The sequence below is a fragment of the Rhodovulum sp. BSW8 genome (genome assembly GCF_003314725.1).
Classification (GTDB): Bacteria; Pseudomonadota; Alphaproteobacteria; order Rhodobacterales; family Rhodobacteraceae; genus Rhodovulum; species Rhodovulum visakhapatnamense.
Map to the genome: position 1 here is coordinate 56,747 of NZ_QNVX01000036.1, position 54,254 is coordinate 111,000.

Annotated in this window: 59 protein-coding genes (2 of these 59 running past the window's edge); 26 read left to right on the forward strand and 33 right to left on the reverse strand. The window is 68.8% G+C overall.

Translation table 11 applies throughout. The features are described from left to right. The 6 genes from fghA to zapE form a co-directional block, all read left to right on the forward strand. On the forward strand, window positions 1-232 hold the final stretch of the coding sequence (fghA, locus tag DSD19_RS14415; RefSeq protein WP_075784274.1) for an S-formylglutathione hydrolase. Its footprint begins 599 nt before the window's first position; only the last 232 of its 831 coding nucleotides appear in the window; its start codon lies beyond the left edge, outside the window; the stop codon is at window positions 230-232. A gap of 16 nt (window positions 233-248) precedes the next feature. After that, entirely contained in the window at window positions 249-698 is a 450-nt protein-coding gene (locus DSD19_RS14420) for a YaiI/YqxD family protein (protein ID WP_075784275.1), read from the forward strand. Window positions 699-797: 99 nt separating this feature from the next. Continuing rightward, entirely contained in the window at window positions 798-1,424 is a 627-nt protein-coding gene (locus DSD19_RS14425) for an HAD family hydrolase (protein ID WP_113670089.1), read from the forward strand. Next, window positions 1,417-2,331 carry an ornithine cyclodeaminase family protein gene (locus DSD19_RS14430; protein WP_113670090.1) on the forward strand — a complete coding sequence of 305 codons (915 nt, stop codon included), beginning with the start codon at window positions 1,417-1,419 and terminating at the stop codon, window positions 2,329-2,331. The genes DSD19_RS14425 and DSD19_RS14430 overlap by 8 nt, the downstream gene beginning before the upstream one ends. Continuing rightward, on the forward strand, window positions 2,328-3,245 hold the full coding sequence (locus DSD19_RS14435) for an alpha/beta fold hydrolase (RefSeq protein WP_113670226.1): 918 nt from the start codon (window positions 2,328-2,330) through the stop codon (window positions 3,243-3,245). Before DSD19_RS14430 ends, DSD19_RS14435 begins: the two co-directional genes overlap by 4 nt. A gap of 50 nt (window positions 3,246-3,295) precedes the next feature. Next, complete coding sequence (gene zapE / locus DSD19_RS14440; protein ID WP_075784278.1) at window positions 3,296-4,375, forward strand: cell division protein ZapE; 1,080 nt, start codon at window positions 3,296-3,298, stop codon at window positions 4,373-4,375. Window positions 4,376-4,415: 40 nt separating this feature from the next. Here zapE and DSD19_RS14445 read toward each other — a convergent pair whose 3' ends face one another. The 4 genes from DSD19_RS14445 to DSD19_RS14460 form a co-directional block, all read right to left on the reverse strand. Further along, complete coding sequence (locus DSD19_RS14445) at window positions 4,416-5,690, reverse strand: folylpolyglutamate synthase/dihydrofolate synthase family protein (RefSeq protein ID WP_113670091.1); 1,275 nt, start codon at window positions 5,688-5,690, stop codon at window positions 4,416-4,418. Continuing rightward, window positions 5,687-6,691 carry an acetyl-CoA carboxylase, carboxyltransferase subunit beta gene (gene accD, locus DSD19_RS14450; protein ID WP_113670092.1) on the reverse strand — a complete coding sequence of 335 codons (1,005 nt, stop codon included), beginning with the start codon at window positions 6,689-6,691 and terminating at the stop codon, window positions 5,687-5,689. The genes DSD19_RS14445 and accD overlap by 4 nt, the downstream gene beginning before the upstream one ends. A gap of 81 nt (window positions 6,692-6,772) precedes the next feature. After that, the gene (locus tag DSD19_RS14455; protein ID WP_113670093.1) at window positions 6,773-7,648 is read right to left on the reverse strand and encodes a CPBP family intramembrane glutamic endopeptidase; all 876 of its coding nucleotides are present in this window, start codon (window positions 7,646-7,648) and stop codon (window positions 6,773-6,775) included. 92 nt (window positions 7,649-7,740) lie between these two features. Further along, window positions 7,741-8,625, reverse strand: a complete 885-nt coding sequence (locus DSD19_RS14460) for a CPBP family intramembrane glutamic endopeptidase (RefSeq protein WP_113670094.1) — start codon at window positions 8,623-8,625, stop codon at window positions 7,741-7,743. Window positions 8,626-8,704: 79 nt separating this feature from the next. Here DSD19_RS14460 and DSD19_RS14465 point away from each other — a divergent pair, with 79 nt between their 5' ends. The 5 genes from DSD19_RS14465 to DSD19_RS14485 all read left to right on the forward strand — a co-directional run bounded on the left by DSD19_RS14465 (window position 8,705) and on the right by DSD19_RS14485 (window position 14,188). Further along, window positions 8,705-9,409 carry a hypothetical protein gene (locus tag DSD19_RS14465; protein ID WP_133260445.1) on the forward strand — a complete coding sequence of 235 codons (705 nt, stop codon included), beginning with the start codon at window positions 8,705-8,707 and terminating at the stop codon, window positions 9,407-9,409. Between the two features lie 105 nt (window positions 9,410-9,514). Then, a complete protein-coding gene (locus tag DSD19_RS14470; RefSeq protein ID WP_133260446.1) occupies window positions 9,515-10,285 on the forward strand; it encodes a DUF6478 family protein in 771 nt (256 codons plus the stop codon). Then, window positions 10,282-10,701 (forward strand): hypothetical protein, encoded by a 420-nt coding sequence (locus DSD19_RS14475; RefSeq protein ID WP_113670096.1) that lies wholly within the window; start codon window positions 10,282-10,284, stop codon window positions 10,699-10,701. Before DSD19_RS14470 ends, DSD19_RS14475 begins: the two co-directional genes overlap by 4 nt. Window positions 10,702-11,131: 430 nt before the next feature. Next, window positions 11,132-13,147, forward strand: a complete 2,016-nt coding sequence (locus DSD19_RS14480) for an NADPH-dependent 2,4-dienoyl-CoA reductase (protein ID WP_075784284.1) — start codon at window positions 11,132-11,134, stop codon at window positions 13,145-13,147. 138 nt (window positions 13,148-13,285) lie between these two features. Beyond that, window positions 13,286-14,188, forward strand: a complete 903-nt coding sequence (locus DSD19_RS14485) for a LysR family transcriptional regulator (RefSeq protein ID WP_075784285.1) — start codon at window positions 13,286-13,288, stop codon at window positions 14,186-14,188. A gap of 26 nt (window positions 14,189-14,214) precedes the next feature. Here the strand turns inward: DSD19_RS14485 and DSD19_RS14490 are convergent, their stop codons facing one another. The 4 genes from DSD19_RS14490 to DSD19_RS14505 are packed head-to-tail and all read right to left on the reverse strand — an operon-like array spanning window position 14,215 to window position 17,212. Continuing rightward, on the reverse strand, window positions 14,215-15,183 hold the full coding sequence (locus DSD19_RS14490) for an OmpA family protein (RefSeq protein WP_113670097.1): 969 nt from the start codon (window positions 15,181-15,183) through the stop codon (window positions 14,215-14,217). Next, window positions 15,180-15,755, reverse strand: a complete 576-nt coding sequence (locus DSD19_RS14495) for a peroxidase-related enzyme (protein ID WP_256359787.1) — start codon at window positions 15,753-15,755, stop codon at window positions 15,180-15,182. Before DSD19_RS14495 ends, DSD19_RS14490 begins: the two co-directional genes overlap by 4 nt. Before the next feature lie 3 nt (window positions 15,756-15,758). Then, the gene (locus DSD19_RS14500) at window positions 15,759-16,484 is read right to left on the reverse strand and encodes an N-acetyltransferase (protein WP_113670098.1); all 726 of its coding nucleotides are present in this window, start codon (window positions 16,482-16,484) and stop codon (window positions 15,759-15,761) included. Continuing rightward, window positions 16,481-17,212: a molybdopterin-binding protein gene (locus tag DSD19_RS14505; RefSeq protein WP_113670099.1), complete on the reverse strand. Its 732-nt coding sequence runs from the start codon at window positions 17,210-17,212 to the stop codon at window positions 16,481-16,483. Before DSD19_RS14505 ends, DSD19_RS14500 begins: the two co-directional genes overlap by 4 nt. A 120-nt stretch (window positions 17,213-17,332) precedes the next feature. On the opposite strand from DSD19_RS14505, the gene sfsA reads away from it, so the two are divergent. From sfsA to DSD19_RS14520, 3 genes are all read left to right on the forward strand, one after another. After that, the gene (gene sfsA, locus DSD19_RS14510; protein WP_113670100.1) at window positions 17,333-18,040 is read left to right on the forward strand and encodes a DNA/RNA nuclease SfsA; all 708 of its coding nucleotides are present in this window, start codon (window positions 17,333-17,335) and stop codon (window positions 18,038-18,040) included. Window positions 18,041-18,107: 67 nt separating this feature from the next. Beyond that, window positions 18,108-18,986: a type I methionyl aminopeptidase gene (map, locus tag DSD19_RS14515; RefSeq protein ID WP_207802472.1), complete on the forward strand. Its 879-nt coding sequence runs from the start codon at window positions 18,108-18,110 to the stop codon at window positions 18,984-18,986. 82 nt (window positions 18,987-19,068) lie between these two features. Next, the gene (locus DSD19_RS14520; RefSeq protein ID WP_113670102.1) at window positions 19,069-20,601 is read left to right on the forward strand and encodes a S9 family peptidase; all 1,533 of its coding nucleotides are present in this window, start codon (window positions 19,069-19,071) and stop codon (window positions 20,599-20,601) included. 129 nt (window positions 20,602-20,730) lie between these two features. On the opposite strand, the gene DSD19_RS14525 is transcribed toward DSD19_RS14520, so the two are convergent. Genes DSD19_RS14525 through DSD19_RS14535 form a run of 3 tightly spaced genes read right to left on the reverse strand, consistent with a single transcriptional unit; the run spans window position 20,731 to window position 23,479 of the window. Beyond that, complete coding sequence (locus DSD19_RS14525; RefSeq protein WP_075784292.1) at window positions 20,731-21,675, reverse strand: DUF6635 family protein; 945 nt, start codon at window positions 21,673-21,675, stop codon at window positions 20,731-20,733. 41 nt (window positions 21,676-21,716) lie between these two features. After that, window positions 21,717-22,277 carry a 16S rRNA (guanine(966)-N(2))-methyltransferase RsmD gene (rsmD, locus tag DSD19_RS14530; RefSeq protein ID WP_113670103.1) on the reverse strand — a complete coding sequence of 187 codons (561 nt, stop codon included), beginning with the start codon at window positions 22,275-22,277 and terminating at the stop codon, window positions 21,717-21,719. Further along, a complete protein-coding gene (locus DSD19_RS14535) occupies window positions 22,274-23,479 on the reverse strand; it encodes an NAD(P)/FAD-dependent oxidoreductase (protein ID WP_113670104.1) in 1,206 nt (401 codons plus the stop codon). Before DSD19_RS14535 ends, rsmD begins: the two co-directional genes overlap by 4 nt. Before the next feature lie 80 nt (window positions 23,480-23,559). Here DSD19_RS14535 and DSD19_RS14540 point away from each other — a divergent pair, with 80 nt between their 5' ends. Then, window positions 23,560-24,048, forward strand: coding sequence for a peroxiredoxin (locus DSD19_RS14540; RefSeq protein ID WP_075784295.1), 489 nt, complete (start codon window positions 23,560-23,562; stop codon window positions 24,046-24,048). A 37-nt stretch (window positions 24,049-24,085) separates the two neighbouring features. On the opposite strand, the gene DSD19_RS14545 is transcribed toward DSD19_RS14540, so the two are convergent. The 4 genes from DSD19_RS14545 to DSD19_RS14560 are packed head-to-tail and all read right to left on the reverse strand — an operon-like array spanning window position 24,086 to window position 26,864. Then, window positions 24,086-24,379, reverse strand: coding sequence for a 4a-hydroxytetrahydrobiopterin dehydratase (locus DSD19_RS14545; protein ID WP_113670105.1), 294 nt, complete (start codon window positions 24,377-24,379; stop codon window positions 24,086-24,088). Continuing rightward, on the reverse strand, window positions 24,376-25,587 hold the full coding sequence (locus tag DSD19_RS14550; RefSeq protein WP_113670106.1) for a GNAT family N-acetyltransferase: 1,212 nt from the start codon (window positions 25,585-25,587) through the stop codon (window positions 24,376-24,378). The genes DSD19_RS14545 and DSD19_RS14550 overlap by 4 nt, the downstream gene beginning before the upstream one ends. A gap of 48 nt (window positions 25,588-25,635) precedes the next feature. Continuing rightward, entirely contained in the window at window positions 25,636-26,403 is a 768-nt protein-coding gene (locus DSD19_RS14555; protein WP_113670107.1) for a glycerophosphodiester phosphodiesterase family protein, read from the reverse strand. Then, complete coding sequence (locus DSD19_RS14560; RefSeq protein WP_113670108.1) at window positions 26,400-26,864, reverse strand: RidA family protein; 465 nt, start codon at window positions 26,862-26,864, stop codon at window positions 26,400-26,402. The genes DSD19_RS14555 and DSD19_RS14560 overlap by 4 nt, the downstream gene beginning before the upstream one ends. 177 nt (window positions 26,865-27,041) lie before the next feature. On the opposite strand from DSD19_RS14560, the gene DSD19_RS14565 reads away from it, so the two are divergent. After that, on the forward strand, window positions 27,042-27,809 hold the full coding sequence (locus tag DSD19_RS14565) for a VacJ family lipoprotein (RefSeq protein ID WP_371412613.1): 768 nt from the start codon (window positions 27,042-27,044) through the stop codon (window positions 27,807-27,809). Then, entirely contained in the window at window positions 27,799-28,428 is a 630-nt protein-coding gene (locus DSD19_RS14570) for a phospholipid-binding protein MlaC (RefSeq protein ID WP_113670110.1), read from the forward strand. The genes DSD19_RS14565 and DSD19_RS14570 overlap by 11 nt, the downstream gene beginning before the upstream one ends. 574 nt (window positions 28,429-29,002) lie before the next feature. Here DSD19_RS14570 and DSD19_RS14575 read toward each other — a convergent pair. Further along, on the reverse strand, window positions 29,003-31,237 hold the full coding sequence (locus tag DSD19_RS14575) for a transglycosylase domain-containing protein (protein ID WP_075787444.1): 2,235 nt from the start codon (window positions 31,235-31,237) through the stop codon (window positions 29,003-29,005). A 261-nt stretch (window positions 31,238-31,498) separates the two neighbouring features. Between DSD19_RS14575 and DSD19_RS14580 the strand changes: the two genes are divergently transcribed. Beyond that, window positions 31,499-31,837, forward strand: a complete 339-nt coding sequence (locus DSD19_RS14580; RefSeq protein ID WP_075784302.1) for a P-II family nitrogen regulator — start codon at window positions 31,499-31,501, stop codon at window positions 31,835-31,837. A gap of 33 nt (window positions 31,838-31,870) precedes the next feature. Continuing rightward, window positions 31,871-33,220: an ammonium transporter gene (locus DSD19_RS14585; protein WP_113670111.1), complete on the forward strand. Its 1,350-nt coding sequence runs from the start codon at window positions 31,871-31,873 to the stop codon at window positions 33,218-33,220. Window positions 33,221-33,308: 88 nt separating this feature from the next. Here DSD19_RS14585 and DSD19_RS14590 read toward each other — a convergent pair whose 3' ends face one another. From DSD19_RS14590 to smpB, 3 genes are all read right to left on the reverse strand, one after another. Then, window positions 33,309-34,493, reverse strand: a complete 1,185-nt coding sequence (locus DSD19_RS14590) for an amino acid aminotransferase (RefSeq protein WP_113670112.1) — start codon at window positions 34,491-34,493, stop codon at window positions 33,309-33,311. Next, a complete protein-coding gene (sseA, locus tag DSD19_RS14595; RefSeq protein WP_075784305.1) occupies window positions 34,487-35,359 on the reverse strand; it encodes a 3-mercaptopyruvate sulfurtransferase in 873 nt (290 codons plus the stop codon). The genes DSD19_RS14590 and sseA overlap by 7 nt, the downstream gene beginning before the upstream one ends. 69 nt (window positions 35,360-35,428) lie before the next feature. Continuing rightward, complete coding sequence (gene smpB, locus DSD19_RS14600; protein WP_075787445.1) at window positions 35,429-35,905, reverse strand: SsrA-binding protein SmpB; 477 nt, start codon at window positions 35,903-35,905, stop codon at window positions 35,429-35,431. Between the two features lie 575 nt (window positions 35,906-36,480). Between smpB and DSD19_RS14605 the strand changes: the two genes are divergently transcribed. Further along, complete coding sequence (locus DSD19_RS14605) at window positions 36,481-36,960, forward strand: DUF4399 domain-containing protein (RefSeq protein WP_113670113.1); 480 nt, start codon at window positions 36,481-36,483, stop codon at window positions 36,958-36,960. Window positions 36,961-36,963: 3 nt separating this feature from the next. Here DSD19_RS14605 and DSD19_RS14610 read toward each other — a convergent pair whose 3' ends face one another. Both DSD19_RS14610 and dapA read right to left on the reverse strand, forming a co-directional pair. Continuing rightward, window positions 36,964-37,419, reverse strand: coding sequence for a TrmO family methyltransferase (locus DSD19_RS14610; RefSeq protein WP_243628009.1), 456 nt, complete (start codon window positions 37,417-37,419; stop codon window positions 36,964-36,966). A gap of 29 nt (window positions 37,420-37,448) precedes the next feature. Then, window positions 37,449-38,324, reverse strand: a complete 876-nt coding sequence (dapA, locus tag DSD19_RS14615; RefSeq protein ID WP_075784306.1) for a 4-hydroxy-tetrahydrodipicolinate synthase — start codon at window positions 38,322-38,324, stop codon at window positions 37,449-37,451. Between the two features lie 178 nt (window positions 38,325-38,502). On the opposite strand from dapA, the gene DSD19_RS14620 reads away from it, so the two are divergent. Next, complete coding sequence (locus tag DSD19_RS14620) at window positions 38,503-40,428, forward strand: lytic transglycosylase domain-containing protein (RefSeq protein ID WP_113670114.1); 1,926 nt, start codon at window positions 38,503-38,505, stop codon at window positions 40,426-40,428. 27 nt (window positions 40,429-40,455) lie between these two features. On the opposite strand, the gene DSD19_RS14625 is transcribed toward DSD19_RS14620, so the two are convergent. The 3 genes from DSD19_RS14625 to mnmD form a co-directional block, all read right to left on the reverse strand. Next, entirely contained in the window at window positions 40,456-42,255 is a 1,800-nt protein-coding gene (locus DSD19_RS14625) for an NAD(P)/FAD-dependent oxidoreductase (protein ID WP_113670115.1), read from the reverse strand. Between the two features lie 260 nt (window positions 42,256-42,515). Then, complete coding sequence (locus tag DSD19_RS14630; RefSeq protein ID WP_113670116.1) at window positions 42,516-43,388, reverse strand: DMT family transporter; 873 nt, start codon at window positions 43,386-43,388, stop codon at window positions 42,516-42,518. A gap of 10 nt (window positions 43,389-43,398) precedes the next feature. Beyond that, window positions 43,399-44,073, reverse strand: a complete 675-nt coding sequence (gene mnmD, locus DSD19_RS14635; RefSeq protein ID WP_113670229.1) for a tRNA (5-methylaminomethyl-2-thiouridine)(34)-methyltransferase MnmD — start codon at window positions 44,071-44,073, stop codon at window positions 43,399-43,401. A 50-nt stretch (window positions 44,074-44,123) separates the two neighbouring features. Between mnmD and DSD19_RS14640 the strand changes: the two genes are divergently transcribed. Then, on the forward strand, window positions 44,124-45,170 hold the full coding sequence (locus DSD19_RS14640; protein ID WP_113670117.1) for an FAD-binding oxidoreductase: 1,047 nt from the start codon (window positions 44,124-44,126) through the stop codon (window positions 45,168-45,170). A 2-nt stretch (window positions 45,171-45,172) separates the two neighbouring features. Here DSD19_RS14640 and DSD19_RS14645 read toward each other — a convergent pair whose 3' ends face one another. Beyond that, window positions 45,173-45,412 carry a GlsB/YeaQ/YmgE family stress response membrane protein gene (locus DSD19_RS14645; RefSeq protein ID WP_075784310.1) on the reverse strand — a complete coding sequence of 80 codons (240 nt, stop codon included), beginning with the start codon at window positions 45,410-45,412 and terminating at the stop codon, window positions 45,173-45,175. A 318-nt stretch (window positions 45,413-45,730) separates the two neighbouring features. Between DSD19_RS14645 and catB the strand changes: the two genes are divergently transcribed. Next, window positions 45,731-46,363 (forward strand): type B chloramphenicol O-acetyltransferase, encoded by a 633-nt coding sequence (catB, locus tag DSD19_RS14650; protein ID WP_113670118.1) that lies wholly within the window; start codon window positions 45,731-45,733, stop codon window positions 46,361-46,363. 123 nt (window positions 46,364-46,486) lie between these two features. Here the strand turns inward: catB and fmt are convergent, their stop codons facing one another. From fmt to def (DSD19_RS14670), 4 genes are read right to left on the reverse strand one after another with little or no spacing between them, the layout of a single operon-like run. Continuing rightward, entirely contained in the window at window positions 46,487-47,386 is a 900-nt protein-coding gene (fmt, locus tag DSD19_RS14655) for a methionyl-tRNA formyltransferase (protein ID WP_113670119.1), read from the reverse strand. Continuing rightward, entirely contained in the window at window positions 47,386-47,889 is a 504-nt protein-coding gene (gene def, locus DSD19_RS14660) for a peptide deformylase (protein ID WP_113670120.1), read from the reverse strand. Before def (DSD19_RS14660) ends, fmt begins: the two co-directional genes overlap by 1 nt. Then, window positions 47,886-48,380 (reverse strand): peptide deformylase, encoded by a 495-nt coding sequence (gene def / locus DSD19_RS14665; RefSeq protein ID WP_075784314.1) that lies wholly within the window; start codon window positions 48,378-48,380, stop codon window positions 47,886-47,888. The genes def (DSD19_RS14660) and def (DSD19_RS14665) overlap by 4 nt, the downstream gene beginning before the upstream one ends. After that, entirely contained in the window at window positions 48,377-48,898 is a 522-nt protein-coding gene (gene def, locus DSD19_RS14670) for a peptide deformylase (protein ID WP_075784315.1), read from the reverse strand. Before def (DSD19_RS14670) ends, def (DSD19_RS14665) begins: the two co-directional genes overlap by 4 nt. A gap of 135 nt (window positions 48,899-49,033) precedes the next feature. On the opposite strand from def (DSD19_RS14670), the gene DSD19_RS14675 reads away from it, so the two are divergent. The 3 genes from DSD19_RS14675 to DSD19_RS14685 all read left to right on the forward strand — a co-directional run bounded on the left by DSD19_RS14675 (window position 49,034) and on the right by DSD19_RS14685 (window position 52,571). Beyond that, window positions 49,034-50,209, forward strand: coding sequence for a MalY/PatB family protein (locus tag DSD19_RS14675; protein WP_113670121.1), 1,176 nt, complete (start codon window positions 49,034-49,036; stop codon window positions 50,207-50,209). Between the two features lie 99 nt (window positions 50,210-50,308). Next, entirely contained in the window at window positions 50,309-51,298 is a 990-nt protein-coding gene (locus DSD19_RS14680; RefSeq protein WP_113670122.1) for a glutathione S-transferase family protein, read from the forward strand. Between the two features lie 79 nt (window positions 51,299-51,377). Beyond that, window positions 51,378-52,571, forward strand: coding sequence for a lytic murein transglycosylase (locus tag DSD19_RS14685; RefSeq protein ID WP_113670230.1), 1,194 nt, complete (start codon window positions 51,378-51,380; stop codon window positions 52,569-52,571). Window positions 52,572-52,617: 46 nt separating this feature from the next. On the opposite strand, the gene DSD19_RS14690 is transcribed toward DSD19_RS14685, so the two are convergent. From DSD19_RS14690 to DSD19_RS14705, 4 genes are all read right to left on the reverse strand, one after another. Beyond that, window positions 52,618-53,088 carry a YbjN domain-containing protein gene (locus DSD19_RS14690; protein WP_113670123.1) on the reverse strand — a complete coding sequence of 157 codons (471 nt, stop codon included), beginning with the start codon at window positions 53,086-53,088 and terminating at the stop codon, window positions 52,618-52,620. 92 nt (window positions 53,089-53,180) lie between these two features. Further along, complete coding sequence (locus DSD19_RS14695; protein WP_113670124.1) at window positions 53,181-53,360, reverse strand: hypothetical protein; 180 nt, start codon at window positions 53,358-53,360, stop codon at window positions 53,181-53,183. Further along, window positions 53,357-53,641 carry a hypothetical protein gene (locus DSD19_RS14700; protein ID WP_133260447.1) on the reverse strand — a complete coding sequence of 95 codons (285 nt, stop codon included), beginning with the start codon at window positions 53,639-53,641 and terminating at the stop codon, window positions 53,357-53,359. The genes DSD19_RS14695 and DSD19_RS14700 overlap by 4 nt, the downstream gene beginning before the upstream one ends. Window positions 53,642-53,732: 91 nt before the next feature. Beyond that, window positions 53,733-54,254, reverse strand: partial view of an AAA family ATPase gene (locus tag DSD19_RS14705; RefSeq protein ID WP_113670126.1) — the 3' portion only. 2,937 nt of this gene lie beyond the right edge of the window; the window shows 522 of its 3,459 coding nt (coding positions 2,938-3,459); its start codon lies off the right edge, out of view; the stop codon is at window positions 53,733-53,735.

Sequence of the window (54,254 nt, forward strand, 5' to 3'; positions counted from 1 at the left end):
TGCCTGCCTCGCCCTGCGGGCCAACGGCTTTGCCGGGCCGATGCTGATCGACCAGGGCACCGGCGACCAGTTTCTCGATGCGCTGATGCCCGAGGCGCTGGCGGCCGCCATGACCGAGACCCGGCATCCGGGCATCTTCCGGATGCAGAAGGGCTATGATCACAGCTATTTCTTCATCTCGACCTTCATGGAGGACCATGTCGCCTTCCATGCCGAGGCGCTGTACCGGTGACGCGCGGGGGGCGGGCATGACCGTCTATGTCGACGCCGATGCCTGCCCGGTGAAGGCCGAGGCGCTGCGGGTGGCCGAACGCCACCGGGCCGAACTGGTCTATGTCGCCAATGGCGGGATCCGGCCCGTCGATCACCCGCTGGTGCGCATGGTCTATGTGCCCGAAGGCCCGGACGAGGCCGACAAGTGGATCGCGGACCATGCCGGGCCGGGCGATGTGGTCGTGACCGCCGATATCCCGCTGGCCGCGAAGGCGGTTGCCGCCGGGGCCCGGGTGCTGAGCCATACCGGCGAGGCCTTCACGCCCGCCAATATCGGCCAGAAGCTGGCGACCCGCGACCTGATGGCCGATCTGCGCGCCGCCGACCCGTTCCGTCAGGGCGGCGGCAAGAGCTTCGGCAAGGCCGACCGGTCGCGTTTTCTCGACGCGCTGGACCGGGAGCTTGGCGCCTGCGCGCGCGGGTGACGTTGCGGTCGGGCGCCCGATGGCGAGCGGCCCGGGGCCTTCAACAATCCGCGTCCGGGGACTAGCCTGCGCGCGAGGTTCCAACCCGCAGGAGATCCGATGCCCATAGACGCCGTCGTTTTCGACATCGGCCGTGTGCTGATCGACTGGCAACCCGAAGCCTTCTACGACCGCTGCCTGGGCGAGGACCGCCGCCGCCGGCTGTTTGCCGAGGTCGACCTGCACGGCATGAACGAGGGCGTCGATGGCGGCGACCCTCTGTCGGACGCGGTCGAGGCGCTGGCGGCGCGTCATCCCGACTGGGCCGCCGAGATCCGGATGTGGCGCGACAACTGGCTCGACATGGCAAGCCCGGCCTTTCCGGACACGGTCGCCGTGCTGAAGGCGGTCAAGGCCACGGGCGTGCCGGTCTTCGCGCTGACCAATTTCGGCGAGGCGACCTATGAGATTGCCCGCGCGGCCTATCCGTTCTTCGATCTTTTCGACCGGGCCTATGTCTCGGCCCGGCTGCGGGCGATGAAGCCCCATCCCCGGATCTACGAGATCCTCGAAACCGACAGCGGCATCGCGCCCGAGCGGCTGATCTTTACCGATGACAAGCCCGAGAACATCGCCGCCGCCGCCGCCCGGGGCTGGCAGACCCATCTGTTCGAGGGCGCCGGGGGCTGGGCCGCACGGCTGGTTGCCGAGGGGGTGCTGGCGCCGGGGGCGGTCGCCCATGGTTGAGATCATCGGGTTCGAGGAGGGCGAGCGCCTGCTGTCCTGGCCGGGGCTTTGCGAGGCCTTTGCGCGCGGCCATGCCCTGCCGCGCGCCGAGATCGCCGACAGCTTTCTTTATCGCGGCGAGGATACGCTTCTGAACCGCGCAGCCTGGATCGACGGGCTGGGGCTGGCGGTGAAATCGGCGACCGTGTTTCCGGGCAACGGAGCGAGGGGCAAACCGGCGGTCAATGGCGGGGTCTGTCTTTACGCCGACACCGACGGCACGCTTGAGGCCATCGTCGATTTCCATCTGGTGACCAAGTGGAAGACGGCGGGCGACAGCCTGTTCGCAGCGACCCGGCTGGCACGGCCCGACAGCCGCAAGATTCTGGTCGTGGGCGCGGGCAATGTCGCCCGGTCGCTGGTCGAGGCCTATCGAAGCGCCTTCCCCGAAGCGACCTTCACGATCTGGAGCCGCACCGAGGCCAGCGCTCGGCGCCTGGCCGAGCCGCTGGGCGCCGCCGTTGCGACCGATCTGGAGGCGGCGGTGCAAGAGGCCGATATCGTGACCTCGGCCACCATGGCGACCGAGCCCCTGATCCGGGGCGAATGGCTGCGGCCGGGCCAGCATGTCGATCTGATCGGCGCCTACCGGCCGGACATGCGCGAGGCGGACGACCGGGCGCTGCAGCGGGCGCGGGTCTTTGTCGACAGCCGCGAGACGGTGCTGACCCATATCGGCGAGCTGAAGACACCCATCGCCACCGGCGCGATCGCACCGGGCGATGTGGTGGCCGACTATTACGATCTGGGCGGCGGGCGGTTCCGGCGCGAGAGCGATGACGAGATCACGCTGTTCAAGAATGGCGGCGGCGCGCATCTGGACCTGATGACCAGCCGCTACATCCTCGACGCGTGGCGGGCGGCATGATCTGGGTGGGGCTTGCGGCAGGTCTTCTGGTGGTGGCGGCCTGGCCGCTGTCCGAGGCCCTGCGCCGCCCGATGGACGCGCGCGCCCGTGCGGGCGCGCCGGGGCAGATCGTCGACCTGCCCGGGGGGCGGACCCATCTGATCTGGCAAGGTCCGGCCGGGGCGCCGGTGGCGGTGGTGCTGCACGGGCTGACCACCGGCAGCTACATCCTCGACGGGGTTGCGGCGGGGCTTGTCCGGCGAGGCTACCGGGTGCTGCGCTACGATCTTTACGGGCGCGGCTATTCCGACCGGCCGCGCGGGGTGCAGGACCGGGCCTTCTTCCTCCGCCAGCTCGAGGCGGTGCTGGACAGTCAGCGTCTGGACGGCGATCTGACGCTCGTCGGCTATTCGATGGGCGGCGCAATCCTGACGGCCTTCGCGGCGGACCATCCGGCCCGCGTGCGGCGGCTGGTTCTGCTGGCACCGGCCGGGCTGGGGCAAACGCCGCCGGGCCTCGCGGATCTGGTCGCGCGGCTGCCCGGGCCGGGGGACTGGGTCATGGCGGTGATTGGCGGGGGCATCTTGCGGCGGATGGCGCAGAGCGTCGGCCGGGCGCGCGGCCTGCCCGCCGGGCTGATCGCGGCGCAGATTGCCGAGACCCGGTTTCGCGGCTTTCTGCCGGCGGTGCTGTCAAGCCTGCGGCACATGCTGGCCCGGGATCTGGCGACCGAGCATCGCGCCCTGGCAGAGGCGGGTGTGCCGGTGCTGGCGATCTGGGCCGGGCGCGACGAGGCGATTTCCGCGCAGGCGCGCGACCGGTTGGCTGCGCTGAACCCCGGGGCGGGGCAGCTGCTTCTGCCCGAGGCCTGCCATGCCCTGCCGGTGACCCATGTCCCCGAGATCGTGGCGGCGATCCCGCCGGCCGGGGCGTAAGGCCGCGCGTTCTGCTTTTCTTCCGCGCTACGTCACTCTAGATCCGGGCCATGAGCGAGACACTGAAAGACCTTTATGACGCGCGCGCGGCCGAGGGCCATCTGCGCCCCGATCCGGCCCAGATCGCCGCGCTGGCGCCTCTGGACCGGATCCGGCACGCGCTCGAGAATCCGCCGCCCGCGCCGCGGGGCGGGTTCTTCCGCAAGGCCCCGCCGCCCGAACCGGTGCGGGGGCTCTATCTTTGGGGCGGGGTCGGGCGCGGCAAGTCGATGCTGATGGACCTTTTCTTCGGGGCTGTCGCCATCGAGGGCAAGCGCCGGGTCCATTTCCACGCCTTCATGCAGGAGGTGCATCGGGGGCTGCACGCGGCCCGGGCGACGGGCGCGGACGATGCGCTGAGGCCGGTCGCGGCCGGAATTGCCGACGGTCTGAAACTGCTTTGCTTCGACGAGATGCAGATCGTCGACATCACCGATGCGATGATCGTGGGGCGGCTCTTCGAGTTGCTGTTCGCGGCCGGGGTGACGGTGGTGACGACTTCGAACCGGGTGCCCGGGGATCTTTACAAGGACGGCCTTCAGCGCGAACGCTTCGTGCCCTTCATCCGGATGCTGGAGGACCGTCTGGAGGTCATGGAGCTCGGGTCGGCGACCGATTACCGGCAGAACCGGCTGACCGGGGAAGAGGTCTATTTCACGCCCTCGGACCGGGCGGCGCGAGCCCGGATGGCGGCGATCTGGGAGCATTTCACCCAGGGCGAGGGCAGGCCGCTGGTGCTGCGGGTGCAGGGACGGCAGGTGGAACTGCCGATGTTCCACAACGGGGTGGCGCGGGCGACGTTCTGGGATCTCTGCGCCAAGCCTCTGGGGCCTGCCGATTATCTGGCGATGGCCCAGGCGGTGCGGGTGCTGATCCTCGAGGACATCCCGCGGCTGTCATCGGAGAACTACAACGAGGCGCGGCGCTTCGTGACGCTGATCGATGCCCTGTACGAGGGGAAGGTGAGGCTCATCGCCTCGGCGGCGGCGGAGCCCGAGATGCTGTATCTCGAAGGCGAGGGGGCCTTCGAGTTCGAGCGGACGGCGAGCCGTCTGCGCGAGATGCAAGGCGCGGACTGGGCGCGCGGCTGAGGGCGGGGCGCGAATTTTCTGCGAAAATTCGGGATCGGGATCAGCCGTTCTCGCGCAGCACCCGGCCAGCGAGATAGAGCGAGCCGCAGATCAGGATGCGCGCGTCGGGCGCGGCGGCGGCGATCCGGGCCACCGCGTCGGCCACGTCCCCGGCGGTTTCGGCACGAATCCCCGCGGCCTCGGCCGCCGCCCGGGTCGCCCCGGCGGGCAGGGTCGCGGTTTCGCCCGGGATCGAGACGGCCGTCAGGCTCCCGGCGACGGCCGCCAGCGGTTTCAGGAAGCCCGCCACATCCTTGGTGTTCAGCATCCCGCAGACGAGATGCAGGGGCCTTGGCGAGAGCCGTGTCACGGCCTCGGCCAGCGCGATTCCGGCGGCCGGGTTGTGGCCGCCGTCGAGCCAAAGCTCGGCCCTGCCCGCGGCTTCGACCAGCGGCCCGTGGCGCAGACGTTGCAGCCGGGCGGGCCATTCGGCGCGGGTCACCGCCGCCTCGCAGGCGGTCTCGTTCTGGCCGAGCGTCCGCAGCGCCGCCAGCGCGGCCCCGGCATTCATCACCTGATGCGCCCCGATCAGCCGCGGCATCGGCAGGTCCAGCAACCCGCGTTCGTCCTGGAAGATCAGCCGCCCGCGTTCCTCCCAGACATGCCAGTGCTGGCCATGGGCGATCAGCGGTGCGCCAAGCTGTGCTGCACGGGCCTCGATCACTTCCATCGCCGCCTCGTCCTGGGGGCCGACCACGCAGGGCACGCCACGCTTGAGGATCCCGGCCTTCTCGGCCGCGATTTCGGGCAGGGTTTCGCCAAGGTACTGCTGATGGTCGATGGAGACCGGTGCGATCACCGTCAGGCGCGGCGCCGCGATCACGTTGGTCGCGTCGAGCCGCCCGCCGAGGCCCACCTCAAGCAGGCAGTAGTCGGCCGCCTCGCGGGCGAAGGCCAGGAGGGCGGCGCAGGTGGTGATCTCGAAATAGGTGATCGGGGCGCCGCCATTGGCGCGCTCGCACTCGTCGAGCACGGCGGCAAGGGCGGCTTCGGCGATCGGCCCGTCCGCCATCCGGACCCGTTCGTGAAACCGCGCCAGATGCGGCGATGTATAAGCCTGCACCCGGGCGCCCGCGGCCTCGAGCCCGGCGCGGATCATCGCGACCGTCGAGCCCTTGCCGTTGGTCCCGGCCACGTGAATGACCGGGGCAAGCCGCGTCTCGGGGTGATCGAGCGCCGCCAGAAGCCGCCAGACCCGGTCCAGCACCAGGTCGATCACCTTGGGATGCAGCGCCATCATCCGCTCGAGGAGGATGTCGCTGGGGGTCGTGCTCACGCCTTTGCGCCTCCGGCCGGAGGTTCGGCATCGGGCTGGGCGGGCAGGGCATGCGGCGGGTCGGACGGGGTCTCGGAGCCGTCGTCGTCGTCGCCCCGTGCGGGCCCGTGCGAGAAGCTTGCAGGCGGCGGCAGGTCGGCGATCACCGCGGGCGGCAGTCCCATTAGCATGCGGATGATGGTGATCAGTTCCTCGCGCAGCTTGCCGCGCGGCGTCACCCGGTCGAGCATGCCATGGTCCAGCAGGTACTCGGCGCGCTGGAAGCCCTCGGGCAGCTTCTCGCGGATCGTCTGTTCGATCACCCTTGGCCCGGCAAAGCAGATCAGCGCCCCGGGCTCGGCGATCTGCACGTCGCCCAGCATCGCGTAGGACGCGGTCACCCCGCCGGTCGTGGGATGGGTCAGCACCACGATATAGGGCAGGCCTGCCTCTTTCAGCATCTGCACCGCGACGGTGGTGCGCGGCATCTGCATCAGGCTGAGAATGCCTTCCTGCATCCGCGCGCCGCCCGCGGCCGAGAACAGGATGAAGGGCCGCCCCAGCGCCACGGCGCGCTCGGCGCCCGCGACGATGGCGTTGCCGACATACATGCCCATCGAGCCGCCCATGAAGCTGAAATCCTGCGCCGCCGCGACGACCGGGGTGCGACCGATCTCGCCCTCGGCGACCAGCATCGCCTCTTTCTCGCCCGTGGTCCTCTGGGCGGTGCGCATGCGGTCGGGATAGCGCTTCTGGTCGCGGAACTGCAGGGGGTCGGGCAGCGGCACCGGCACCTCGACTTCGGTGAAAATGCCGCCGTCGAACAGCGTGATGAAACGGTCCCGCGGCAGGATCGCCATGTGATGGCCGCAGGAGGTGCAGACATTCAGGTTGTCCGACAGTTCCCGGTGGAACAGCATCGTCCCGCAGGCATCGCATTTCGACCACAGGTTCTCGGGCATCTCGCGACGCGAGAACAGCGAGTTGATCTTGGGCCGGACGTAGTTGTTGATCCAGTTCATCGGGGGCCTCTCGCACGAATGGGCCGTGAGATAAGCCGCGAACGCCGGAATTGCAATCGCGCCGCGCCCCGGCGCCCCCGGTCAGATCAGCGCGCGCAACAGCCGCCAGAGCAGAAGGATCGCGATCAGGTCGATGGCCATGGCCAGCGGCGCGTTCGCGGTGTCGGTCACGTCGAACGGGGTGACGAACAGGGCCAGCCCGGTGATGGTGCCCTTGAGCGAGGTGAACAGCAGCGAGCTGACATTGTTGACGAAGTGCCAGCCCATCGCAGTGCCGAGACTGCCCGAGCGTTCGGTCAGGTCGGCTGCGGCCAGCGCGAAGGCGAGGATGCCGACCAGCACCATCACGTTGTTCATCCCGGCCGCCGGGTTGTAATGGAGCGCGGCGAAGATCAGCGCGGGCAGCCCCATCCAGACCGCGCGCCAGGCAAAGCGCGCTGCCAGCTGCTGTTGCAGGTAGCCGCGAAACAGCAGCTCTTCGGACCCGGTCTGGATCAGGATCAGCACCAGCGCCAGCGGCAGCACCCGCGCCCAGGTGCCCGGGTCCAGATTGGCCTCGAGCGGCATCGTCGCCCAAGACAGCGCAAAGAGCGCCGCATAGGCCGGGACCAGTACCTTGAGCGCGCCGAAGAACCCCCGCGCCCAGTCGCGAAGCGGCCCGAACAGCGATCCGGGTTCGCGGTAGTGCAGCGCGGGCGTCGCGATCAGCACGCCAAGCCCCAGGCCGAGAAAGCTCGCCAGCACGAACAGGGTCTGGGTCGGGGTCGCCGGCGCCGAGAGCCCCATGATCCAGCCGAAATAGTTCAGCGGTCCGAGCACCGGATAGGCCGCGACCAGCATGGTCGAGAACACGCCGACATAGATCAGCAGGATCACCAGCGCGCCGACGATCAGGCGCCAGAGCTCGGGATAGAGCCGGGCCGGCTCGATATAGGCCTCGAACAGGGGGGAACGCATCGCTCTCTTCTTGTATCTTGTTGCGTCGGATGGCGCGACGCGGTCCTTCGCGTCTGAGGCGCAAGCTAGTGCGCGGGGCCGCGGGCTTCAACTCAGACCCGCAGCGCCACCCTTGCCGCCAGCCAGGAGACGCCCAGAACGGCGAAATCGACCGCCACCAGCGGCAAGAGCGCGGGGTCGTCGGCGCCGAAGCCGTAGGTGTAAAGTGCAAGCCCCGAGACCGGGCCGGGCAGGGCGACGATCAGGATCGCCATCGCGTTGTTGACGAAATGAAGCGCGACCGCCGCGCCCAGCGTGCCGGTACGCGCGGTCAGGTCAGAGGCCGCGACCGAAAAGGCTGCGGCCCAAAGCGCGGCGGGCAAGGCATTGGCGCCCGCCGCCTCGGGGCTGTAATGGGCCGCCGCGAACATCAGCGCGGGCAGGCCGATCCAGAGCAGGGGGCTTTTGAACCGCGCCGCCAGCTGCTGCTGCAGATAGCCGCGAAACAGCAGCTCTTCGGCGAAGGTCTGGATCAGCAGCGCAGGCAGGGCCAGCGGCAGCAGCATCAACCAGGCGCCCATGGGGCGGTGCGCGACCGGCTCGGCCCCCGAGGGCAGCGCGACCCAGATCAGCAGGTACAGCAGCGCCAGCGCGCGAAGCGCCCGGGCGAACTGGCGGATCGCCGGACCGGGCGCGCCGGTCAGGTCGCCAAGGCTCCGGCCCTGCAGCAGTTGCGCCGCGACGCCCACGCCGCAGATCAGGCACAGAAACGACGCCAGCAGCCAGAGCGTGTCGGTCGCGGTCTGAGAGGTGACGAAGACGCCCCGGAACGCTGCCTCGGCGATGCCGGGGCCGCGCAGCGCCGCGACCGCGCCAAAGACGCAATAGACAAGGCCGATCTGGACCGCCGCGACAACGGCCAGCCCGGCGCCGGTCCGCCAAAGCTCCGGCCTGGCGCGGGCGGTCGAGACAAGCGTTTCATGCGGGTCGTAGCGCATCGGGCGGCCCTTTCGGCCGCGACCCTAGACCGGGCGGTCGCCGGGCTTCAATGGCTTGTCTCATCGCCGCCCCGTCTCTATGCCGGGGTCCGAGCCAACGACCGAGGACCCGATGCGCCGCCAAAGCCCCGCCCTGCCCCGCCCGCCGCGCCGTGCCATTGCGCTGACGGCCGCGGTGCTTCTGGTGCTGGGCGGCTGCGTGCCCGGAGGGGACGGGGTGCAGCGGGTCACCGTGGCCGGGGACCGCGTGGCGGTCGTCGCGCCTTACGGGTTCTGCGTCGACGAAGGCGCCAGCCAGGACGGTGAGGACGGGGCCTTCGTTCTGCTGGCCAGCTGCGCGGCCCTGGTGCGGGCCCCCGGCGCCTCGGTGCCCGCCGAGGACGCGATCCTGACCGTGTCGGTCGCGGCCAGTCCGGGGCCGGGCGGCAGCCCCGAGGACCGCGCCCTGGTGCTAAGCCGCTATTTCCAGTCCGATCTGGGCCGTGCGGCGCTCGCGCGCAGCGGCGAACCGGACGATGTCGAGGTGCTGGACACCGAGACCGAAGAGGGGCTTTTCCTGGTCAAGTCCATCGACCGCGGCCCGGGGCTGGCCGAAGGGTTGCGGCCCGACGCCTGGCGCGCGATCTTCGAGGCCAACGGGCGGATCGTCACCGCAGCGGCAACCGGCTTTGTCGCGCATCCGCTGAGCGATCCGGCGGCGCGGAGCCTGCTGCGCGATCTCGCCCGGCGCAGTCTGGCCGCAACCGAAGCCCTTCCCGATCCGGCGTTGGTCGCCAGTCCGTAGGCCGCGCCGCGGCCCGGCCCATTTCTTCCCCAGCGTTAACCTTCCGGCATCCTGCGCGCGCCTAGATTGGCGGCGACCCGAACCCCAACGTGACCGATGCCGACCTTGCCCAAACGCGACTCGCTGACCGACCGTCTTCTGTTCCGCCCCGCCCTGGCCGCCTGGAGCCGGGCCGGCGACGCCGCCGACCACCTTGACGCGCCCGATCTTGCCGCCCTGCGCGGCCGTGCCTGGCGCTTGCGCCACCGCCTCGACCGGGTGATCCACACCGCCGATGCGCGGCTGGCGGCGCTTCATGCCCGGGCCGGGGCGCCGCGCCTGCCGCTGGGGTCCGACTGGGGGTTTCGTCCGGCGCCCTTCTCGGGTCCGATCGACCCGCGCGGGCTGACCGGGATCGGCAGCGGCACCCGTCTGGGGCCGCGGCTGACGCTGTTTCACGACGCCGCCCGGGCCGAGATCGCCCTGCGCCAGATCGCCAATACCGGCCCAAAGGACAGCGCGCCCTACGGTCTTTCGCTGGAGGTTTTCGGCTTCGACGGCGGGTTCCTGTCGATGGTGTTCGATCTGCCGTCGCGCGCCGTCGAAGGGCTGCGGCGGCGCCATCTGATCCGGCTCGAGGCCGCGCTCGAGGTCGAGGCGCCGGTCGACATCTTCGCCCGGCTCAACATCCGCCATGGGCCGAACCTGACCCAGGTCGTGCGCGCGCTGCCGCCGGGCGACCCCCGGATCGCGCTCGATTTCGACCTTGCCGCCAGCGATCTCAATGACCGCCGCGCCGAAAGGATGTGGATGGACCTGATCCTCGACGGCCCCGGAATGAACCGCATCCTGCTGTCCGATCTCGTCCTCAGCCGCCGCCCGAGGGCCGAGGCGTGAGGCCCGCCGATCTGCCCCGGCTCAGCGGGGAACGGCTGCAGGCGGGCCTGTGGGAGGCGGTGCTGGACCTGCCCGCCGGGGCGCCGCCGCCCGGGATCGAGGCCCTGTATGGCGACCGGACGTTGCCGGGCGTTACCGCCTGTCCCGACCCCGACCGCCCGGGGCGGCATCGGCTGTCGGTGCCGATCCCCGCCGATCTCTTGTCCGACGGCGTGCAGAACGTGCTGATTCGCGACCGCAGCACCGGCACCACGCTGGCGCATGTCTCGATCCTTGCGGGGGCGGTCTTGGAACGGGACGTGCGCGCCGAGCTTGATCAGATGCGGGCCGAGCTTGATCTTCTCAAGCGCGCCTTCCGCGACCATTGCCGCGAGATCCCTGTGTTTCAGCGCCTTTCCCAGCGCTCCGGGTCCTGAGCCGGGCCGGTGCCTGTCAGGCCTTCGGGACCGGTCGGCGAAGGTGGGACGGGTTGGGTTGCAGTCCGGCGCTTCCGCTCACCCAAGCGGCCGCCCCGGCTGTTTGAAACGGGCCTGCCGGGGCGTCCCGAAACAGGCGAGGGACCGGTTGCACCGACCGGCATCCTCGGTCGGAGGGGGGCACCGGGTGCCAATGGTGCGCCCCACAGGCCATCCGGGGCTATCTGCCAGACCTTCGTGCCGGGGGGCGCCGGTCGCTCTTCACCAAAAGGCCCGGCGGATACACTCCCTGCGGCAGGACGGGCTGGCAGAGGCGCCGTCCCGGCCTATGCTGGTCCGGCACGCGCCCGGTGGGAGAGAACCTGACGTCGGGTCCCCGATGACAGCGGCGTGGCGACGCGACAGTCTGCCCCGGGGGAGGACCGACCACATGACCGATTATCCGCATCTTCTTGCGCCGCTCGATCTTGGCTTTGCGCGCCTGCCGAACCGGGTGCTGATGGGGTCGATGCATACCGGGCTGGAAGAGCGCGGCGACTGGGACCGGGTGGCCGAATTCTACGGGCTGCGGGCGCGCGGCGGCGTCGGGCTGATCGTGACGGGCGGCATGGCGCCGAACCCCGAAGGGGGCGTGTTTCCGGGGGCGGCCGGGCTGTATTCGGCCGGGGACATCGCCAATCACCGCCGGGTGACGGACCGCGTCCATGCCGAGGGCGGGCGGATCGCGATGCAGATCCTGCATGCGGGCCGCTATGCCTACAGCCCCGATTGCGTCGCGCCCAGCGCGCTCAAGTCGCCGATCTCGCCCTTTCCGCCGAAGGCGCTGGACGAGGCCGGGATCGAGAAGCAGATCGCCGATATCGCCACCGCCGCCGCCCGCGCCCGCGAGGCAGGCTATGACGGGGTCGAGGTGATGGGGTCCGAAGGCTATTTCCTGAACCAGTTCCTGGTGCGCCACACCAATCGCCGCGAGGATGGCTGGGGCGGCAGCTATGAAAACCGGATGCGGCTGCCTCTGGAGGTCGTGGCCCGGGTGCGGGCGACGGTCGGGGCCGATTTCATCCTGATCTACCGGCTGTCGATGATCGATCTGGTGCCCGACGGGTCCAGTTTCGACGAGGTGATCGAGCTGGCGCAGCGGGTCGAGGCGGCGGGCGCCACGATCCTCAATACCGGCATCGGCTGGCACGAGGCGCGGGTGCCGACCATCGCGACCTCGGTGCCGCGGGCGGGCTTTGCCTGGGTCACGCAAAAGCTGATGGGCAAGGTCGGCATCCCGGTCGTGACCTCGAACCGGATCAATACGCCCGAAATCGCCGAGGGGCTGCTGGCCGGGGGCGCCGCCGACATGGTCTCGATGGCGCGGCCGTTTCTTGCCGACCCCGATTTCGTCGCCAAGGCGCGGTCGGGCCGGGCGCGCGAGATCGCGCCCTGCATCGCCTGCAACCAGGCCTGTCTGGACCATACCTTCAGCGGCAAGGTCTCGACCTGTCTCGTCAACCCGCGCGCCTGTTTCGAAACGGAACTGCGCTATGAGACGGCCGCCACCCCGCGCCGGATCGCGGTCGTGGGGGCGGGGCCCGCGGGCCTGTCGGCGGCGCTGGTCGCGGCCGGGCGCGGCCATGCGGTGACGCTGTTCGACCGCGCGGCCAGCCTTGGCGGGCAGCTCAACATGGCGCGGCGCATTCCCGGCAAGGAAGAATTCGACGGGCTGGTCGACTGGTTCGCCACCATGGTCGCGCGGGAGGGCATCGCGCTGAAGCTGGGGGCGGAGGCCAGGGTCGAGGATCTTCTGTCCTATGATGCAGTCGTGCTGGCCACCGGCGTCCTGCCGCGCGATCCGGGCATCGCAGGCCAGGACCTGCCGCATGTGATCTCTTATGTCGATCTGCTGGCGGGCGGGGCCGAGGCCGGGCCGCGGGTCGCGGTGGTGGGGGCGGGCGGCATCGGCTTCGATGTCGCCGAATATCTGGTCACGGGCGACAGCCCGACCCGCGATCCGGCGCTCTGGCGCGCCGAATGGGGGGTGGCCGATCCCGCCCGGCATCGCGGCGGGCTGGCGCCCGAAGGTCCCCGGCCCGAGCCGCCGCGCCGCGCGGTCACGCTTCTGCAGCGCAAGGCTGAAAAGCCGGGCAAGCGGCTGGGTAAGACCACGGGCTGGATCCACCGCGCCGCGTTGCAGATGAAGGGCGTGACCATGCTGTCGGGCGTCACCTACGACCGCATCACGCCTGAGGGGATCGAGATCAGCTTGGGACCGGATCGGCGCCTGATCGCTGCCGATACCGTGGTGCTTTGCGCCGGGCAGGAGCCCGAGCGGAGCCTGGCGGCGGATCTGGAGGCGGCCGGTATCGCGCATCACGTCATCGGCGGGGCGGATGTGGCGGCCGAGCTTGACGCCAAGCGCGCCATCGACCAGGGCGCGCGGCTCGCGGCCACGCTCTGACCCCGGGCGCCTGTTTCCGATAGGACGACGATCCGTCCCGTTACCAAAGTATTGTCTGGGGCCTTCCCAATTCCTGCCCGATTCCGGCGGCATCTTGCGAAACGGTGGTGAGATGGGCATGCGAGCAAGGAAGAACCTATGGACAGACTGACCGAGATGGAGGCGTTTGCCACTGTCGTGGATCAAGGCGGCTTCACCGATGCCGCCAGGAAGATGGGCATTTCGAAATCGGCCGTGTCCAAGCACGTCTCGTCGCTTGAGGCGCGGCTGGGCGCGCGGCTTCTGAACCGCACGACGCGGCGCGTCAGCCCGACCGAGATCGGCCTGGCCTATTACGACCGCGCGCGGCGGGTGCTGAACGATGCGGGCGAGGCCGATGCGCTGGTCTCGGCGATGCAATCGGCGCCATCGGGGCTCTTGCGGATCTCGGTCGCGACCGATTTCGGGGTCAATCACCTGTCGCCGCTTCTGGGCGAGTTCCTGCAGCAATATCCCGACATCACCATCAACATGGTGCTGAACAACCGTTTCGTCGAGCTGATCTCGGAAGGCTTCGACATGGCGATCCGGGTGGGCGAACTGGAAGACAGCACGTTGCGCGCCCGCAAGCTGGCCGACACCACCAAGCGGATGATCGGCTCGCCCGCCTATTTCCAGAAATTCGGGCGCCCGCAGAAGATCGACGACCTGAACGAACACAAGCTTCTGCACTATTCCAACCAGGCCAGCGGCAATGTCTGGAAGATCACCGCGCCCTCGGGCGAAAAGCGGCAGGTGCGCACCGCGGGCTGGCTGACGGTGAATGACGGCCAGTCGCTGCTGAATGCCGCGATCGCCGGGCTTGGCATCGCCTATCTGCCGAGCTTCCTGTTCAAGGAGGCCAAGGAAAAGGGGCTGGTCGAAGAGGCGATCCCGGGCCTGCCGATGGAACGGCTGGGCATCTATGCGGTCTATCCGCCGGGGCGGTTCACCCAGCCCAAGGTGCGGGCCTTCATCGACTTCCTCATCACCCATTTCGACGGCGACGACATCATGATCTGAGCGCGGCCGCCCCGCCGTGCCAATGGCTATTCCGCCGTGTCGAGTACCGCCTCGACGCGGCGGTTTTCCGTGCGGCCGCTGTCGGTCGCGTTGCTGGCGAGCGGCGCAAGAAAGCCCACGCCCTCGGCCGCCACCCGGTCGGCCGGAACGCCCAGCGTCGCCACCAGATAGCTGCGCACTGCCTCGGCGCGCTTCTTCGACAGCGCGATATTCCCGGCCAGCCCGCCTTCGGTGTCGGTATGGCCCACCAGCACGATCCGGGCCCCGGGACGGGCGCGCAGATAGTCGGCAAGCGTGTCCAGCGCGGGGAAGGGGCCGCCGTCGAGCTTCGAGGCGCCGGTGGCGAAATCGACCCCGGCCAGCACCGCGCGCCCGTCGCGGTCGAGCCGGTCGGCCAGCGTGTCTTCGGCCGTTTCGGTCGCAGGCTTTGCGGGGGCGTCGATCAGCGGCAGGGTCGCCGGGTCGGGCGACTTGGTGGATTGGACGGGGGCCGGGGCCTCGGGGCGGCCGACGCGGGTCACCTGCACGAAGGCGCGCTCTTCCGAGCGGCTGACCACCAGGCTGACATAATCGGTGCCGTCGGGCCGCACCTTCTCGGCCAGCAGATAGCGGAAATCGCCCAGATCGACATGCATCGCCGGTTCGGGCAGGGTGTCGGTGGCAAAGCGGAAGTCGAAGCCGCCGCAGCCTTTGGCCGCGCATTGGAAGGCGATCCGGTAGCCGCCCGCGATCAACTGGGCCTTCAGCCCGTCGATCACCTGCAAGGTGCCTTGCCCGTCCAGCGGGGCCTGCCAGACCAGCCGCCGGATCGCGCCCTCGGCGCGCAGCGTGGGCACGGTCTGGCCGTCATAGGGGGCGGTCGGCAGCCGCAGGCTCGAGTCGGCCTCGGTTTCGTCGGCGGCCACGGCGGCCGCCTCGGGCGGTTCGGGCAGCTCGGCCAGGCCAAGCGCGGGCCACAGCGCCAGCACCAGCGTCAGGATGGGGCGCGGGGTCATCGATGCGCCCCGTGATAGGCGGGGTTCGGTTCCATCCCCGAGGCCGAGGCGACGCGGTTGGTCATGTTGAAAAACCCGGCCACGGCGGCGATGTCCCAGATGTCGCGGTCGGAAAAACCCGCCTCGCGCAGCGCCTGCCGGTCGGGCTCTTCGATCCGGTGGCTGGCCTCGGTCAGCTTGGCCGCGAAATCCAGCATGGCGCGCTGGCGCGGGCTCAGCGCCGCGACGCGGTAGTTCATCACCAGCGCCTCGCCCAGTGCCGGATCGCCCGACAACTCGCGCACGGCGGCGCCATGGGCCACCTGACAATACCAGCAGCGGTTGATCGACGAGACCACGACCGCGATCATCTCGCGGTCAAGCTTGGACAGCCCGCTTTGGCCCAGCATCAGGTCGTTATACATCGCCGTGAAGGCGTTCAGCTTGCCGATGTCGAAGGCATAGGCGGCCAGCACGTTCGGCACGAGGCCAAGCCGGTCCGCGCAAAGATCGAAATACCGCTGGGTTTCAGCCGGCAGCGGGTCCACCATCGGCAGGTCGAGTGCCGTGGTGCGGGGCGCGTCATGGGTCACTGCTCAGGCCTTTTGCGGCGCGATCATTCGGTAATGATAGTGTCCCACATCCCTCATGTTCAGGGAAGCATAGAGCGCGCGGGCCGCGTGATTATGGTCTGTAACCAGAACGTTAAGCGATGTTGCTCCCTGATCTTGGGCCCATTGGGCGGCGGCCCGCATCATGTTGACGGCGGTTCCCTGCCGACGATAGTCGGGCGAGACCGCGACCGCATGCACGAAAGCCATGTCGCGGCAGAGAGCCGCAAAGGCCACGCCCGCGGCGCGGTCCTTGCGCCGCCCCAGAACGGCGGTCTTTGGTCCCTGGACGCGGGCCATCACCGCACGCCGGGCCGGGCCGATGCCGTTTTCCGCCCAGAGTTCGTCCATGATCGCGAGCGGCTCCCAGAGCGTGAAGGCCGACACAGGCGGCGGCGGTTCGGCGGCAAGATCGGCGACCGCGCCCGACAGGATCGTCACCGGATCGACCACGACATAGCCGCGCGCCGCGAGGTCCGCGTCAAGCGCCGTCTCGTCGGGCCGCACCATGAACAGCGGGTCCTGGCCCAGCGCCCGCATCCCGGCCTCGGCCTCGGGGATGGCCGCGGGGTCGAAGGCGCCCTCCAGAGTCGCCGCCGCGACGCGCTTGCCGCCGCCCTGCCCGTCGCGCAGGCACCAGGGGCCCGCGATGTGGCGGGCGGCGGGCGGCCAGGTCGTCTCCTGCCCCGCGAAAAGCCGCGCGAGGCTCACGCCATGGCCTCGGGGAACAGGTCGCACAGCTCGGCCATGGCCGCGTCGATCCGCGCGCCATCCGAGCCGCGGATCACGATGTTGGTGCCGTAAACCCCGTCGCGGCTGAACGGGTAGGACCCGATGGACAGATCGTTGAACCGCGCGGCCAGCCCGCGCAGCTCGCCCGCGATATCGCCTTCGGGCCGCTCGACGCACAGCGTCTGCGACATCAGCGGATGGCCCCCCGCCAGCGTGGGCAGTACGCTTGCCACCATCGCCTGAAACACGCTGGGCACCCCGGCCATGACATGGACATTGCCGATCACGAAGCCCGGCGCGGCCGAGATCGGGTTGGCGATCAGCGTGGCGCCATCGGGGATGCGCGCCATCCTCAGCCGCGCCTCGTTCAGGTCGCGCCCCATCCGGGCGCAATATTCGGCCAGCAGCGCGCGGGCATCCTCGCGCACGTCGATGCCGACGCCGAAGGCCGCCGCCACCGCATCGGCGGTGATGTCGTCATGGGTCGGGCCGATCCCGCCCGAGGTGAAGACGATGTCGTAATCGGTCCGAAGCGCGTTCAGCGCGGCCACGATCCGGTCCTGCCGGTCGGGAACGATGCGGACCTCGGCCATCCGGATGCCGTGCTTGATCGCCTCGCCCGCCAGATAATGCATGTTGGCGTCGCGGGTGCGGCCCGACAGGATCTCGTCGCCGATCACCAGCATCGCCGCGGTGGGGTTGGTCATGGCTGCCTCCTTGCCCGGCCTCCTCGACCGGCCGATCTGCCCGGACCCGGTCGCGGGGGCCTTTCCGGCCCTGTCCGTGCCCGGCTTGCCGGTCTGTGTCCTTCGGTATAGGAGCCCGCCATGCGCTTTCAAAGACCCCTCGTGCCGGGGCGGCTGATCCGACGCTACAAGCGGTTCCTCGCGGATGTGCGGCTGGAGGACGGGGCCGAGGTGACGGCGCATTGCCCGAACTCCGGCGCGATGCTGGGGCTGACCGATCCGGGGCTTCGGGTCTGGCTGGAGCCCAATGACGATCCGCGCCGCAAGCTTGGCTTTTCCTGGCGGCTGGCCGAGCTTCCGGGCGGGCACTGGGCCGGGGTCGATGCGGGCTTTGCCAACCGGGTGGTGGCCGAGGCGCTGGCCGAGGGCCGGGTTCCGGCGCTGCCGGGCCATGGCCGGGTCCGCCCCGAGGTGCGCTATGCCGCCCGCAGCCGGGTCGATTTCCTGCTGAGCGCGGCCGGCCAGCCCGACACCTATCTCGAGGTCAAGAACGTGCATCTGCGCCGCGAGGGCGACCGGGCCGAGTTTCCCGATTGCGTGACGGCGCGCGGCGCCCGGCACATGCGCGATCTGGCCCGGATGGTGGCTGCCGGGCACCGGGCGGCGGTCCTGTTTCTTGTGCAGCGGACGGATTGCGCGCGGTTCGGGCTCGCCGCCGATCTTGATCCGGGCTATGCCGCAGCCGCCCGCGCGGCGGCCGCGGCGGGGGTCGTCTTCCTGTGCCACGCCACCCGCATCGGCCCCGAGGGCGTGACGCTTGCGCAGGCGCTTCCGGTCGATCTGGGCTGAGGCGGACCGGCGCGACCGTTCCGCCTCTGGTCTTTGCCGGCGGCGGAGCGTATCTCTGGGTCAAGCCATGAAGGAGTGCGCATTGGACGAGAAGACCCGCGGCAGGCGGACGAAGGACAACATTCGCATCTACGAGCCCGAGGATTTCGCCGGCATGCATGCCGCGGGACGTGTGGCGGCCGAGATCCTCGACGAAATCGCGCCTCTGGTCTTCCCCGGCCAGACGACGGCCGAGATCGACCGCGTCATCACCGATCTGGTCGAGGCCAAGGGCGCGGTGTCCGCCACCATCGGCTACAAGGGCTACAAGCACGCCAGCTGCATCTCGGTGAACCATGTGGTCTGCCACGGCATCCCGGGACCCAAGGTGCTGAAGGATGGCGACATCCTCAATGTCGACGTGACGGTGATTGTCGATGGCTGGTACGGCGATACCAGCCGGATGTATGTGGCGGGCAAGCTCTCGCGCAAGGCCGAGCGGCTGATCCAGGTCACCCACGATTCGCTGTTCAAGGGGATCGAGGCGGTCCGGCCCGGCAACACCTTCGGCGATATCGGCGCGGCCATTCAGGCCTATGTCGAATCCCATCGCATGAGCGTGGTGCGCGATTTCTGCGGCCACGGGCTGGGGCGGGTGTTCCACGCGCCGCCGAACGTGCTGCATTACGCGCCGTTCCGGCTGGACGAGGAGGGCCGGAAGGTCACAATTTCGGGCAACCCGACCCGCGACCCGACCCCGGTTCTGGAAGAGGGCATGTTCTTCACCATCGAACCGATGGTCAATCTGGGCCGTCCCGAGACCAAGATCCTGGCCGATGACTGGACCGCCGTGACCCGCGACAAGTCGCTCTCGGCCCAGTTCGAGCATTCGATCGGCGTCACCGCCGATGGCTGCGAGATCTTCACGCTCTCGCCGGGCGGGCTGTTCCACCCTACCTACAGCTGAGCCGTCGCCCTTTCCGGGGCGCGGCGCTCCGAACGACACTCCGGGCAGTCCGCCGCCTTCGGGCGGCGAGAGAGGCGGTATCATGGTCGAACTCTTCGCACGTCTGACGCCGATGCGCTGGATCGTGGGGCTTGCGGCGCTTCTGGCGATCGCGGTCTCGGTCTGGCAGCTCGAGTCCGAGCGGCGCGGCATCGTGATCGCCCCGGTGCCCGGCACCGGCGCGACGCCCGCCGCGGTCTACCGGCTGAGGGACGCGCCGCCCGCCCCGGTGGTGATCGTCTCGCACGGCTTTGCCGGATCGCGCCAGCTGATGCAGGCCTGGTCGCTGACGCTGGCGCGCGCGGGCTATGCGGCGGTCGCGTTCGATTACGAAGGGCACGGGCGCAACCCGGTGCCGATGTCGGGCGATCTCGACAGTCCCGAGGGCACCGCGCTTCTGCTGATGGCCGAGACGCGGCGGGTGACCGATGCGGCGCTGGGCCGGCCCTGGGCCGACGGGCGGGTCGCGATCCTCGGCCATTCCATGGGCAGCTATATCGCGATCCGCGAGGCGCGCGACGACCCCCGGATCGCGGCCACCATCGGGATCGCTGCGGCGAACGACTCGATCACCGCGACCGAGCCATCGAACCTGCTGATGATCAACGGGGAATGGGAAAGCCGGCTGGCCACGGACCCGCTCGAGGCGCTGCAGCTGGCCGATCCGTCGGCGCAGCTGGGCGATACCGTGGGCGATCCGGCGACGGGCACCGGGCGGCGGGCGCTGCTGGCCCCCGATGTCGAGCATATCGGCGTGATCTGGTCGCCGACCGCGCTGCGCGAGACGCGGGCCTGGCTCGATGCGACCTTCGGGCGGACAAGCGGCGGGCCGGTCGTCGAGATCGGCGGCTGGATCGCGCTGCTGCTGGTTGGCATCGTGGCTCTGGCCTGGCCTCTGGCGCGGATGCGCGGCCAGACCGAGGCGCCCCGGCCCGCGCCGCTGCCGCGCCGCCGTTTCCTGATCGTGGCGCTGCTTCCGGCGGTGGCGGTGCCGCTGATCCTGGCGCCGTTCGAAACCCGCTTTCTGCCGGTGCTGGTGGCCGATTACCTGGCCGTCCATTTCGCGCTTTACGGCGCGATGGTGCTGGCACTTCTGGCCTGGTGGGGCGAGGTGCGCTGGGCAGGCTGGCGCGAAATCGGCCGGATCCTGGCGCTGGCCGCGCTGGTGGCGCTTTACACCATCGGGGTCTTCGGCTTCGCCATGGATCGCTACGTGACCTCGTTCTGGCCGATCCCGATCCGCGGCCTCATCATCGCTGCAATGGTGGTGGGGGCGGTGCCTTACATGCTGTCGGACGCGCTGATGGTCGAGGGCGGCCGGGCGCCGGTCTGGCGCGGCCTTGTGTCGCGCGGCGCTTTCCTGGTCTCGCTCGGGATCGCCACCGCGCTCGATTTCCACCGTCTGTTCTTCCTGCTGCTGATCCTGCCGATCATCCTGATCTTCTATCTGCTGTTCGGCACCATGGGCGGCTGGATCGGCCGCGCCACGAACCGGCCTGCGGGCGTCGGTCTTGGGCTTGGCCTCTTCCTTGCCTGGGCGCTGGGCGTGACCTTCCCGATGTTCCAGGCCGTCTGATCCGGCCGTATCGCGGGACGGAGAGCGTGCTGGGGGTATTTTTTCCAAGAAGAAGAGACGGCTTGGGCTTCTTCTTGGCCCAAATACCCATGACGCAACAGGTGCCTCCGGGCTCTTCTTCGGGGCGGTTCAACCCCGCATCAGCCTGATCGCGGCCAGCCCGGCATCGGAAAGATCGAGAAGCCGCGCGAAATAATGTTCGCGTGCGGCGAAGCCGCGCCGCCCGGTGCCGGTAAAGGCGTCCTCCAGCGCGTCGATCAGCCGGTTCAACCGGCGCTGATGCATGCCGAGCGCCACCTGAACCGGGTCGGCGATCACGCCCGCGAAGGCCGCGACCAGCGCGCCAAGGCCGATCAGCGGCACGGTGATCGCGACGGTCATCCAGGCGGGCGCGGCGGCGGGAAAGACCCCGTACCAGGCGGTGCCGAGAAGCCCGCCCAGCGGGAAGGCGGCGATGGCGGCCTGATGCGCGACGATGGCGGCGATCCCGGGCGCGAAGGACACCATGCCGGGCGTCAGCGACTGGAAGGCCAGCGCGCCCGCCCCCATCGTGCCCAGCGCCGTGGTCATCTCGGCCACCGCCGAGCGGGTGCCGCCATAATCCCCGAGGGCCCGGGCGCCCAGAGCGGGGGCCTCGGCCCGCGCCGCGACCAGGGCTGCGAGGTCGGGCCGGGCGAGGATCGCGCGGGCCAGCGCATCCTTGCCGCTGGCGCCGCCGGGGCCGTCCCAGGGCAGTTCCAGCAGATCGACCACCACCGCGCGCTCGGCCGCCGTGGCGACGGCGGTGGGCAGCAGGATCTGCCGCGCGCCAAGCCAGGCCGCAACGCGGCGCGCGCCCAGTCGCCCGGCCCCCCAGGCGCCCAGCCGGGTCAGGATCAGCACCGGCGACAGCAGCACGTTGACCGGCGCCCTGAGCACATCCCAGCCCAGCGCGTGGCGGTGCAGCCGCAGCGCCCCGACGACCCCGAAGCGCCGCCGGGCAAAGGCCGGTACACGCGCGCGGCGCGCGGCGAAATAACTGCGCGCGGCGGCGATCAGGGCGGCATCGGTGTCGTGGCTCAGCGGCTCGGTCATGGCCGACCAGATGGGGGGGCGATGGCCTTCCGGCAAGCGGGTCAGCGGACTTCGAGGATGGAAATTCCGGTTTCGCCATAGCGGCGGCTGTCCAGAAGCTCGACCCCCTCGGGCGGGGTCACCGCCGCGCCCTCTTCCCAGACGATCAGGGCGCCCGGCGCGATCCAGCCGCCCGCAAGGCATGCGGCCAGCCCCTTTTCGCCAAGACCCTTGCCATAGGGCGGGTCCAGAAAGACCAGCGTCGCGGGCGCTTCGGGGGCGGGGCCGGGCCGGGTCGCGTTCCGGCGCAGGATCGTGCAGTCCGCCTCGGCCCGGCACAGCGCCACATTCTCGCGGACCAGCGCCAGCGCCGTCGTGCCGTCATCGACGAAGGTGACATGGGCGGCGCCGCGCGAGAGCGCCTCGAGCCCCAGCGCGCCGGTGCCTGCGAAGAGGTCGAGCACCTGGGCACCGCCGACCGGATCGCCATAGCCGCCGTTCAGCAGAAGATTGAAAAGGCTTTCGCGCACCCGGTCGGTCGTCGGGCGCAGATGCGCCGCCGGATCGCCCTTGCCGACCGAAGCCAGCGCCCGGCCGCGGAACCGTCCTGCCACGATCCTCATGCCGCCATCAGCGCCTTGAGATCGCCGGTGGCGACGCTTTCGGGATCGGGCGAGCGGCCCGCCTCGATCAGACGCTTGGCCGTCATGTAGGCGCGCGGGTCGTTCATCGCGTCGACCGCCAGCAGCTCGGCGCCGCGATAATACCAGTGGCTCAGGCTGCCCGCGCGGTCGCCGGGGCGGACCACCACGCGGTCGTAGCCGAGGTTCAGCCCCGCGATCTGCAGCTTGACGTCATACTGGTCGGACCAGAACCATGGCTTCGGATCGTAGGGCGTGTCCGCGCCCAGCATGTTGGCCGCGACCGCCTCGGCCTGGTCGATGGCGTTCTGCACGCTTTCAAGCCGGATCCGGCCGCCGCGATAGGGCAGGCTGGTGCAGTCGCCCGCGGCCCAGATCGCGGGGTCCGAGGTCCGGCCCATCGCATCGACGGCGATGCCTGCCTCGACCGTCAGCCCGGCCGCCTCGGCCAGCGCGGTCGCCGGGGCGACGCCGATCCCGAGGATGACGAAATCGGCCTCGATGATGCTGCCATCGGCCAGCTCGGCACCGGTGACGCGGGTCTCGCCCAGCAGGCGGGTCAGGCCGGTCGCCTCGCGGATCTCGACGCCATGAGCGGCATGGAGCGCGCGGAACCAGTCCGAGGTCTCGGGGGCGGCCACGCGCTGCAGGATGCGCGGCGCGGCCTCGGTCAGGGTGACTTTCAGCCCCAGACGGGACGCAACCGCCGCCGCCTCGAGCCCGATATAGCCGCCGCCGACGATCAGCGCGCGGGCGCCGGAGCGGAAGGCAGGCGCCATCGCGTCGACATCGGCCAGCGTGCGGACCACATGGATGCCCGCAAGCGCGCCACCCTTGTCGGCGGGCAGGCGCCGGGGGGCGGCGCCGGTGGCGAGCGCCAGCATGTCATAGCCGATCTCTCCGCCTTCAAGCACCACCCGGCCGCGGGCGCGGTCGATGGCGATCACCGTTTCGCCCAGGCGGAGATCTATCCCGGCCTCGGCATAGAATGCCGGGGGGCGCAGATAGAGCCGGTCCAGCGGCATCTCGCCCAGCAGGTATTTCTTCGACAGCGGCGGGCGCTGATAGGGCGGCGCCGGTTCGTCTCCGATCAGGGTCAGCGGCCCGTCATGGCCAAGCGCCCTCAGTTTCGCGGCCAGCGCCGCTCCCGCCTGTCCGGCGCCGATGATAACGATGTGAGACATGGACTTCCGCTCTGGCACGATCCGGGTCGCACACTATCTGAGCCGCGAAACGCAATGCAATGGATCAGGAGGAAGAAGTCATGGCGATTTCCGAAGGCGACCGTCTGCCCGAGGCGAGCTTTACCGAAATGGGGGCAGACGGGCCGGGCGCCGTCTCGCTGTCCGGCAAGCTGAAGGGCCGCAAGGTGGTGCTGTTCGCGGTGCCGGGGGCCTTCACGCCGACCTGCCATTCGGCGCATATGCCAAGCTTCATCAAGGCGAAGGACAAGCTGGCCGCGAAGGGCGTCGACGAGATTGCCTGCATCGCCGTCAACGACCCCTTCGTGATGAAGGCCTGGGGCGAGGCGACCGGCGCGCATGCGGCGGGCATCACCATGCTGGCCGATGCCGATGCCAGCTTTACCAAAGCCATCGGCATGGATTTCGACGCGCCGCCCGCCGGGCTGATTTCGCGGTCCAAGCGCTATGCCATGCTGGTAGAGGACGGCGTGGTGAAGAAACTCAATGTCGAGGCGAGCCCGGGCGAATGCTCGATCTCGGCCGGCGAAACCCTGCTGGAACAGATCTGAGACCCGCGCCCGTCCCTTTGGGGGCGGGCGTCCGCGCTCAGGCGAGCGCGTCCATCTTTCGCGCCAGATCGACATCCTTCATGGTCAGCCCGCCCGCGTCATGGGTCGACAGCGTGACCTCGACGGTCTTGTAGACATTGGACCATTCGGGATGGTGGTTCATCTTCTCGGCCCAAAGCGCGGCCCGGGTCATGAACCCGAAGGCCGAGACGAAATCGCCGAATTCATAGGTCTTGGCGATGGCGTCGCGGCCCTCGACCTCGCTCCAGCCATGGGCGAGAAGCGGCGACAGTTCCAGCTTGCGTTCGTCCCCGGTCAGTTTTCCGGTCATTCCTGTTCCTCCTCCTGGTCTTTCGCGGTCTTGCGGAACGGCCCGTAGGCGGTGATCACCTCGATCTCTTCGGCGACGGCCTCGCGCTCGGCCCGCAGGAAATGGTCGACCGCGGCCCGCAGCCCCGGATCGGCGATCCAGTGCAGCGAATGGGTGGGCGTCGGCAGATACCCGCGCGACAGCTTGTGCATGCCCTGCGCGCCCGCCTCGACGGTGTCGAGGCCATGGGCGATGGCAAAGTCGATGGCGCGATAATAGCACAGTTCGAAATGCAGGCAGGGGTGGTCCTCGACGGCTCCCCAGTAGCGCCCGTAAAGCCGCGACCGGCCGATGAAGTTCAGCGCGCCCGCGACGGGTCGGCCGTCGCTCTCGGCCAGAACCAGCAGCATGTCCTCGCGCATGGTCTCGTGCAACCGGTCGAAGCAGGCGCGCGTCAGGTAGGGCGTGCCCCATTTGCGCGCGCCGGTATCCTGGTAGAACCGCCAGAAGGCGTCCCAGTGCTCGGGCCGGATTGCATCGCCGGTCAGCGCCCGGATGGTGCCGCCGAAGGCTGCCGCGGTGGCGCGTTCCTTGCGGATGTTCTTGCGCTTGCGCGAGGACAGCGTGGCGAGGAAGGCGTCGAAATCGGCATAGGCGCGGTTTTCCCAGTGGAACTGCTGGGTGACGCGATGCAACAGCCCCATTTCGCGGCCCGCCTCGGCCTCGGCCTCGGTGCAGAAGGTGATGTGGACCGACGAAAGCGCGTTCTGTGCGGCAAGGCGCACCGCCCCCTCGACGAGGGCCGCCCGCCCGCGCGTCTCCTGGCCCGGGCGGGTCAGGAATCGGCGGCCGGTGGCGGGCGTGAAGGGCACCGCGATCTGCAGCTTGGGGTAATACTGCCCGCCCGCCCGTTCATAGCCATCGGCCCAGCCATGATCGAAGATGTATTCGCCCTGGCTGTGGGATTTGGCGTAAAGCGGCGCGACGGCGAAGACGCCGCTTCCGTCGCGGGCCACCAGATGATGCGGCTGCCAGCCGCTGCCGGGCCCGACCGAGCCGCTGTGTTCCAGCGCCGCGAGAAAGCGGTAGGTGGTGAACGGATCTTCGGGGCGGCCGCCATCGGCCGCTTCGGGGCAGGCGCAGGCCTGCCACTGGTCCTCTTCGATCTGGTCGATCGAGGTCAGAACCTCGATCTCGACCTGGTCTGCCTCGAGTTCACGCGCGCGCATCTGTCCTGCCCCGGCTTTCCCATTGAGGTGGGGCCGCCGGGGGCCGGGTCAAGCGGGCCGCGCCGCGGCATAGCCCTCGAAGGTGACGTTCGCGGCGACCGTGCGGGCAATGGCCTCGTCGGCGGGGCTGCGGATCGTCCAGCACAGGATCGCAGCGCCCCGGGCCTTGAGCTCGGCCACCCGCGGCCGGGCCAGATCGCGCCAAAGATGCGAGATGAAGGACGCGCCGACCCGGTCGTAATCGGGAATGTCGCGCAGCGTGTCCCGCACCGGGGCATGCAGCGTCGGCCAGTCCTTCGCCTCATAGGCGCAGGTCGTCAGCCCGCGCGGCCGGTCGGGCGCGGCCTCGGCCAGCGCCGCCACGCTATGCGGGTTGAAGGACATCAGCGCGACCGGGCCGTCATAGCCCCCGAGAGCCGCGGCCACCGCCCGTTCCAGCGGGCCGACGGCGGCGCCCATGGCCCCGTCCTGATCCTTGATCTCGATCAGCAGCGGTACCCGGCCCGCGACCTCGTCAAGCACCCGGTCGAGCGTCGGGATGCCCTCCGTGCCGCCACTCAGCGGGATCGCGCCCAGTTCGGCCGCGCTCCGGCCCGCGACCGGGCCGGTCTCGCCCGTCAGCCGGGCGAGGTCGTAATCGTGAAACACCATCGGCACGCCGTCGGCCGAGGGCTGGATGTCGATCTCGATGCCGTAGCCCCCGGCGATGGCGGCGCGCACCGCCTCGACCGAGTTCTCGGGCCGCCCGGCGGCGCGGTCATGGAACGCGCGGTGGGCGATGGGGGCCATGAGAAAGGCCGGGGGCAGGGGGGTCATGCGATCTCGAAGATGCCTTCGATCTCGACCGCGACGCCGAAGGGCAGCGAGGCCGCGCTGACCGCCGAGCGCGAATGCCGCCCGGCATCGCCCAGCGCCTCGACCAGAAAGTCCGAGGCGCCGTTCACGACCTTCGGCTGGTCGCCGAACTCGGGGGTCGAGTTGACGAAGCCGGTCAGCTTGACCACCCGGACCAGCCGGTCGAGATCGCCGCCGCAGGCTGCCTTGAGCTGGGCCAGAAGCGAGATCGCGCAGGCTTTCGCGGCCTCGGCGCCGGCGGCCACGTCCATGTCCGCGCCCAGCTTGCCCTGGATCATCGCGCCATCCCGGGCCGAGATCTGGCCCGAGACGAAGACCAGCGCGCCCGAGGTCACATAGGGCACGTAATTCGCCGCGGGCGCGGGGGCATCGGGCAGGGTGACGCCAAGCTCGGCCAGTCTGGCCTCGTATTTGCCGCTCATGTGGTCTCTCCGAAAGGGGTGGATCGTCGGTTCGGGCCGAAGCTACCCCCGCGCCGTGCCGGGCGGAACCCGTAAAATTCCTGCAACGCGCGCGCGTTTCCCTGCGCCTCTGCTCTTGTGATCTGCGCCCGGGCGTGGTTCCTTGGCGGGGTCTCGATATCAGACTGGATCCAGCTCGTGTCGTCTTTGCGGAAAGCCACCCTGTGGTCGGGCCGTCTTGCGGTTCTTTCCACTGTCCTTTTTCTGTCCGCCTGCGCGCATCCCGAGGCGCCCGGCACGATCCGCGACCCCTACGAATCGCGGAACCGGCAGATTCACGAGGCCAACAAGTCGCTCGACCGCGGTGTGTTCCGTCCGGTCTCGACTGCCTATGGCAAGGCGGTGCCGCGTCCGGTCAGGTCCGGTGTCAGCAACTTCGCCTCGAACCTGTCGCTGCCCGGGGCGATGATCAACAGCCTGCTGCAGTTCCGCCCCGGCGACGCGGTGCAGAACGGCACGCGGTTCCTGATCAACACCACGGTCGGGCTGGGCGGGATCCTCGATCCGGCCACGCGGATGGGCGCGACCAAGGTCGACACCGATTTCGGCGAAACGCTCTATGTCTGGGGCATGCGCGAGGGCGCCTATGTCGAGTTCCCGGTGCTCGGCCCGATGACCGAACGTGCCATGATCGGACGTGCTGTCGATTTCGCGATGAACCCGCTGAGGCCGCTGGCCAATTCCGAAGAGCGCAATGTGATGGCGGGCACCGGGGTGCTTCGGGGGGCGGATGCACGTTATGAAAATTCGGATCTCGTAGATTCGGTCCTATATGAAAGCGCAGACAGCTATGCGCAGTCGCGCCAGATCTATCTGGACAGCCGGCGCCACAAGCTGAGCCGCAACCAAGAGACCGATTACTTCGACCCCTACGAGGATCCCTATGAAGACCCCAATGCCCAGTAAGCCCGTCCTCGCCCCGACCCGCCGCAGCCTGTTGCTGACCGGTCTGATGGCGGGTGCCGCCCTGGCCGTGTCCGGCCTGACGCCCGGACGCGCCCTTGCCCTGACCACCGACGAGGCCTCGCGCCTGATCGACAGCGTGGTCGGCGACATCAACAGCGCGATCAATTCGGGCGGCTCCGAAGCCCAGATGTTCTCGAAATTCGAGCGGATCTTCGCGCGCTATGCCGATGTGTCGGTGATTGCACGGTCCGTTCTGGGCGTTGCCGCGCGGCAGGCCAGTTCGGCGCAGCTGAGCGCCTTCACCGATGCCTTCCAGGGCTATATCGCCCGCAAGTATGGCCGCCGTTTCCGCGAGTTTGTCGGCGGTGATATCAAGGTGAACCAGGCCCGCCAGGTGAAGAACTTCTACGAGGTCAAGTCGACCGCGCTGCTGCGCGGCCAGTCCCCGGTCGAGGTGGTGTTCCTGGTCTCGGACCGCTCGGGCAGCAACAAGTTCTTCAACATCTTCATCGAAGGTGTGAACATGCTGGCCAGTGAACGCACAGAGATCGGCGCCATGCTGGACAAGCGCCGCGGCGATATCGGCGCGCTGACCCGCGACCTTCGAACCCTGGGCTGATCCCGGCATCTCGGTCGGGGGCCAGGGTCCCCGCAAATCGTTGACGCTGAGCGGGTTCCGCTCACCTTTACGGGCCACTGCGGGCTTTCCTTCCCCAAGATCTTCGGTCGGGGCGCCCTGATGCCCCGCCGACAGTCGCAGCGTCTAGCGGCTTCGAATCCCAGCCGATGGCCGCCGGTGCAGTTCGGGCTATCGCTCGCGGGCAGGCTGGCCTGCACCGGACCCCGTCCGACGACAATCCGGACCTTGTCCCGCAGGGCCGCGACCGCCTCTGCATCCGCGCCTTCGATACGCAAGAGATCCGTCGGGCCGCGATGCGGGGCCGTCGCCGTCGGCGCCATCCTGTTGAAGAGATGGAAGGCGACGGCTCGGCTCTGCCGCGCCGGTCTTTTGCACTGCGTCAAGCGCCTCGGGCGGTTACGCGAAGTCATCGTCCCGGACTGCGGTCTGATGACGCGAGCCCGCGAAGCTCTCGTCCCTGCCGGCCGCGGTCGTGGCCCGACGCGCGGCGGCCGCTTGGGCATCCACCCAGAGCCGCGCGGCCCGGTTCAGGTCCGCCGGTCAAGTGCTTCGGTCAATTTCGGGCCCCGAACGCCCCCAGCACGCTGCGCAGGATGTTCTCGGCCAGATTGCCGCCGTCGTCGCGGTTGTCCTGCACGGGCTGTTGCTGGCCCCATCCGCCGGTCCCTGGCCCGGCCGACTGGCCCGGATAGCCGGGCTCGCCCGCGACGGGCGGCGGCGCCTCTTCGGGCAGCAGCATCGGCAGCGGCCGGGGTGGCACGCCCTCGTGGACGCGGACCATGGCTTCATGCCAGATCTCGGCGGGCAGGCCGCCGCCGGTCACGCCCTTCAACGGCGTGTTGTCGTCATAGCCCATCCAGACCCCGGCCACGTAATCGGCCGAAAAGCCGATGAACCAGGCATCGCGCGCCGCCGAGGTGGTGCCGGTCTTGCCCGCGACCTGCCGGTCGGAAAGCTTGGCCCGGTGGCCGGTGCCCGCCTCGACCGCGCGCCACATCATGTAGACGAGGCTTTGGGCGGCGCGTTCGGAGATCACCCGTTCGCCCATGCCGCCCTCCTGACCCATCAGCGGCGTGTCATCGCCCTTCAGCCGCAGCTCGGTCAGGCCATAGGGGGTCACGCTGGATCCGCCGTTGAGGATGCCTGCATAGGCGCCGGTCATGTTGATCAGGGTCGATTCAGAGGCCCCCAGCGCCAAAGCCGGGCCCGCGGCCAGATCGGCCTGAAGCCCGAAGTCATGGGCGATGCGGCGCACGTTCTCGCGGCCCACCGCCTCGGACACCTTGACCGCCGGAATGTTCAGCGAATGCTGCAGCGCCTCGGTCAGGGTCACGCGGCCGCGGAACTTGTGGTCGTAATTGTCGGGCGAATAGGGGCCCGAGCCCGGCACGTTGATGGTATAGGGCTCGTCCACCACGGTCGCGTTCGGGGTGTAGCCCAGATCGAGCGCCGCGGCATAGACGAAAGGCTTGAACGACGACCCGGTCTGGCGGAGCGCCATGGTCGCGCGGTTGAACCCGCCGACCGCGGTCTGGCGCCCGCCGACCATGGCCCGGACCGCGCCGTCGGCCGACATCACGATGATCGCGGCCTCGGCCTTCGAGCCGTCCTTGACCTTGGTCTCGAACACCTCCTTCAGCGCGTCCTCGGCCGCCTTCTGGATGCGCGCATCGAAGGTGGTGCGGATGATCACGTCCTCGGTGGTGTCGCGGGTCAGGAAATCGGGGCCCGCGCCCATCACCCAGTCGGCGAAATACCCGCCCGCGCGCGACTCGGCGGCTTCGGACAGCTTCGCCGGGTTGGCCTTGGCGATGGCGGCCTGTTTCGGCGTGATGTAATCTTGGTCCTGCATCAGCCCGATGATCAGGTTGGCCCGGTCGCGCGAGCGTTGCAGGTTGTTGGTGGGCGCATAGGTCGTGGGGGCCTTCAGAAGCCCCGCCAGCATCGCCGCCTCCGAGACGTTGACCTGGTTCGCGGACTTGCCGAAATAGCGCTGGGCGGCGGCCTCGAAGCCGCGCGTGCCCGCGCCCAGATAGGCGCGGTTGAGGTAGATCGTCAGGATCTCGTCCTTGGAATATTTCACCTCCATCGCCATCGCGTAGAGGGCTTCCTTGATCTTCCGGCCAAGCGTGGTGCGGCGGCAGTCGGCCTCGTAGGCGGCCTCGGTCTTCCAGGTCTTCGAATCGTAGGGCACGCCGAGGCACAGCAGCTTGGCGGTCTGCTGGGTGATGGTGGACCCGCCATTGCCGGACAGCGGGCCGCGCCCCTCGGCCAGGTTGATGCGAATCGCGCCGGCGATGCCGCGCGGACTGATCCCAAAATGGCGGTAGAAGCGGCGATCTTCGGTCGCGACCACGGCGTTCTTCAGGGCGGGCGCAACGGTTGTGGCGGTGATCTGGCCGCCGAACTGTTCGCCGCGCCAGGCGAAGACCTTGCCGTCGCGGTCGAGCAGGGTGACCGAACCGCGGTTGCGTCCGTCCAGAAGCGCCGTCATCTCGGGCAGTTGCTGCTGGAAATAGAAGACCCCGCAGCCGATCGCGACCACGCCCAGCAGTGCCAGCCGCACCGCCGTGCCCAGAAGCGACCGGAACAGCCCGCGGAACAGGCCCGAGATCGCGCGAACAAGCGGGTTTCCGCGCCGTGCGCGCCCGCCCCGCCGTCCGCCGCCGCTGCCCCCGCCGCTGCGGGTCCGGGGCTTGCGGCCGCTCGGCTGCGCCTTGCGCGCGGTTTTCTTCGGATAGCGCCGATCCGCCACCAGGGGCGGCGGCCTGCGTCCCGTGCTGCCCATTTCCGTCGACTGCCTCGTCTGCCTTTTGCCCGAACCATATCGCGCGCGCGCCGGATTGTGGAGGTCGAAGGCGTCGCGCGGCGGGTTTTCAGAATGCCCGAAATTCCAGCGGAGATGCATATCTGTGCAAAAATTGTGCATTATCGCCCGCCTCACGCCCGGTTCCTGACCTCGATCCGCTTGTGTCGGGTGGGCTTCGCGGCCCTTCCTTGCCGCTGTGAAAACCCGCAGGGGTCACCTGCTCAACGGAAGGGGCACAACGTGAAACTCATCATTGCTGCAATCAAGCCGTTCAAGCTGGAGGAAGTGAGGGAAGCCCTCACTGCAATCGGCGTGCGCGGCATGATGGTGACCGAGATCAAGGGCTTCGGCTCGCAGTCCGGTCACACCGAGATCTACCGCGGTGCGGAATATGCCGTGAACTTCGTTCCGAAAGTGAAACTCGAAATCGTCGTGACCTCGGCCATGGCCGATCAGGTCGTCGAGACGATCGCCAAGACCGCCAAGACCGACAAGATCGGCGACGGCAAGATTTTCGTGCTGGACGTGAACCAGGCGGTGCGTGTCCGGACCGGCGAAACCAACGAAGACGCGGTGTGACGCGGACGTATCAGGGATAGAGAGACAACGAAAATGGCGAATATCAAACATATTCTCGGCCTGGCGGCGTTGACCGCGACGGCCGCGGCGCTTCCGGCGCTGGCACAGGATGCCGCCACGGCCGTCGAGGCCGCCGCCGAAGCCGCGCCGATCATGGACAAGGGCGACACCGCCTGGATGATGACCGCGACGATCCTGGTTCTGTTCATGACCATGCCGGGCCTGGCGCTGTTCTACGGCGGCCTGGTGCGTCAGAAGAACATGCTGTCGGTCCTGATGCAGTGCACGCTGATCACCGCGATGATGATGGTGATCTGGGTGTTCTGGGGCTATTCCTTCGCCTTCGGCGGCAGCAGCTCGCCGTTCTGGGGCGGTTTCGGCAAACTGTTCCTGTCGGGCGTCACCGTCGATTCGACCGCCGCGACCTTCACCGATGGCGTGGTGATCCCGGAATATGTGTTCATCGCGTTCCAGATGACCTTTGCCGTCATCACGCCCGCGCTGATCGTCGGCGCCTTCGCCGAGCGGATGAAATTTTCGGCCGTGCTGCTCTTCATCGCGATCTGGACGACCTTCTGCTACTTCCCGGTGGCCCACATGGTCTGGGACGGCGCGGGCCTGCTGTTCAACCTTGGTGCGCTGGACTTCGCCGGCGGGACCGTGGTCCACATCAACGCCGGGATCGCGGCGCTGGTCGGTGCCATCATGGTCGGCCCCCGCATCGGGCTTGGCAAAGAGAACATGGCGCCCCATTCGATGACGCTGACCATGGTCGGGGCCTCGATGCTGTGGGTCGGCTGGTTCGGCTTCAACGCCGGGTCCAACCTCGAAGCCAACGGCTTCACCGGCCTGCCCTTCATCAACACCTTCGTCGCCACCGCCGCCGCGATCCTGTCCTGGTCGGCCGTCGAGGCGCTGACCCGCGGCAAGGCCTCGATGCTGGGCGCCGCTTCGGGCATGGTTGCGGGCCTCGTGGCCATCACCCCGGCCTGCGGCCAGCTGGGTCCGATCGGTGCGATCCTGCTGGGCCTGATCGTGTCGCCGATCTGCTACTTCTTCGTGGCGACCGTGAAAGCCAAGTTCGGCTATGACGACGCGCTGGACGTGTTCGGCGTGCACGGCATCGGCGGCATCGTCGGCGCGCTGGGCACCGGCCTCTTCGGCGGCTCGATGTTCGGCGGACAGGGCGGCGAGGACTACTCGACCATCGGTCAGACGATCATTCAGGCCGAGGCCGTGCTGGTCACCATCGTGTGGTGCGGTGTGGTTTCGGTGATCGCCTACAAGATCGTCGACATGATCGTCGGCCTGCGGGTCGATACCGACAGCGAACGTCAGGGCCTCGACCTCACCAGCCATGGCGAGTCGGCCTACCACAGCTGAACCGGGGCCCCGGTCCTCAAAAACGCGAACGGCGGGGAAGTTTCCCCGCCGTTTCCTTTTATGCCCGTGCCGCGCTGGACGGGGCGGGCTAGAGGCCCGCGGCCAGCATCGCCTCGGCCACTTTCGGGATATTGGTTTCCGACAGACCGGCAAGGTTGATCCGCCCGTCGCCGACCACATAGACGCCATGGGTCTCGCGCATCGCGGCGACCTGGTCCGGCGTCGCGCCGATCAGCGAGAACAGCCCCTTCTGCCCGGCGAGGAAGGCAAAGCGGTCCGAGCCGCTGGTTTCGCGCAGCCGGTCGGCCAGCGTCCGGCGCAGGGTTTCGATCCGGGTGCGCATGGTCTCCAGCTCGGCCGCCCAGTCGGCCCGAAGCTCGGCATCGCCCAGGATCGCGGTCACCACGCGGGCGCCGTGATCGGGCGGGAAGGCGAAGTTCTGGCGGTTGAGGTTCGACAGGTTGCCGCGCACCAGCTCGCGCGCGGGCGCGTCCGGGGTCAGCGCCAGCACCGCCCCCACGCGTTCGCGGTACAGCCCGAAATTCTTCGAACAGCTGACCGAGACCAGCATCTCGGGCAGCGCCCCGGCCAGAAGCCGCAGCCCGGCGGCATCGGCCTCAAGACCGTTGCCGAAGCCCAGATAGGCCAGATCGACCAGCGGCAGCGCGCCGGTGCGGCTCAGGACCTCGGCAATGGCGGCCCAGTCCGCCAGCGCCAGCTCGGCGCCGGTGGGGTTGTGACAGCAGCCATGCAGGATCACCACATCGCCCGGGCCGCTGGTCTCGAGATCGGCCAGAAGGCCCGAAACGTCGAGCGCATGCGCCTCGGCGTCGTAGTAGCGGTAGGCGACTTCCCCGAGCCCGAGGAAATTCACGATGGCGGCGTGGTTCGGCCAGGACGGCGCCGGAATGAAGACCCGCGCGGTGCGGTCGGCCAGCCGCACCAGCTCCAGCGCCTGCCGCACTGCGCCGGTGCCGCCGGGCGTCGCCACCGCGGCGACGCGGCCCGCAGGCACGGCCTCGCCCAGCACCAGCGTCCGGATCGCGTCGAGAAAGGCCGGATCGCCCTCGATGCCCACATAGCCCTTGCTGTCCTGGGTCCGCCACAGGGTCTCTTCCGCCGCCTTGACCGCCCGCATCACCGGGGTCCGGCCCTCGGCGTCGCGGTAGACGCCGACGCCGAGGTCGATCTTGTCCGCGCGCGGATCGGCGCGGAACTGCTGCATCAGCCCGATGATCTTGTCGGGGGATTGCGGGGAAAGTCGGTTCAGCATCGTGCAGGTCCCGTTTCGACCGGAAGGTCTCCGTACATGCCCCATTCCGACCACGAGCCGTCATAGAGCGAATGGTTGCGATGCCCGATCACCTCGAGCGCGAGGCTGAGGATGGCGGCGGTCACGCCCGAGCCGCAGGAGGTGATGACCGGCTTGCGCAGGTCGACCCCGGCGGCCTCGAACACGGCTTTCAGCGCCTCGGGGCTTTTCATCGTCGCATCGGCATTCAGCAGGCTGGCGAAGGGCACATTCTTCGAGCCGGGAATATGGCCCGAGCGCAGCCCCGGCCGCGGTTCCGGGTCCTTGCCCTCGAAGCGCGCGGTCCCGCGGGCATCGACGATCTCGTAATCGCCAAGCTTCGAGGCGGCCGCGACCTGGGTCACGTCCTTGACCAGCCCGGCCTGGCGCTGCACCGTCATGTGGCGGTCGCGCACCATCGGCGGCAGGTCCTCGACCGGGCGCTCTTCGGCCCGCCATTTCGGAAAGCCGCCATCCAGCACCGCGATATCGGTCTTGCCCATCAGCCGGAAGGTCCACCAGACCCGGGCGGCCGAGAACAGGCCCGCGCTGTCATAGACCACCACCTGATGGCCGTCGCCCACGCCCATGGCACGCAGGCGGCTGATGAACTTCTCGGGCGGCGGCGCCATGTGCGGCAGGTCCGAGCGCTGATCGGCGATCTCGTCGATATCGAAGAAGCGCGCGCCGGGAATATGGGCCGCCTGATACTCGGCACGGGGATCGCGCGGGGTGTCGGTGGCAAAGACCGGCCGACAGGACGCATCGAGGATCCTCAGATCGGGATCGTTCAGATGCGCCGCAAGCCAGTCCGTCGAGACCAGCGTTTTCGGATCGTCGTAGCTCATGACCTCCCCCTCCGGCTGCGCAGACACCGTTTCCCTTAGAACGGCGCCCCTGCCGAGGCAAGGCGGGTGTCAGCCGTGATCCTTCAAAAGCCGGGCCTTCTGGCGCTGCCAGTCGCGCTTGGCTTCGGTTTCCCGCTTGTCCTGGGTCTTCTTGCCCTTGGCGATGCCGATCTTCAGCTTCACCAGCCCCTTGTGGTTGAAGTACAGCACCAGCGGCACCAGCGTGTAGCCCTTGCGCTGGGTGTCGGACCAGAGCCGCGCCATTTCCTTGCGGCTGACCAGAAGCTTGCGCTTGCGGCGTTCCTCATGGCCCCAGGTGCGGGCCTGTTCGAAGGGCGGGACATAGCCGTTGATCAGCCACAGCTCGCCCTCTTCGACCGAGGCATAGCTTTCGGCGATATTGGCGCCGTTTTCGCGCAGCGACTTGACCTCGGAGCCCTGCAGCATGATCCCGCATTCGAGGTCGTCCTCGATCGCGTAATCGTAGCGGGCCCGCCGGTTCTCGGCGATCACCTTGTAGTTCGGGTCTGACTTCGCATTGGCCATGGTGGAGGCGATATAGGCCATCGCGCGCCGCCATGAAAGGGCGCCCGCCCTCGGCCGCGGCTTCTGTTGCATTTCGCGAAACGCAGCGTTTCGGAATTGCGCGGTGCAATTGTGGCAACATCGGGGCAGCGTCACAGTTTCCGCAGCCGAAACGGACTCGGGGCCTCAACGCCCGAAACGGCGCCCCGGCCCGCGGCTGCGGGCTCTGGCGGAAACGGTTGCCCAAAGTGACCTTGGGTCAGGTTTGTCGGTCCGTCGAAGACATATCAAATTTGATCATAATTCTTCCCGACTGCGGTCCGAATCGAGGCGCCATATCGCGGACATGGATCGACGTGTGGTTACCGATCCTGTGTGAAGGGCCGCGTATCTGGCCTGTAGCAAGTGCAATGTTACTTGGGGCGCACCACGTGAATGGTGACTTCGGTTGGTGTGACCGGTGCGCCCCAGGGGTTTCCTCCAGCCTCCCCGATTGCACGCCGGATTGATCCGGTGCCGGTCCGGGCTAGCTCGTGACCGGGGCCGGTCCGGGCGACCGGACAGCCCCGCAGGCATGCACAGGAAGGGAGGACCCCATGTACGCTCGCCCCGCCACTCTGTCCCCAGCCAAGCCGTTCGCGGTCTCTTGTCTGGTTCCGTCCCTGGCATTTGCCGCGCTGACGGCGCTGGCGGTTCCGGCTTTGGCCGATGACCACCGGACGCCCTCGCCCGACGGTGCGCGGGTGTTCATCGTCAGTGCTGAAGATGGCGCCACGGTGTCCTCGCCGCTGTCGGTCGTCTTCGGCATCGAGGGCATGGAGGTGGTGCCGGCCGGCACCGACGCGCCCGCCAGCGGCCATCACCACCTGATCGTCGACGCGCCGCAAGAGGGCTTCGATTTCTCGCAGGCGGTTCCGGCAGACGACCATCACATCCATTTCGGCGGCGGTCAGACCGAAACCACGATCGAGCTCGCCCCCGGTCCGCATACGCTCTGGCTGCTTTTGGGCGACGCGAACCACGTGCCCCACGATCCGCCGGTCATGTCAGAGCCGATCGAGGTGATGGTCGAGTAGGCCCTAATCAGCCGTTCCCGGCGGCAGGTCGACCGACGCAAGCCAGGGCTTGATGTCGATCAGTGGGGTGCCGTCGAAGCAGTCGAGCGCGTCGACGGTTACCCGCCCGGCGTCCAGATCGAGCGCGGTGATGGTCACCGTCGACTGGCTGATGGTATTGGGCCGGTTGGGCGAGCGCAGCGCGAAGGTCCCGCGCGGGCCGTCCACATGGCGCGGCGCCTGCACCAGCAGGTCGCGGCGCGCCCGGTCCATCCAGTACAGCACAATCACCGGCTGACCGACCGCAAGCCCCCTCAGCGCCGGGGCGAAGGCGGGGTCCAGTTCCAGATGGGCGGGCGCGCTCCGTTCGCGCGCCCGGCCGATATTCTTGGGGCAGTCTTCGGGGCCCCAGGGCGTCCGCGCCCGGCCGATGACGCGCAGCGCCGGACCGTCGGCGGGGCCGAGATCCCCGGCCGCCACCTCGCCGGGACGCAGCCCGTCCGGCCCGCTCAGTTCAGAAGCCCGGCATGCCGCATGGCGGCGTCGATCCGGTCCTTGGTGCCCTGGGTCAGCCCGACCAGCGGCGAGCGGACCTCTTCGCTGCATTTGCCCAGCCGCGACAGCGCGTATTTCGCCCCGGCCACGCCCGGTTCGAGGAAGATCGCGATATGCAGCGGCATCAGCCGGTCCTGCAGCTCCAGCGCCTTGCCATAGTCGCCGGCCAGCGTCGCCTCCTGGAACTCGGCGCAAAGCCGGGGCGCCACGTTCGCGGTGACCGAGATGCAGCCCCGCCCGCCATGGGCGTTGAACCCCAGCGCGGTGCCGTCCTCGCCCGACAGCTGCAGGAAGTCGGGGCCGCAGGTGATCCGCTGCTTCGGCACCCGCGACAGATCGCCGGTCGCGTCCTTGACGCCGATGATGCGCGGCAGCTTCGCCAGTTCGCCCATGGTCTCGGGGGTCATGTCGACCACCGACCGGCCGGGGATGTTATAGATGATGATCGGCAACTCGCAGCAGTCGTGCAGCGTCGTGAAATGCGCGATCATGCCCGCCTGGGTCGGCTTGTTGTAATAGGGCGTGACCACCAGCGCGGCATCGGCGCCGACCTTTTCGGCATATTGCATGAAGCGCACCGCCTCGGCGGTGTTGTTCGAGCCCGCGCCCGCCACCACCGGCACGCGGCCGTCGACGGTCTTGACCACCGCCTCGATCACCGCCTCATGTTCGGCATGGCTGAGCGTGGGGCTTTCGCCGGTGGTGCCCACCGGGACGAAGCCATGGCTGCCTTCGGCAAGGTGCCAGTCGACCAGACGCTTGAGCGTGTCGAAATCCACGGCGCCGTCCTTGAACGGCGTCACCAGGGCTGGAAGGGACCCTTTTATCATGACACGCTCCTTTTCATCTGTGTTCGATGGCCTGTTCTGATAGCCTTGGCGCGAGTCGTGCGCCCGCGCAGCGCGCCGGACCCTATAGCGCCGGCCGCCCGTTGCCAAGTTTGTGAATTGCCCGCATAGACCGCTGCGTGAGACCTTGCCAATCGCCCCCAGCCGACACTGCCCCGACATGCGCGCCCTGATCCTGCTTTTCCTGATTTCACTGGCCGCTCCGGTCCTCGCGGCCGAGCCCTCTGCCCTTTCCAGAGCCATGGTTGCCGTGCGCGCCGACCGCTGGGCCGAGGCCCGTCAACTGGCCCGTCCGGCCGGTCAGGTCGCGCTCGACATCGTCGAGTGGCGGCGGCTGCGGGCGGGCGAGGCCAGCCTTGAGGACTATCGCGCCTTTCTGGCGCGCAATCCCGACTGGCCCGGGCTCGACAAGGTGCGGACCTTGGGCGAGGGCGCCATCGCGGCCGGGGACGATCCGGCGGCGGTTGTGGCCTTCTTCGGCGCCCGCGCCCCGGTGACCGGCGAGGGCGCGCTGCGGCTGGTCGAGGCCGAGGCGGCGCTGGGTCGGACCGGCGAGGCCCGGGCGGCGGCGGTGGCAGCCTGGCAGACCCTGCCGCTGTCCGAGGCGGCGCAATCGGCGTTTCTGGCGCGCTTCGGCCGCACGCTGGCCGCGCATCACGTGGCCCGGCTCGACACGCTGTTGTGGGAGGGGCACGACATCTCGGCCGGGCGGATGCTGAACCTCGTGCCCGAGGGCTGGCAAAAGCTTGCCGCGGCGCGGATCGCGCTGCGCAATCAGGACCCGGGCGTCGATGCCCGGATCGCGGCGGTGCCGACCTCGCTGCGCAACGATCCGGGCCTTGCCTATGAACGCTTCATGTGGCGCACCCGCAAGGGCCGGGGCGAGGACGCCATCGCGCTTCTGGACGAGCGCAGCGCGTCGGCCCAAAGCCTCGGGCGCCCCGCGCTCTGGGCCGGGTGGCGGCGGTACTATGCCCATCAGGTGCTGCGCGAGGGCAACCCGAAGCTTGCCTATCGGCTTGCCTCGCGTCACCATCTGAGCGCGGGCGCAAGCTATGCCGAGCTGGAATGGCTGTCGGGTTTCATCGCGCTGCGCTTCCTCGACAGGCCCGAAACCGCGCTGACCCATTTCCGCGCTTTCGAGGCGGCGGTCCGGACCCCGATCAGCCTTGGCAGGGCGGGCTACTGGGAGGGCCGGGCGCTGGAGGCGATGCGCCATCCCCAGGAGGCCCGCGCCGCCTATGCGATGGGCGCCCAGTTCCAGACCGGCTTTTACGGGCTTCTCTCGGCCGAACGCGGCGGCATCGCCATGGACCCGTCGCTGGCCGGGCATGACTATTACCCCGACTGGCGCGCCCAGCCCTTCGCGCGCAGCTCGGTGATTGCGGCCGCGTTCCTTTTGCACGAGGCGGGCGAACAGAATCTGGTCGAGATGTTCCTGACCCATCTGGCCGAAAGCGCCGATCCGGCCGGGCAGCGCGCGCTGGCCGGGCTGGCGCTGGAGCTGAACGACCACCATGTCGCGCTGCGCATCGCCAAGGCCGCGGCCGAGACCGGCAATGTCATGGTCGAGGCCTATTTCCCGGTGACCGAGATCGCCCGCACCCGGCACCCGGTGCCGACCGAGCTGGTGCTGTCGATCGTGCGCCGCGAAAGCGAGTTCGACCCCTCCGTCGCCAGCGGCGCGGGGGCGCTGGGGCTGATGCAACTGATGCCGACCACCGCCAAGGCGATGGCCGACGAACTGTCGGTGCGCTATTCCAGTTCCGCCCTGACCGCCGATCCGTCCTATAACGCCCGTCTCGGCGCGGCCTATCTGGCGCATCTGGTCGAGGAATTCGGGCCCAACCCGGTTCTGGTCGCCGCGGCCTACAATGCCGGGCCCAGCCGGGCGCATCGCTGGGTGTCCGAACAGGGCGATCCGCGCGCGGCCGGTGTCGACGTGATCGACTGGATCGAGCTGATCCCCTTCACCGAGACCCGGAATTACGTGATGCGGGTGACCGAGGCCCTGCCGATCTACCGCGCGCGGCTGGCGGGCCAGACCGGCGCCGTCACCCTGTCGAAGGAGCTGAAGGCGAACTGAGCGCCCGCCTTCAGGACCCCCGGGGTCTCAGCCCAGGTGATGGACCTCGGGCACGCCCCAGGGCGCGACCGGCAGGCCCTCCATCCGCGCTTTCAGCTGCAGCGCCAGGAACTGCGAGTAATGGCGCGACTGGTGCAGGTTGCCGCCATGGAACCAGAGCCCCTCCTGCCGGGTGGGTTTCCACATGTTGCGCTGTTCGCCCTCCCAGGGGCCGGGGTCCTTGGTGGTGTCGGACCCGAGCCCCCAGCACTTGCCGACCTTGTCGGCGACGTCCTGCCCGATCAGGTCGGCGGCCCAGCCGTTCATCGACCCGTAGCCGGTGGCATAGACGATGAGATCGGCCTTCAGATGGGTGCCGTCCGCCAGCATGACGCCATCCTCGACGATCTCGCTCACCTGTCCGCGTTTCAGCGCGATCTCGCCGTCGATGATCAGCTGGCTCGCGCCGATGTCGATGTAATAGCCCGACCCGCGGCGCAGGTATTTCATGAAGAGCCCCGATCCGTCCTCGCCCCAGTCGAGCCAGAACCCGGCCTTTTCCAGCGCCTCGTAAAAGGCCCGGTCGCGCTCGTGCATCTGTTCGTACAGCGGGATCTGGAATTCGTGCAGGATGGCATAGGGGATCGAGGCGAAGATCAGGTCGGCCTTTTCGGTGGTGATGCCCGCCTGCACCGCCTGTTCGGAATAAAGCCCGCCAAGCCCGATTTCCATCAGCGTGTCCGAGCGCACGATATGGGTCGAGGACCGCTGCACCATGGTCACCTTGGCGTCATGTTCCCAAAGGGCCGCGGCGATGTCGTGGGCCGAGTTGTTCGACCCGATCACCACGCAGGACTTGCCGCGATAGGCATCGGGGCCGGGATGCTGCGAGGAATGGTGCTGATCGCCCCGGAAGGTGTCGCGCCCGGGAAAGTCGGGGATGTTGGGCTTGCCCGACATGCCGGTCGCCAGAACCAGCTGGCGCGGGCGCAGCACGACCTCTTCGCCGTCGCGATCGACGGTGACCGTCCATTCCTTCGCGGTCTCGTCATAGCTGGCCGAGGTGCAGGTCGAACGGGTCCAGTAGGTCAGCTCCATGACCTTCGTGTACATTTCCAGCCAGTCGCCGATCTTGTCCTTGGGGCTGAACACCGGCCAGGTGTCGGGGAACTTGATATAGGGCAGGTGGTCGTACCAGACGGGGTCGTGCAGGCAGAGCGACTTGTAGCGCTTGCGCCAGCTGTCGCCGGGCCGGTCGTTCTTTTCGACGATGATCGTCGGCACGCCCAGCATCCTGAGGCGCGCGCCCAGCGCGATGCCGCCCTGTCCGCCGCCGACGATCAGCACATAGGGCTGCACCGTGCGCCCCAGCGCCTGGTCTTCGGCCTCGCGCTCTTCCTTCCAGGTGGTGCGGTCCTTGCCCGCGCCGTGCTTTGCCCCCAGCGGCCGGTTCACGCCTTTCGGTTCCTCATGGCCTTTCAGCTCGACCATAGTGGTCAACAGCGTCCAGATCCGGTCGTCTTTCAGCCGGATCAGCCCGTAGCCGCGGGCAAGCCCGGTCTCGAACCGGACCCAGGCGGTGGTGATGCCGTCCTCTTCGGTCGGGATCTCGCCCTCGGCCAGTTCCCAGCCTCTGGGCCCGGTCGCGGCCAGCCGGTCGCGCAGCATGGCGGCGACCTCTTGCGGGCCTTCGACGGTGCGGATGTTCCAGGTGAAGCTGACCATATCGCGCCAGTAGCAATCCTCGGTGAACATCCCGACCGCGCGGTCGATGTCGCCCTGTTCGAGCGCGTCTCCGAACGCGGCGAGAACCGCCGAGACGCGGTCTGCATTGGTGGTATCGAGCATTGGTTTCCTCCCTTCCTTCCGGTTTCTCCGGATCTTCGGAGGAGCCGTTCGGCCGGGGGCCGCAAAGCGACCCCTGCCGCCGCGGGATGCGGGGCAGCTATCCCTGACCGCGAAAGCGGCGCGGTTCCCGCATCGGGGTCGATGTCGCGCATGGCTCCTCCCTCATCGACCTGGGCGACAGGCTAGGGGCCGGAGCCCTTCGGGCCAAGCCAGACCATGGTCTGAAAGATGCAAGGAGGACGTCAGCCGCGCCGCGCGCCTTACGGCCTGGCGCGCACCCGTTCGCGCCAGGCGGTAAAGAGCCCCGCGCCCACCACGATGGCCGCGCCCGCCACGACGTTGGCGCGCAGCGTCTCGTGGAAGACGGTCAGCCCGAAGACCGAGGCGAAGACAAGCTGCAGATAGGCGAAGGGCTGCACCGCGCTGGCCTCGGCCACCTCGTAGGTCTTGATCAGCAGGAAATGCCCCAGCGCGCCCGACACGCACAGCCCGGCCATGAAGCCCCAGTCGATGGCGGTCATCGGCTCCCAGCTCCAGACCCCGCCCAGGGTGGCCGCGACCGCCCCGGCCGTCCCGGTCCAGAAAAAGCTGGTCGCGGCGCTGTCCTCGCGGGCGACATAACGCGTCAGCAGCCCGTACACCGCGAAAAGGATGGCCGCGGTCAGCGGGATCAGCGCCAGCGGCGAGAAGACCCGCACCCCCGGCGCGAGGATCACCAGAACGCCGACGAACCCCACGCCGATCGCGGTCCAGCGCCGCCAGCCGACCTTCTCGCCCAGCACCGGCCCCGACAGCGCGGCCACCATCAGCGGGTAGGAGGCAAAGACCGAATGGCTCTCGATCAGGCCGAGATGGGTGAAGGCCGCGATCATCACCCAGATCTCGGCCACCAGCACCAGCCCGCGCAGGGCCTGCAGCACCGGCATCCGGGTGCGCGCCGCCGCCGCCAGACTGCCCGCGTTGCGCCGCGCCAGCACCAGCACGAAGGCCGCGAAGAACCAGTAGCGGATCATCACCACCATCGGGATGTTGTAAAGATCGGCCAGATGCCGCGACAGCACGTCCTGCGCCGAAAAGACGAAGGTCGTGGCGATCATCAGCATGATGCCAAGCCGGGTGTTCTGCTGGGTCATGGGCGGGCGGTCATCTCATGCGGGCCGTCGTCATGTGACGTTTGCGGCCGAAGCCGGGCTGGCGGGTCACCTCGAACCCGGCCTCGGCCAGGCCGCGCCGGACGAACCCGGCCGCGGTATAGGTCGCGGCGGTGCCATTGGGCGCGGTGTGGCGCGCGACCTCGGCCATCAGCTCGGGCGACCAGAGCTCGGGGTTCTTCGCGGGCGAGAAGCCGTCGAGAAACCAGGCATCGGCCTGTCCCTGCCAGCGTGGCAGGGTCTCGCGCGCATCGCCCTCGACGATCTCGGCATGCAGGTCTTCGGTCTCGATCTGCCGGGCGCCCCCGGCCCAGGCGGCGATCAGCGGGTCGGCCACGGCGCGGGCCTCGGGGAAGGCTTGCAATGCGCGGTCCATCGCCTCGGGGGCCATCGGGAAGGCCTCGAAGCTGGTGAAGCGTAGCGGCCCGGGCACCCCGGCCGCACGCCAGGCGATCAGCGCCGCCAGCAGGTTCAGCCCGGTGCCGAAGCCCAGCTCGGCGATGTGAAAGCCGGGGACAAACCGGCCGGGCAGGCCGTTGCCCGCAAGGAAGACATGCCGGGTCTCGGCAAGGCCGTCGGCAATCGAGAAATACGGATCGTCGAAGCGGACCGAGACCGGCACCCCGCCCTCGCGCCAGTCGATCTCTGCCCGCTGGCCTTGGGGCAGCGGATCGCCTAGACCGCGAGCGGACTCGTCAGGGCAGAAGGGCGGACGCGATGGCACCGGTGGACGTGACCGTGATGGGGGCAGGGGTATTCGGGTTGTCCTCGGCCTATGCCTGCGCGCGGCGGGGCGCAAGGGTGCGCGTCGTCGAATGGTCGCATCCCGGCGCCGGGGCCAGCGGCACGCCGGTCGGCGCGCTCAGCCCGCATGTGCCCGAGCAGTGGAACCCCAAGAAGCAGTTCCAGTTCGAAAGCCTGCTCGCGGCCGGGGCCTTCTGGGCAGAGGTCGAGGCGACAAGCGGCCGGTGCACGGGCTATGGCCGGGTTGGGCGCTATCAGCCGATTGCCGACGACAAGGCGCTGGCCCGCGCCAGGGCCCGCGCCGCCGAGGCCGAAACGCTCTGGCGGGGGCAGGCCGCCTGGCGGGTGATCCGGGCGGCCGAGGCTGAGGGCCTGGTGCCCGAGACGCCCTTTGGCTGGCTGGTGCATGACACGCTGTCGGCCCGGATCGCGCCGCGCGCCGCCTGCGCGGCGCTGGCCGAGGCGATCCGTGCTTTGGGCGGCGAGGTGTCCTGCGGTGCCGAGGGGCCGCTCGAGGGGCTGGTGATCTGGGCCACGGGCTATCCGGGGCTCGCTGAACTGTCGGCCGATCTGGGCCATCAGGTCGGCAGCGGCGTCAAGGGACAGGCGGCGATCCTTGGCCATGAGGCAGGCGCGGTGCCGCAGGTCTATGCCGATGGCGTGCTGATCGTGCCCCATGCCGATGGCACGGTCGCCGTCGGTTCGACCTCGGAACGCGAGTTCGACGATCCCTACAGCACCGATGCGCGGCTCGATGCGGTGATCGCCCGGGCCCGGGCGGTCTGTCCGGCGCTGGCGGGGGCCGAGGTGATCGAGCGCTGGGCGGGCGTGCGCCCGCGCGCCAGGACCATCGCGCCGATGCTGGGGCGCTGGCCCGGGCGGACGGGACAGTTCGTGGCCAATGGCGGCTTCAAGATCGGTATCGGGCTGGCGCCGAAGGTGGGCGAGCTGATGGCCGCGCTGGTGCTGGAGGGCCGGGACGACATTCCCGAAGGCTTCCGGGTCGAGGCGAGCCTCTAGCCTCAGCGCCGCCCGATATAGGTCTGGTAGGCCCAGATCAGTGCCATTGCGCCCAGCACCGCCCCCACCAGTCCCGCCATCGCGCCGGTGATGGTCAGAAGAATGCGGATCAGGACCCCGCCGATCAGCGCGCCCAGCACGCCCAGCGCGACGGTGGTCAGCACATCGGCCTCGACCCGCATGATCCTGGTGGCCAGAAAACCGGCTGCTGCGCCGACGATGAGAAGAAAGACCATGCCCATGCCGTGAATATGGGGCGTGACGGGAGTTTTTGCCAGAGCAGACCGGTCGGGCACAGGATTTCGGTCAGAACGGCATATCCCTTCCCGATGCGGCCCTGACGGCGCCGCCGCCCGCGCCCGTCAGCTTGCGCGCTATCGCGGATCATCTATGCTTGGGGCCGTGTCTGTTTCAGCGTTCCAGGGGCATGCCGTGAAGTCGGCCGACCGAACCATCTGAATGACGCCTTGCGCTTCGACGCAGGGCCATGGCCCGTCGCGACCGGCGACAGGGCTGTCTGCGCGTATGCGCGTATGTCCCATTCATTCAGGGAACGGCACATGGAAAACGTCTTTGAAAACCCCTTCCGGGGGATCACGCTTGACCGTCAGGTGACCAACCCGAACATCAAGGTCGGAAAATACAGCTATTATTCGGGCTACTACCATGGGCACAGCTTCGATGACTGTGCCCGGTACCTGCTGCCTGACGAGGGCGTCGACCGCCTTCTTGTCGGCAGCTTCTGTTCGATCGGAACCGGAGCGGCCTTCATCATGGCGGGCAATCAGGGCCATCGGAGCGACTGGATCAGCACCTTTCCCTTCTACTGGATGTCGGAGGTCGAGGCCTTCGGCGGGGCCCGGAACGGCTATCGTCCGGCCGGGGACACGGTCATCGGCAATGATGTCTGGATCGGGGCCGAGGCGATCGTGCTGCCGGGGCTGACGATCGGCGACGGCGCCGTGATCGGCACCCGTGCGGTGGTGACCCGCGATGTCGAACCCTATGCAATCGTGGCGGGCAACCCGGCCCGGACCCTCCGCAAGAGGTTCGAGGCCAGGATCGTCGGTCTTCTGCAGGAGATGCGGTGGTGGGACTGGTCCGAGGACCAGTTGAGGGATGCGATGCCGATGCTGACAAGCGGCGATGTCGAAGGGCTTTACCTGCATTGGAAGACGCATATCCGGGCCTGAGGCGCGGATGGCACGGGTCTTGTGCATTGGGTCCTGCGCTGCGGGGCCTTGGCATGGGCCAGCAGCGATGCGCGCCTTGCGCCCGGCGGGGTTGTCGCGACAACGGGCGCGGCTGCGCCTGTCTCAGCCCAGCCGCTCGGGCAGGGGAAAGCCGCGCAGGATCTCGGCGGCGCGCATCGGGCGCTTGCCCTGGCGCTGGGCCTCGAGGATCTCGACCGCGCCCTCGCCGCAGGCGACGGTGAGCCCGCCCAGGACCGTGCCGGGGGCGGCGGTACCCTCCACCGCGCGGGCGCGCAGCAGCTTCAGGCGCTCGCCTGCCACATCGCACCAGGCGCCGGGGAAGGGCGACAGCCCGTTGATATGGCGCGCGACCTCAGGGGCGGGGCGGGTCCAGTCCACCCGGGCCTCGGCCTTGTCGATCTTGGCGGCATAGGTCACGCCGTCCCCGGGCTGATCTTGGGGCGGCAGATCGCGCAGCTTCTCGAGCGCCTCGACGATCAGCCGCGCGCCCATCGCCGACAGCCGGTCGTGCAACTCGCCGGTGGTGTCCTCGGGTCCGATGGGCGTCGCCTCGCGCAACAGCACCGGTCCGGTATCGAGCCCTTCCTCCATCCGCATGATGCAGACGCCGGTTTCGGTGTCGCCCGCCATGATCGCGCGATGGATCGGCGCGGCGCCGCGCCAGCGCGGCAAGAGCGAGGCGTGGATGTTCAGGCAGCCCCGGCAGGGCGCCTCGAGGATCTGACGCGGCAGGATCAGCCCGTAGGCCACGACCACCGCCACATCGGGGTCGAGCGAGGCGAAGGCCACGTCCTGTTCCTCGGTCCGGAGCGTCTTCGGATGGCGGACCATCAGGCCAAGTTCCTCGGCCCGGGCATGGACGGGCGTCGGGCGGTCCTTCTTGCCGCGGCCTGCGGGGCGGGGCGGCTGGGTGTAGACGCAGGCGATCTCGTGGCCCGCCGCGACCAGCGCGTCGAGCACCGGCACCGAGAAGTCCGGCGTTCCCATGAACGTCACCCGCATCAGCGTTTCCCCAGTTTCCGGGCCTTCTTCAGAAGGCGGTCGCGTTTCAGCCTTGAGAGGGTGTCGAAATACATCCGTCCTGCAAGATGGTCGATCTGATGCTGGACCGATGTCGCCCAGAGACCGGAAAATTCGCGCGTCTCGGGTTCGCCCTGCTCATTCAGAAAGCGGACCGTGACCCGGGCGGGGCGGGTGACGGTGGCATCGACCCCGGGCAGGCAGGGGCTGGCCTCGTCATAGGCCGACAGATCGTCCGAGGCGGCGACGATTTCAGGATTGGCAAGCCGCATGGCCGCGCCGCGCATCTCGTTGCAGTCGAGGACCGCGAGGCGCAGCAGCACGCCGATCTGGTTCGCGGCCAGCCCGACGCCATGGCCGGGCATCGCCTCCATGGTGTCGATCATGTCGGCCCAGATCGCGCGGATCTCGTCGGTGACGGCCTCGACCGGCGCGGCCGGGGTGGCCAGGCGCGGGTCGGGCCAATGCAGGATCGGGCGGATCATGCGCGGTAGGCCGCTTCCAGTTCGCTGCGCTGGCCGGCATCGACGCGGTTCAGGGTGACGATGCCGTCGAGATGGTCGATCTCGTGCTGGGCGCAGACCGCCGAGATGCCCGACAGCACCTCGCGCCGGCGGGTGCCGTCGAGATCGGTCCAGCGGAGCGTGATCTCGATCGCCCGCTCGACCTCGGCCACGATCCCGGGCAGCGACAGGCAGCCCTCGGGGCCGGTCATGGTGTCGGCGGCGCGCTCTTCGATCACCGGGTCGACGAAGATCCGCGGGCTGCGCGGCCCGGCGGCGCCGTTCACGTCCATCACGAACAGCCGCTTCAGCACACCGACCTGCGGCGCGGCCAGCCCGCGCCCGGGCGCCGCGTACATGGTGTCGAGCATTTCCTGCGCCAGACGCGCGATTTCCGGCGTCACCTGCCCGACCGGCTGGCACGGCGTCGCAAGACGCGGGTCCGGCCAGTGCAGGATCGGCAGGACGCTCACGCCCGGCCCCGTTCGCGTTTCAGCTTGACCATCTTGCGGGTGATGAGCTGGCGCTTCAGCGGCTTGAGGTAGTCGATGAAGAGCTTGCCCTCGAGATGGTCGATCTCGTGCTGGACGCAGGTCGCCCAGAGCCCGGTGAACTTGTCTTCCTTCGGGTCGCCCGACGGGTCGGTCCAGCGCACGATCACCTCGGCCGGGCGGGTGACCTCGGCATAGGTCTCGGGGATCGACAGGCAGCCCTCTTCGTGGATGTTCCTGTCGTCCGAGGCCCAGACGACCTCGGGGTTGAACATCGCGAAGGGCTTGGGCCGGACGCCCTCGTCCTTGGCGCAGTCCATGACGATCAGCCGCGACAGCACGCCGATCTGCGGCGCGGCCAGCCCGATGCCCGGCGCGTCGTACATGGTTTCCAGCATGTCCTCGGCAAGCTTCTGCAGCTCGGCGGTGATGTCCGACACCGGGTCGGCCACCGTCTTGAGGCGCGGGTCGGGATGGATCAGGATCGGTCGAATGCTCATGATCGTCGGATTTAGGCGAAGCCGCGCCGCCGCGCAATGCGGCGTGTCAGGCCCTTGCACCGGCCCGTTCCCGGCAGAGACCTTGCGCTGGGGCACCAAGTCGCTAGCTTGACGCGCGCAAGACAGGAGCGCCCCATGAATTTCGACGAGATCATCGACCGCCGCGGCACCCATTCCTCGAAATGGGACATGATGGAGCCGATCTACGGCGTTCCGGCGGCGGACGGGCTGGCGATGTGGGTCGCCGACATGGACTTCCGTCCGCCGGCCTGCGTGGCCGAGGCGCTGCGCGGCATGCTCGATCACGGGATCTTCGGCTATTTCGGCGACGACCGCGCCTACAAGGAGGCGATCGGCTGGTGGATGCAGACCCGCCATGGCTGGAAGGTCGATCCGGCCGCGATCTTCACCACGCACGGGCTTGTGAACGGCACCGCGGTCTGCGTCGACGCCTTCACCGCGCCGGGCGACGGGGTGGTGCTGTTCACGCCGGTCTATCACGCCTTCGCCCGGGTGATCCGGGCGGCGGGCCGTACCGTTGTCGAATGCCCGCTGGTCAACCGCGGCGGCCGCTACGAGATGGATTTCGCGGCCTATGACGCGCAGATGACCGGGGCCGAGACCATGGTGATCCTGTGTTCGCCGCACAATCCCGGCGGCCGGGTCTGGACCCGCGACGAATTGCAGGGCGTCGCGGATTTCGCGAAACGCCACGATCTGGTGCTGGTCTCGGACGAGATCCATCACGACCTGGTCTATCCGGGCGCGCCGCGTCACACGGTCATGGATCTGGTCGACGACAGCGTGCGCGACCGGCTGGTCATGCTGACCGCCACGACCAAGAGCTTCAACATCGCGGGCACCCATACCGGCAACGTCATCGTGCCCGACCCAGCGCTGCGCGCGCGCTTCGCGGCCCGGATGGCGGCGCTGGGCCTTTCGGCGAATTCCTTCGGCATGGTCATGGCAACCGCCGCCTATTCGCCCGAGGGCGCGGGCTGGATCGACGCGCTGATGACCTATCTCGACGGCAACCGCGCGCTGTTCGACGAGGGCATCAACGCGATCCCGGGGCTGTCGTCCATGCCGCTCGAGGCGACATACCTGTCCTGGGTCGATGCCTCGGGCACCGGCATGTCGTCCGAGGAATTCACCCGCCGGGTCGAGGCGGACGCGAAGATCGCGGTGAACCACGGGGCCACCTTCGGCACCGGCGGCGAGGCGTTCCTGCGCTTCAACATCGCCACTCCCCGGGCGCGTGTCGCCGAGGCGGTCGAGCGGTTGCAGAAGGCCTTCGCCGACCTGCAATAGCCCCGCAGCCCCGTGCGGTGACGCAGGGGCCATGCGCGGCCAGAGGCAATGCCCCGGCCGCGCTGGCCGCTATCTCTTCCTGAAACAGAAGGAGGAGATATGGGATATCTCAAGGAGGGCCGCTGGGAGAGCGGCTGGTACGACACCGAAAGCCATGGCGGGCGCTTTGTCCGCTCGACCGCCGGTTTCCGCAACTGGATCACCCCCGACGGTGCTGCGGGACCCAGCGGCTCGGGCGGTTTTGCTGCCGAAAGCGGGCGTTATCATCTTTACGTCTCCTATGCCTGCCCCTGGGCGCACCGGACGCTGATCTTCCGCGCGCTGAAGGGGCTGGAGCCGCATATCGGCGTCTCGGTGGTGCATCCCGACATGCTGGACGATGGCTGGACCTTCGACACCGGCTTTCCCGGCGCGACCGGCGACAGGCTTTATGGCCTGCCCTTCCTGCGTGACATCTACACCAGGGCGAAACCGGACGTTTCGGGCCGGGTGACGGTGCCCGTGCTCTGGGACACGCAGCGCCAGACCATCGTATCGAACGAATCCTCCGAGATCATCCGGATGTTCAATTCGGCTTTCGACGGCCTGACCGGCAATCGCGACGACTACTGGCCCGAAGACCTGCGCGACGGCATCGACGAGATCAACGCACGGGTCTACGAGACCGTCAACAACGGTGTCTACAAGGCCGGGTTCGCCACGTCGCAGGGCGCCTATGACGAGGCGGTGCATGCCCTGTTCGACAGTCTCGACTGGCTGGAAGACCGGCTTTCGACGCGGCGCTATCTGATGGGCGCGCGGATCACCGAGGCCGACTGGCGGCTGTTCACCACGCTCCTGCGCTTCGATCCGGTCTATCACCTGCACTTCAAGTGCAACCGCAACCGGCTGATCGACATGCCCAATCTCTGGGGCTACACGCGCGAGCTCTATCAATGGCCGGGCGTGGCCGCGACGGTGCATCTCGACCATATCGTGCGACACTACCATTACAGCCACGACACCATCAATCCGAACCGGATCATCCCGATCAACCCGCAGATCGACTGGACCGAACCGCATGGGCGCGACCGGCTGAAAGCCGCCTGACCCGGCTTGTCTGCCGGTAATGGCTTGGTAAGGTGACGGCCGTAAAACGATTTTGTCTAAAATGGTCCGGAGCCTTTTCATGCGCCTGTCGCCGTCCCTGCCCGTTCTGTGCCTGCTGTCGCTGGGTCTTGCCCCCGGGGCGCCCGGCGGCGCCTGGGCGGCCTGCGGCGGCGATTTCGGCGGCTTCGTGGCCGGGCTTCGCGACGAGGCGGTGCGCCGGGGCCACGATGCCGGGGCGGCGCAGCGGTTCCTTGTCGGCGTGCGGCAGGACCCGGCGGTGATCCGGGCGGACCGGGCGCAGGGGGTGTTTCAGCGGGATTTCATCGATTTCTCGCGACGATTGATCAGCCACTCGCGGCTGGACAACGGGCGGCAGAACGCCGCCCGCTACGACGCCGTGTTCGATAAAATCGAACAGACCTACGGCGTTTCGCGCGGCGTGTTGTTGGCGTTCTGGGCCCTCGAAACCGATTTCGGGGCGGTCCAGGGCGACTTCAACACGCTGAACGCGCTGGTCACGCTGGCCCATGACTGCCGGCGGCCCGACCTGTTCCGGCCGCAGGTCTTCTCGGCGCTGACGCTTTACGAACGCGGCGATTTCGATCCGGCCCGCACCACCGGGGCCTGGGCGGGCGAAATCGGTCAGGTGCAGATGCTGCCCGCCGACATCCTTGAAAACGGCGTCGATGGCGATGGCGACGGGCATGTGCTGTTGAAGACCTCGGCGCCCGATGCGCTGATGTCGGCCGCCAAGATGCTGAAGGGGCTTGGCTGGCGCGCGAACGAGCCCTGGCTGCAGGAAATCGTCATTCCGGCCAACCTCGACTGGGCCGAGACCGGGCTCGACCACGGCAAGCGCGTGTCGGACTGGGCGCGGCTGGGGGTGCGGGCGCGCAGCGGCAGCCTCGGCCCGGGCAACCTTCCGGCCTCGGTGCTGCTGCCGATGGGGCGGAACGGTCCGGCCTTTCTCGCCTATCCCAACTTCCGCGTCTATTTCGAGTGGAACCAGAGCCTCGTCTACGTCACCACCGCGGCCTATCTGGCAACCCGTTTCGAGGGCGCACCGATCTTCGACCCGCGCGCGCCCGAGCCGGGGCTTTCGGGGCCCGAGATGAAGGCGTTGCAGCAGAAACTGTCGCGGCGGGGCCATGACGTCGGCGGGATCGACGGCATCCTTGGCGAAAAGACCCGCGAGGCGGTGCAGGCCGAACAGATCCGGTTGGGCCTTCCGGCCGATTCCTGGCCGACGCGCGCGCTTCTGGACCGGCTGTGACCGCCCCCCAAGGCGTCGGCCAGGCCGGAGGCGCCCGGCCGACGCCTTACCAGCCGATGAAATCCTCGAAGGCGTCGATCGACTGGCGCCACAGGTCGATGGTCGTCGCGAACAGCTTGTCGTCGACCCCCTGCTCGGCCAGGATCACGTCCATCTCAAGGCCCGGATCGCCCTCGTCATCGAGCGTGGCCTTGGTGAACAGCCATTCCCGGTTCCACTGGTTCATCTTCAGCGCGGTGACCGGGTCGGGCGTGTCATAGGCGACATAGAACTGGATCGAGCTGCAGTCGGTATTGTCGGTGCAGCCATAGAACAGCACCGAGAATTCGGTGTTCGACTTTCCCGTCAGATGGGTCACGATCTTGGGATCGCCCAGATCGTCGGTTTCCATCGTCGCCGCCAGACCTTCGGCGCGGAGCGCCTTCAGCACCGAGTCGGGATTCGAAGCGATGACATCGGCCGAGGCCGCATTGGCGCAAAGCGGAAGGGCCCAGAGGGCGAGGGAAGGGCGCGTCATCGAGAGGTCTCCTTGGTCTTGAGCGGTCTGTACCGAGGCAGTGCCGGTCACGGCCGGGACTGTCAACCCGAATACATTTCCGGGCTTGCGCCTTAAGAACCGATGTGCTCCTCGAAGACCTGCCGGGCTTCGGACCAGATCTCGCAGATATTCGGGAAGCTGCGGTAGCCCATCCCGTCATGGTCGGGATTGACGTCGACGATCACGGCCGGCCCGCCCGCGTCGTCGACCTCGGCCTTGGCGAACATGTGGATGTTGTTCCACCAATTCATGGCGGCCGGGTCCAGGGCTGTTGCAGGGCATAGCGGGTGATGAACTGCCCTGTGCCGCAATCGCTGTTCAGACTGCACTTGAAGACAAGCACCGTGAAGTTGGTGCCGCGCGCCCGGGCCTCGATCATGGGGTCTCCGTGCGGATCGACGCCCATGCTGGCGGTGAACCCGGCATCGCGCAGCACGCCCGGCACCGGGTCGGGATCGGCGGCGCGGACCGGCTCTGCCGCGCGCAGGGGCGGCGGCCAGCAGGATCTGGGCGCCGATGGGGCAGGCCGCAAGAAGACGCAAAGGCGGAGGCACGAAAACCTCCCGCAGGGCGGGCGCGCATCGGGAAACCGCACAGCGCGGCCGTCAACAGCGCCGCCGCGTTCAGGCGACCAGCGCCTCGGCCTTCTTCAGATCGACCGACACAAGCTGGCTCACGCCCTGTTCGGCCATGGTGACGCCGAACAGCCGGTCCATCCGGCTCATGGTCACCGCGTGGTGGGTGATGATCAGAAAGCGGGTGTCGGTGCGCCGGGTCATCTCGTCCAGCATGTCGCACATCCGGGTGACGTTGGCGTCGTCAAGCGGCGCGTCGACCTCGTCGAGCACGCAGATCGGCGCCGGGTTCGCCAGAAAGACCCCGAAGATCAGCGCCAGCGCGGTCAGGGTCTGTTCGCCCCCCGACAGCAGCGACAGGGTCGACAGCTTCTTGCCCGGCGGCTGGCACATGATCTCGAGCCCGGCCTCCAGCGGATCGTCGGACTCGACCAGCACCAGCCGGGCCTCGCCGCCGCGGAACAGATTGGTGAACAGCAGCGCGAAATTCGCGTTCACCTGCTCGAAGGCGGTCAGAAGCCGTTCGCGGCCCTCGCGGTTGAGGCTGGCGATGCCTGCGCGCAGCGTGCG

Bases quoted from the DNA above. Each gene is read 5' to 3' on its own strand.
- DSD19_RS14560 (WP_113670108.1), bottom strand. From the start codon at position 26,864: ATGAGCGGCAAATACGAGGCCAGACTGGCCGAGCTTGGCGTCACCCTG.
- accD (WP_113670092.1), bottom strand. From the start codon at position 6,691: ATGAACTGGATCAACAACTACGTCCGGCCCAAGATCAACTCGCTGTTC.
- def (WP_113670120.1), bottom strand. From the start codon at position 47,889: ATGATCCGCCCGATCCTGCATTGGCCCGACCCGCGCCTGGCCACCCCG.
- zapE (WP_075784278.1), top strand. From the start codon at position 3,296: ATGAGCGAGACACTGAAAGACCTTTATGACGCGCGCGCGGCCGAGGGC.
- DSD19_RS14430 (WP_113670090.1), top strand. From the start codon at position 1,417: ATGGTTGAGATCATCGGGTTCGAGGAGGGCGAGCGCCTGCTGTCCTGG.
- DSD19_RS14575 (WP_075787444.1), bottom strand. From the start codon at position 31,237: ATGGGCAGCACGGGACGCAGGCCGCCGCCCCTGGTGGCGGATCGGCGC.
- sfsA (WP_113670100.1), top strand. From the start codon at position 17,333: ATGCGCTTTCAAAGACCCCTCGTGCCGGGGCGGCTGATCCGACGCTAC.
- DSD19_RS14640 (WP_113670117.1), top strand. From the start codon at position 44,124: ATGGCACCGGTGGACGTGACCGTGATGGGGGCAGGGGTATTCGGGTTG.
- DSD19_RS14555 (WP_113670107.1), bottom strand. From the start codon at position 26,403: ATGACCCCCCTGCCCCCGGCCTTTCTCATGGCCCCCATCGCCCACCGC.
- dapA (WP_075784306.1), bottom strand. From the start codon at position 38,324: ATGATAAAAGGGTCCCTTCCAGCCCTGGTGACGCCGTTCAAGGACGGC.
- DSD19_RS14455 (WP_113670093.1), bottom strand. From the start codon at position 7,648: ATGCGTTCCCCCCTGTTCGAGGCCTATATCGAGCCGGCCCGGCTCTAT.
- DSD19_RS14620 (WP_113670114.1), top strand. From the start codon at position 38,503: ATGCGCGCCCTGATCCTGCTTTTCCTGATTTCACTGGCCGCTCCGGTC.
- DSD19_RS14675 (WP_113670121.1), top strand. From the start codon at position 49,034: ATGAATTTCGACGAGATCATCGACCGCCGCGGCACCCATTCCTCGAAA.
- DSD19_RS14535 (WP_113670104.1), bottom strand. From the start codon at position 23,479: ATGTCTCACATCGTTATCATCGGCGCCGGACAGGCGGGAGCGGCGCTG.
- DSD19_RS14525 (WP_075784292.1), bottom strand. From the start codon at position 21,675: ATGACCGAGCCGCTGAGCCACGACACCGATGCCGCCCTGATCGCCGCC.
- DSD19_RS14605 (WP_113670113.1), top strand. From the start codon at position 36,481: ATGTACGCTCGCCCCGCCACTCTGTCCCCAGCCAAGCCGTTCGCGGTC.
- DSD19_RS14425 (WP_113670089.1), top strand. From the start codon at position 798: ATGCCCATAGACGCCGTCGTTTTCGACATCGGCCGTGTGCTGATCGAC.
- DSD19_RS14545 (WP_113670105.1), bottom strand. From the start codon at position 24,379: ATGACCGGAAAACTGACCGGGGACGAACGCAAGCTGGAACTGTCGCCG.
- DSD19_RS14680 (WP_113670122.1), top strand. From the start codon at position 50,309: ATGGGATATCTCAAGGAGGGCCGCTGGGAGAGCGGCTGGTACGACACC.
- sseA (WP_075784305.1), bottom strand. From the start codon at position 35,359: ATGAGCTACGACGATCCGAAAACGCTGGTCTCGACGGACTGGCTTGCG.
- DSD19_RS14520 (WP_113670102.1), top strand. From the start codon at position 19,069: ATGGTCGAACTCTTCGCACGTCTGACGCCGATGCGCTGGATCGTGGGG.
- DSD19_RS14485 (WP_075784285.1), top strand. From the start codon at position 13,286: ATGGACAGACTGACCGAGATGGAGGCGTTTGCCACTGTCGTGGATCAA.
- DSD19_RS14630 (WP_113670116.1), bottom strand. From the start codon at position 43,388: ATGACCCAGCAGAACACCCGGCTTGGCATCATGCTGATGATCGCCACG.
- map (WP_207802472.1), top strand. From the start codon at position 18,108: ATGAAGGAGTGCGCATTGGACGAGAAGACCCGCGGCAGGCGGACGAAG.
- DSD19_RS14625 (WP_113670115.1), bottom strand. From the start codon at position 42,255: ATGCTCGATACCACCAATGCAGACCGCGTCTCGGCGGTTCTCGCCGCG.
- DSD19_RS14695 (WP_113670124.1), bottom strand. From the start codon at position 53,360: ATGAATTGGTGGAACAACATCCACATGTTCGCCAAGGCCGAGGTCGAC.
- DSD19_RS14685 (WP_113670230.1), top strand. From the start codon at position 51,378: ATGCGCCTGTCGCCGTCCCTGCCCGTTCTGTGCCTGCTGTCGCTGGGT.
- DSD19_RS14460 (WP_113670094.1), bottom strand. From the start codon at position 8,625: ATGCGCTACGACCCGCATGAAACGCTTGTCTCGACCGCCCGCGCCAGG.
- DSD19_RS14505 (WP_113670099.1), bottom strand. From the start codon at position 17,212: ATGACCAACCCCACCGCGGCGATGCTGGTGATCGGCGACGAGATCCTG.
- DSD19_RS14435 (WP_113670226.1), top strand. From the start codon at position 2,328: ATGATCTGGGTGGGGCTTGCGGCAGGTCTTCTGGTGGTGGCGGCCTGG.
- fmt (WP_113670119.1), bottom strand. From the start codon at position 47,386: ATGCGGGTGACGTTCATGGGAACGCCGGACTTCTCGGTGCCGGTGCTC.
- DSD19_RS14550 (WP_113670106.1), bottom strand. From the start codon at position 25,587: ATGCGCGCGCGTGAACTCGAGGCAGACCAGGTCGAGATCGAGGTTCTG.
- catB (WP_113670118.1), top strand. From the start codon at position 45,731: ATGGAAAACGTCTTTGAAAACCCCTTCCGGGGGATCACGCTTGACCGT.
- DSD19_RS14590 (WP_113670112.1), bottom strand. From the start codon at position 34,493: ATGCTGAACCGACTTTCCCCGCAATCCCCCGACAAGATCATCGGGCTG.
- DSD19_RS14570 (WP_113670110.1), top strand. From the start codon at position 27,799: ATGCCCAGTAAGCCCGTCCTCGCCCCGACCCGCCGCAGCCTGTTGCTG.
- DSD19_RS14540 (WP_075784295.1), top strand. From the start codon at position 23,560: ATGGCGATTTCCGAAGGCGACCGTCTGCCCGAGGCGAGCTTTACCGAA.
- rsmD (WP_113670103.1), bottom strand. From the start codon at position 22,277: ATGAGGATCGTGGCAGGACGGTTCCGCGGCCGGGCGCTGGCTTCGGTC.
- DSD19_RS14585 (WP_113670111.1), top strand. From the start codon at position 31,871: ATGGCGAATATCAAACATATTCTCGGCCTGGCGGCGTTGACCGCGACG.
- DSD19_RS14420 (WP_075784275.1), top strand. From the start codon at position 249: ATGACCGTCTATGTCGACGCCGATGCCTGCCCGGTGAAGGCCGAGGCG.
- DSD19_RS14480 (WP_075784284.1), top strand. From the start codon at position 11,132: ATGACCGATTATCCGCATCTTCTTGCGCCGCTCGATCTTGGCTTTGCG.
- def (WP_075784315.1), bottom strand. From the start codon at position 48,898: ATGAGCATTCGACCGATCCTGATCCATCCCGACCCGCGCCTCAAGACG.
- DSD19_RS14490 (WP_113670097.1), bottom strand. From the start codon at position 15,183: ATGACCCCGCGCCCCATCCTGACGCTGGTGCTGGCGCTGTGGCCCGCG.
- DSD19_RS14645 (WP_075784310.1), bottom strand. From the start codon at position 45,412: ATGGGCATGGTCTTTCTTCTCATCGTCGGCGCAGCAGCCGGTTTTCTG.
- smpB (WP_075787445.1), bottom strand. From the start codon at position 35,905: ATGGCCAATGCGAAGTCAGACCCGAACTACAAGGTGATCGCCGAGAAC.
- DSD19_RS14690 (WP_113670123.1), bottom strand. From the start codon at position 53,088: ATGACGCGCCCTTCCCTCGCCCTCTGGGCCCTTCCGCTTTGCGCCAAT.
- DSD19_RS14465 (WP_133260445.1), top strand. From the start codon at position 8,705: ATGCCGGGGTCCGAGCCAACGACCGAGGACCCGATGCGCCGCCAAAGC.